The 57,671-nt window shown below is 43.3% G+C and carries 50 protein-coding genes; 29 read left to right on the forward strand and 21 right to left on the reverse strand.

All coding sequences use genetic code 11. The features are described 5' to 3' along the window. The first annotated feature begins 57 nt into the window (after positions 1-57). From DYD21_RS21160 to DYD21_RS18120, 5 genes are all read left to right on the forward strand, one after another. Positions 58-222: a hypothetical protein gene (locus tag DYD21_RS21160; protein WP_158607363.1), complete on the forward strand. Its 165-nt coding sequence runs from the start codon at positions 58-60 to the stop codon at positions 220-222. Positions 223-307: 85 nt separating this feature from the next. After that, positions 308-577, forward strand: coding sequence for a hypothetical protein (locus DYD21_RS18105; RefSeq protein ID WP_116038419.1), 270 nt, complete (start codon positions 308-310; stop codon positions 575-577). A 158-nt stretch (positions 578-735) separates the two neighbouring features. Beyond that, positions 736-1,650, forward strand: coding sequence for a DUF4007 family protein (locus DYD21_RS18110; RefSeq protein ID WP_116038420.1), 915 nt, complete (start codon positions 736-738; stop codon positions 1,648-1,650). Positions 1,651-2,056: 406 nt separating this feature from the next. Further along, positions 2,057-4,867, forward strand: coding sequence for a hypothetical protein (locus DYD21_RS18115; RefSeq protein ID WP_147303641.1), 2,811 nt, complete (start codon positions 2,057-2,059; stop codon positions 4,865-4,867). Beyond that, the gene (locus tag DYD21_RS18120; protein WP_116038422.1) at positions 4,867-6,054 is read left to right on the forward strand and encodes a phosphoadenosine phosphosulfate reductase; all 1,188 of its coding nucleotides are present in this window, start codon (positions 4,867-4,869) and stop codon (positions 6,052-6,054) included. The genes DYD21_RS18115 and DYD21_RS18120 overlap by 1 nt, the downstream gene beginning before the upstream one ends. Before the next feature lie 13 nt (positions 6,055-6,067). Here the strand turns inward: DYD21_RS18120 and DYD21_RS18125 are convergent, their stop codons facing one another. Genes DYD21_RS18125 through DYD21_RS18145 form a run of 5 tightly spaced genes read right to left on the reverse strand, consistent with a single transcriptional unit; the run spans position 6,068 to position 13,090 of the window. After that, positions 6,068-8,059 (reverse strand): DNA sulfur modification protein DndB, encoded by a 1,992-nt coding sequence (locus DYD21_RS18125; protein ID WP_116038423.1) that lies wholly within the window; start codon positions 8,057-8,059, stop codon positions 6,068-6,070. Positions 8,060-8,064: 5 nt separating this feature from the next. Then, positions 8,065-8,670, reverse strand: a complete 606-nt coding sequence (locus DYD21_RS18130) for a hypothetical protein (RefSeq protein ID WP_116038424.1) — start codon at positions 8,668-8,670, stop codon at positions 8,065-8,067. A 3-nt stretch (positions 8,671-8,673) separates the two neighbouring features. Beyond that, entirely contained in the window at positions 8,674-9,642 is a 969-nt protein-coding gene (locus DYD21_RS18135) for a phospholipase D family protein (protein WP_158607364.1), read from the reverse strand. Then, a complete protein-coding gene (locus DYD21_RS18140) occupies positions 9,635-11,461 on the reverse strand; it encodes an ATP-binding protein (protein WP_199535603.1) in 1,827 nt (608 codons plus the stop codon). The genes DYD21_RS18135 and DYD21_RS18140 overlap by 8 nt, the downstream gene beginning before the upstream one ends. A 12-nt stretch (positions 11,462-11,473) precedes the next feature. Further along, entirely contained in the window at positions 11,474-13,090 is a 1,617-nt protein-coding gene (locus DYD21_RS18145) for a DEAD/DEAH box helicase (protein ID WP_116038426.1), read from the reverse strand. Between the two features lie 272 nt (positions 13,091-13,362). On the opposite strand from DYD21_RS18145, the gene DYD21_RS18150 reads away from it, so the two are divergent. After that, positions 13,363-14,259: an HNH endonuclease gene (locus tag DYD21_RS18150; protein WP_116038427.1), complete on the forward strand. Its 897-nt coding sequence runs from the start codon at positions 13,363-13,365 to the stop codon at positions 14,257-14,259. 427 nt (positions 14,260-14,686) lie between these two features. On the opposite strand, the gene DYD21_RS18155 is transcribed toward DYD21_RS18150, so the two are convergent. Further along, the gene (locus tag DYD21_RS18155; protein ID WP_116038428.1) at positions 14,687-14,932 is read right to left on the reverse strand and encodes a hypothetical protein; all 246 of its coding nucleotides are present in this window, start codon (positions 14,930-14,932) and stop codon (positions 14,687-14,689) included. A gap of 240 nt (positions 14,933-15,172) precedes the next feature. On the opposite strand from DYD21_RS18155, the gene DYD21_RS18160 reads away from it, so the two are divergent. The 3 genes from DYD21_RS18160 (at position 15,173) to DYD21_RS18170 (ending at position 18,232) form a co-directional block, all read left to right on the forward strand. Next, positions 15,173-16,366 (forward strand): ATP-binding protein, encoded by a 1,194-nt coding sequence (locus tag DYD21_RS18160; RefSeq protein WP_116038429.1) that lies wholly within the window; start codon positions 15,173-15,175, stop codon positions 16,364-16,366. Positions 16,367-16,724: 358 nt separating this feature from the next. Beyond that, complete coding sequence (locus DYD21_RS18165) at positions 16,725-17,693, forward strand: winged helix-turn-helix domain-containing protein (RefSeq protein ID WP_116038430.1); 969 nt, start codon at positions 16,725-16,727, stop codon at positions 17,691-17,693. After that, complete coding sequence (locus DYD21_RS18170) at positions 17,690-18,232, forward strand: DUF6036 family nucleotidyltransferase (RefSeq protein WP_116038431.1); 543 nt, start codon at positions 17,690-17,692, stop codon at positions 18,230-18,232. Before DYD21_RS18165 ends, DYD21_RS18170 begins: the two co-directional genes overlap by 4 nt. 104 nt (positions 18,233-18,336) lie before the next feature. On the opposite strand, the gene DYD21_RS18175 is transcribed toward DYD21_RS18170, so the two are convergent. Together DYD21_RS18175 and DYD21_RS20925 are read right to left on the reverse strand one after the other, a co-directional pair. Then, positions 18,337-18,657, reverse strand: a complete 321-nt coding sequence (locus DYD21_RS18175) for a hypothetical protein (RefSeq protein WP_116038432.1) — start codon at positions 18,655-18,657, stop codon at positions 18,337-18,339. A 774-nt stretch (positions 18,658-19,431) separates the two neighbouring features. Then, the gene (locus tag DYD21_RS20925; protein WP_147303643.1) at positions 19,432-19,680 is read right to left on the reverse strand and encodes a hypothetical protein; all 249 of its coding nucleotides are present in this window, start codon (positions 19,678-19,680) and stop codon (positions 19,432-19,434) included. A gap of 160 nt (positions 19,681-19,840) precedes the next feature. Here DYD21_RS20925 and DYD21_RS18185 point away from each other — a divergent pair, with 160 nt between their 5' ends. Together DYD21_RS18185 and DYD21_RS18190 are read left to right on the forward strand one after the other, a co-directional pair. Continuing rightward, positions 19,841-20,050 carry a dodecin gene (locus tag DYD21_RS18185; protein ID WP_116038433.1) on the forward strand — a complete coding sequence of 70 codons (210 nt, stop codon included), beginning with the start codon at positions 19,841-19,843 and terminating at the stop codon, positions 20,048-20,050. Between the two features lie 605 nt (positions 20,051-20,655). Further along, positions 20,656-22,146 carry a hypothetical protein gene (locus DYD21_RS18190; RefSeq protein ID WP_116038434.1) on the forward strand — a complete coding sequence of 497 codons (1,491 nt, stop codon included), beginning with the start codon at positions 20,656-20,658 and terminating at the stop codon, positions 22,144-22,146. Between the two features lie 764 nt (positions 22,147-22,910). Here the strand turns inward: DYD21_RS18190 and DYD21_RS18195 are convergent. The 5 genes from DYD21_RS18195 to DYD21_RS18225 all read right to left on the reverse strand — a co-directional run bounded on the left by DYD21_RS18195 (position 22,911) and on the right by DYD21_RS18225 (position 30,311). Beyond that, positions 22,911-23,354, reverse strand: coding sequence for an NIPSNAP family protein (locus tag DYD21_RS18195; RefSeq protein WP_116038435.1), 444 nt, complete (start codon positions 23,352-23,354; stop codon positions 22,911-22,913). 1,079 nt (positions 23,355-24,433) lie between these two features. Beyond that, positions 24,434-24,901, reverse strand: a complete 468-nt coding sequence (locus DYD21_RS18200; protein WP_116038436.1) for a DUF3368 domain-containing protein — start codon at positions 24,899-24,901, stop codon at positions 24,434-24,436. Beyond that, positions 24,885-25,112: a UPF0175 family protein gene (locus DYD21_RS18205; protein ID WP_116038437.1), complete on the reverse strand. Its 228-nt coding sequence runs from the start codon at positions 25,110-25,112 to the stop codon at positions 24,885-24,887. Before DYD21_RS18205 ends, DYD21_RS18200 begins: the two co-directional genes overlap by 17 nt. A gap of 1,006 nt (positions 25,113-26,118) precedes the next feature. Continuing rightward, positions 26,119-27,309, reverse strand: coding sequence for an ATP-binding protein (locus tag DYD21_RS18210; protein WP_199535604.1), 1,191 nt, complete (start codon positions 27,307-27,309; stop codon positions 26,119-26,121). A gap of 782 nt (positions 27,310-28,091) precedes the next feature. Further along, positions 28,092-30,311 (reverse strand): amino acid permease, encoded by a 2,220-nt coding sequence (locus tag DYD21_RS18225; protein WP_116038440.1) that lies wholly within the window; start codon positions 30,309-30,311, stop codon positions 28,092-28,094. 325 nt (positions 30,312-30,636) lie between these two features. Between DYD21_RS18225 and DYD21_RS18230 the strand changes: the two genes are divergently transcribed. After that, the gene (locus tag DYD21_RS18230) at positions 30,637-31,737 is read left to right on the forward strand and encodes a PAS domain-containing sensor histidine kinase (protein ID WP_116038441.1); all 1,101 of its coding nucleotides are present in this window, start codon (positions 30,637-30,639) and stop codon (positions 31,735-31,737) included. Between the two features lie 186 nt (positions 31,738-31,923). Here the strand turns inward: DYD21_RS18230 and DYD21_RS18235 are convergent, their stop codons facing one another. Together DYD21_RS18235 and DYD21_RS21550 are read right to left on the reverse strand one after the other, a co-directional pair. After that, the gene (locus DYD21_RS18235; RefSeq protein ID WP_116038442.1) at positions 31,924-32,385 is read right to left on the reverse strand and encodes a TonB family protein; all 462 of its coding nucleotides are present in this window, start codon (positions 32,383-32,385) and stop codon (positions 31,924-31,926) included. A 717-nt stretch (positions 32,386-33,102) separates the two neighbouring features. Beyond that, complete coding sequence (locus DYD21_RS21550; protein ID WP_370051361.1) at positions 33,103-33,297, reverse strand: hypothetical protein; 195 nt, start codon at positions 33,295-33,297, stop codon at positions 33,103-33,105. Between DYD21_RS21550 and DYD21_RS21335 the strand changes: the two genes are divergently transcribed. Further along, complete coding sequence (locus DYD21_RS21335; protein WP_233505582.1) at positions 33,211-33,537, forward strand: hypothetical protein; 327 nt, start codon at positions 33,211-33,213, stop codon at positions 33,535-33,537. The two genes, DYD21_RS21550 and DYD21_RS21335, sit on opposite strands and share 87 nt — an antisense overlap. 355 nt (positions 33,538-33,892) lie before the next feature. Here the strand turns inward: DYD21_RS21335 and DYD21_RS18250 are convergent, their stop codons facing one another. Continuing rightward, complete coding sequence (locus DYD21_RS18250; RefSeq protein WP_158607366.1) at positions 33,893-34,435, reverse strand: peroxiredoxin; 543 nt, start codon at positions 34,433-34,435, stop codon at positions 33,893-33,895. 367 nt (positions 34,436-34,802) lie between these two features. Between DYD21_RS18250 and DYD21_RS18255 the strand changes: the two genes are divergently transcribed. After that, the gene (locus DYD21_RS18255) at positions 34,803-35,141 is read left to right on the forward strand and encodes a hypothetical protein (RefSeq protein WP_147303644.1); all 339 of its coding nucleotides are present in this window, start codon (positions 34,803-34,805) and stop codon (positions 35,139-35,141) included. Positions 35,142-35,272: 131 nt separating this feature from the next. Here DYD21_RS18255 and DYD21_RS18260 read toward each other — a convergent pair whose 3' ends face one another. Continuing rightward, complete coding sequence (locus tag DYD21_RS18260) at positions 35,273-36,337, reverse strand: cytochrome D1 domain-containing protein (RefSeq protein WP_116038447.1); 1,065 nt, start codon at positions 36,335-36,337, stop codon at positions 35,273-35,275. A 183-nt stretch (positions 36,338-36,520) separates the two neighbouring features. Here DYD21_RS18260 and DYD21_RS18265 point away from each other — a divergent pair, with 183 nt between their 5' ends. Continuing rightward, positions 36,521-36,988 carry a heme-binding protein gene (locus DYD21_RS18265; RefSeq protein ID WP_116038448.1) on the forward strand — a complete coding sequence of 156 codons (468 nt, stop codon included), beginning with the start codon at positions 36,521-36,523 and terminating at the stop codon, positions 36,986-36,988. A gap of 176 nt (positions 36,989-37,164) precedes the next feature. Here the strand turns inward: DYD21_RS18265 and DYD21_RS18270 are convergent, their stop codons facing one another. Beyond that, positions 37,165-37,494, reverse strand: a complete 330-nt coding sequence (locus tag DYD21_RS18270) for a transposase (protein WP_116038449.1) — start codon at positions 37,492-37,494, stop codon at positions 37,165-37,167. Between the two features lie 394 nt (positions 37,495-37,888). Between DYD21_RS18270 and DYD21_RS18280 the strand changes: the two genes are divergently transcribed. The 5 genes from DYD21_RS18280 to DYD21_RS18300 all read left to right on the forward strand — a co-directional run bounded on the left by DYD21_RS18280 (position 37,889) and on the right by DYD21_RS18300 (position 45,752). Further along, a complete protein-coding gene (locus DYD21_RS18280) occupies positions 37,889-39,241 on the forward strand; it encodes a GntP family permease (RefSeq protein ID WP_116038451.1) in 1,353 nt (450 codons plus the stop codon). Between the two features lie 306 nt (positions 39,242-39,547). Beyond that, on the forward strand, positions 39,548-40,048 hold the full coding sequence (locus tag DYD21_RS18285) for a gluconokinase (protein ID WP_116038452.1): 501 nt from the start codon (positions 39,548-39,550) through the stop codon (positions 40,046-40,048). Positions 40,049-40,085: 37 nt separating this feature from the next. Further along, positions 40,086-41,549, forward strand: coding sequence for a decarboxylating NADP(+)-dependent phosphogluconate dehydrogenase (gene gnd / locus DYD21_RS18290; RefSeq protein WP_116038453.1), 1,464 nt, complete (start codon positions 40,086-40,088; stop codon positions 41,547-41,549). Positions 41,550-42,167: 618 nt separating this feature from the next. Further along, entirely contained in the window at positions 42,168-43,067 is a 900-nt protein-coding gene (locus DYD21_RS18295) for a nucleotide excision repair endonuclease (RefSeq protein WP_116038454.1), read from the forward strand. A 297-nt stretch (positions 43,068-43,364) separates the two neighbouring features. After that, entirely contained in the window at positions 43,365-45,752 is a 2,388-nt protein-coding gene (locus tag DYD21_RS18300) for a PAS domain S-box protein (protein WP_116038455.1), read from the forward strand. Positions 45,753-46,028: 276 nt separating this feature from the next. Here DYD21_RS18300 and DYD21_RS18305 read toward each other — a convergent pair whose 3' ends face one another. Continuing rightward, entirely contained in the window at positions 46,029-46,325 is a 297-nt protein-coding gene (locus DYD21_RS18305; protein ID WP_116038456.1) for a hypothetical protein, read from the reverse strand. A gap of 161 nt (positions 46,326-46,486) precedes the next feature. Between DYD21_RS18305 and arsD the strand changes: the two genes are divergently transcribed. The 3 genes from arsD to DYD21_RS18320 all read left to right on the forward strand — a co-directional run bounded on the left by arsD (position 46,487) and on the right by DYD21_RS18320 (position 49,630). Then, the gene (gene arsD, locus DYD21_RS18310) at positions 46,487-47,086 is read left to right on the forward strand and encodes an arsenite efflux transporter metallochaperone ArsD (protein WP_116038457.1); all 600 of its coding nucleotides are present in this window, start codon (positions 46,487-46,489) and stop codon (positions 47,084-47,086) included. Positions 47,087-47,176: 90 nt separating this feature from the next. Then, positions 47,177-48,961 carry an arsenical pump-driving ATPase gene (gene arsA, locus DYD21_RS18315; protein WP_116038458.1) on the forward strand — a complete coding sequence of 595 codons (1,785 nt, stop codon included), beginning with the start codon at positions 47,177-47,179 and terminating at the stop codon, positions 48,959-48,961. A gap of 60 nt (positions 48,962-49,021) precedes the next feature. Next, positions 49,022-49,630 carry a protein-tyrosine-phosphatase gene (locus tag DYD21_RS18320; RefSeq protein WP_116038459.1) on the forward strand — a complete coding sequence of 203 codons (609 nt, stop codon included), beginning with the start codon at positions 49,022-49,024 and terminating at the stop codon, positions 49,628-49,630. Positions 49,631-49,687: 57 nt separating this feature from the next. Here the strand turns inward: DYD21_RS18320 and DYD21_RS18325 are convergent, their stop codons facing one another. Both DYD21_RS18325 and DYD21_RS18330 read right to left on the reverse strand, forming a co-directional pair. Beyond that, positions 49,688-50,191, reverse strand: coding sequence for a hypothetical protein (locus tag DYD21_RS18325; protein WP_116038460.1), 504 nt, complete (start codon positions 50,189-50,191; stop codon positions 49,688-49,690). Positions 50,192-50,315: 124 nt separating this feature from the next. Further along, positions 50,316-50,675 (reverse strand): hypothetical protein, encoded by a 360-nt coding sequence (locus DYD21_RS18330; protein ID WP_116038461.1) that lies wholly within the window; start codon positions 50,673-50,675, stop codon positions 50,316-50,318. 291 nt (positions 50,676-50,966) lie between these two features. On the opposite strand from DYD21_RS18330, the gene DYD21_RS18335 reads away from it, so the two are divergent. The 6 genes from DYD21_RS18335 to pstB all read left to right on the forward strand — a co-directional run bounded on the left by DYD21_RS18335 (position 50,967) and on the right by pstB (position 57,639). Next, on the forward strand, positions 50,967-51,734 hold the full coding sequence (locus DYD21_RS18335) for a M90 family metallopeptidase (RefSeq protein WP_116038462.1): 768 nt from the start codon (positions 50,967-50,969) through the stop codon (positions 51,732-51,734). A 272-nt stretch (positions 51,735-52,006) separates the two neighbouring features. Further along, entirely contained in the window at positions 52,007-53,119 is a 1,113-nt protein-coding gene (locus DYD21_RS18340; protein ID WP_116038463.1) for a hypothetical protein, read from the forward strand. Positions 53,120-53,742: 623 nt separating this feature from the next. Next, positions 53,743-54,864, forward strand: a complete 1,122-nt coding sequence (gene pstS / locus DYD21_RS18345) for a phosphate ABC transporter substrate-binding protein PstS (RefSeq protein WP_199535605.1) — start codon at positions 53,743-53,745, stop codon at positions 54,862-54,864. Positions 54,865-54,941: 77 nt separating this feature from the next. Beyond that, positions 54,942-55,943, forward strand: a complete 1,002-nt coding sequence (pstC, locus tag DYD21_RS18350; RefSeq protein ID WP_116038464.1) for a phosphate ABC transporter permease subunit PstC — start codon at positions 54,942-54,944, stop codon at positions 55,941-55,943. Continuing rightward, positions 55,940-56,809 (forward strand): phosphate ABC transporter permease PstA, encoded by an 870-nt coding sequence (pstA, locus tag DYD21_RS18355; protein WP_116038465.1) that lies wholly within the window; start codon positions 55,940-55,942, stop codon positions 56,807-56,809. The genes pstC and pstA overlap by 4 nt, the downstream gene beginning before the upstream one ends. Before the next feature lie 71 nt (positions 56,810-56,880). Then, complete coding sequence (gene pstB, locus DYD21_RS18360; protein WP_116038466.1) at positions 56,881-57,639, forward strand: phosphate ABC transporter ATP-binding protein PstB; 759 nt, start codon at positions 56,881-56,883, stop codon at positions 57,637-57,639. Positions 57,640-57,671 lie beyond the last annotated feature (32 nt).

Raw genomic sequence — 57,671 nt, forward strand, 5'->3', positions numbered from 1 at the left:
TAACGAACGCCGAATGTTGAACGATTAGAATATCGAACACTGAATGATGAACGCCGAATGTCGAACAGTTGGACATTCGATATTCCTTATTCTCCTGTTCGATATTCCACTTCGTTTTGCGATATTGCCACCAGCTATGATCAACGCAGACCCAGTTTTAAAACCATTTTTTCGCTTCGGGCCGATCATTCTCCCGGATGGGATGAACGTTCGAAAGGATAAATGCAATATGTTCAAAATGGCATAACAATGATCACCCACTCGACCATATTTTCGATGGATATTTTTGAAAAAGATACAGGTGGATATGACGCGATCACAAAAGATTAAAGTTTTGGAGAACTATCTTATCCGAACTCCTGAAAATTACAGGGACTCCTTTAAAACCGATATCTATCTTTTCTTTAACGAAGATTTTACTAAAGACAATCCGTTATTAGGTTTTCTGGACTCACTCAACGAGCAGAGTGAAATTGAGAGTTGGGTTGATTTGGTAACATCCCAAATTGTTTTGAAATTTGATGAGGAAGTGGAGACTATCGGAGATTTTATTGGGGAGTATTTAGAGGTTAATTAATTATTCATTATTCGACATTCACAGTCAGATTATGTTCTTTTCGGAATGGGGAGTATGCGTGTGAGGACAGCTAAAATTTTTCCAAAGGGGTGACTTAAGTTGACACCCATAATGTTTATATTTGAGCCAACTTGAATTTGAAAGAAAACCTTGACTCAATGGGTACTTTACGATTTTCCGGGCATGAGTCTTTTCAGTGTCGGAATCTTTGGCTTAAAAAGGGTTTCGATTTTGTTACCAATCCAGATGAAAGTAGAACAGATTTCAATCACGACCTCGCTGTTTTGGATTTAGGTGTCGGTAAAAATATGGTTTCGTCTATACGTTTTTGGTTAAAAGCGTTTGATATGGTTGATGACGAAAATGAACAACCAACTCAATTAGCAGAGTATTTGTTTAGTGAATCTGGAAGAGATCCATTTTTAGAAGATTTAGGTACTCTCTGGCTTCTTCACTACAAATTGGTGAAAAAATCTGAGGCAAGTATCTATCATTTGGTATTCAATAGATTTAGAAAGCAACGCATTGAATTTACCAAAGAACATCTGTTCAGTTATTTAGTTAATGAGTGCGAACGGTTAGATGAAAATCATTCTCCCAATTCTATTGAAAAAGATGTTGGGGTATTTTTGAAAAGCTACGTAACGCCAGATCAGCAAAAGAAAAAAGATAAGATTGAAGATCGGTATTCATCTTTGTTGATCGATCTTAATCTCGTTAAAAAGTTTAAGAATTATGGCACTCAAGAAAATGAGTGGTATAAAATTGAGAGCTCTGACAGGGAAATGCTACCTATTGAGATCTTTTTCTACGTAATTTTAGACAATTTTGACACATCAAGTACGAATGCTAACAGAAGAAAATCAATCTCCTTTCATAAGTTGATGAACGAAGATAATAGTCCCGGTAATATTTTCGCTCTTACTCCTGATGCACTTGTCACCAAGATCAATCAGCTGGTGCAAAATTTCTACGGAGTGGTTTACAAAGACAATGCAGGAGTGCGCGAACTCCAGTTTAATGCCGAATTTGATAAAGAAGAGATTTTAGACAAATACTATGCAAAAAATTAGTAGCAGCTTTAATCCATCGGTAAACATTGAGCGAGATTTAGATAAAGAGTTTGAGTACGTCGTGACTCCTAACTCCCGCCATATCTATAACCAGTTGGTGGGAAGCCTAAATTCAGGGTCGCACTCTTTTTCCATTATCGGATCTTATGGAACGGGTAAGTCTTCTTTTCTTGTGGCATTTCGAAAGAATCTCATTGGGGAAACCCTCCATTTTGAACCCCTGAATGGTGAATTTTCAAATGTTGATGGGTTTGAGTTTGATTACATCGTTGGTAAATATGGATCACTGATTGAAGAACTCGGTCTTCATTTTGATATTGAAGATTTTCGGAATGAGAAGGAAATCTTAGCATGGATAGACCAAAAGCATGAGCAGCTAAAGAAAGAAGGAAAGTTTTGGCTTTTAGTGATTGATGAGTTCGGGAAACACCTTGAATATGCTGCCAAAGAAAGTCCGGAAAAGGAACTCTATTTTATTCAGTTATTGGCTGAATACGCAAATGATGAGGATAGAAATATTTTTTTCATTACAACTCTTCATCAGGCGTTCGATTCGTACGCACATGGCCTTGATAGTCAACAGAGAAAAGAGTGGGACAAAGTTAGAGGTCGATTAAAAGAACTGACTTTTAATGAACCTGTTGAGCAACTTCTCTACATAGCCAGTGAGTTTTTAAGTGAAGAAAAAACAACTCCTTCTGTAGATAAGAAAATCAAACGCCTTCTTAAGGCGATTGAAATTGCAAAAGTTTTTCCATTGAAAAGTGAGCTGAATCTCGAATTAGCCAAAAATTTATATCCATTAGATCCATTGTCTGGTTCTGTACTATCATTAGCTCTTCAGAAATATGGGCAAAATGAACGGTCCCTCTTTACATTCTTACAATCAGATGAATTCCTTGGAATAAACGATTACGATCGCAAAGAGAATCCTTTCTATAACCTGGCATGCGTGTATGACTATCTTATACATAACCATCATTCATTCCTTTCTTCAAAGTATAATCCACACTATGTGCAGTGGAACGCTCTTAAAAAAGCTATAGAACGAGTTGAAAGTATTTTTGATGAGAATGTCTTTGAACTTAAAAGAGTTGTAAAAGCTATTGGCTTGCTGAATATTTTTGCAACGGAAGGAGCTAAAGTAGACGGTGAATTTCTTATAAAATATGGTGAAACAGCTTTCGGTATTGGCAAAATATCTGATTTGATTAAGAAGCTTGAAATAAAACAAATCATACGGTACCGATCTTACAAACAGCAATACATATTATTTGAAGGAACAGATTTTGATATTGAGTATGAACTTCAGCAAGCCTCAAGTAAAATTGATCCGGTCACTGATGTCGTTACTCCACTCCGGAAGTATTTTGAATTCCCATACCTTCCGGCAAAACGAACTTATTATGAAAAAGGGACACCCCGCTTTTTTGAATTCATACTTTCCGAAAAGCCAATTCAAAAAACACCGGAACAGCCGATCGATGGGTACATCAATCTCGTTTTTAACACTTCATTTGATAAGGTTTGGGATATTTCCCAGGATGTAGAGGAGCCAATTCTTTACGGTGTTTTTGAAAATACCTCAGAGATTGAGAATCAGATATTTTTAATTGAACGTACGAAATCGGTCATCGATGTGATTGATTCTGATAAAATTGCTGAACGGGAGTTAACGGGATTGCTTGATACTCAAATCGAGGAGCTGAATAGTTTAATAATGGATAATATCTATTCAGCTTCAGAGGATTTACGTTGGACTCACGATGGAATTGAGTTCAAAATTAATAATAGCAAGGCGCTAAATAATGAGCTATCAAAAATATGTGATAAGGTATATCATAAAACACCAATTTTTGATAATGAACTCATTAATAAAGAGAAAGTCAGTCCAGCGATATACAAGCCACGGAAAACTCTTCTAAAGCTTCTTATTGAAAATTCTGTAGAAGAGAACTTAGGGTTAGATCCAGACACATTTCCAGCAGAAAAAACGATCTATCTCTCATTGCTGAAACAGAACGGTATTCACAGAGAGAATGGAGAAGCGTGGGAATTGGGAGAACCCGATGCAAACAGTGGGTTCAATCAGCTGTGGGATGAGTGCGAAGAGTTTTTCGAAAGCACAAAATCGGGTAAACGGCCGATTACAGATTTGATATCTACTTTAAAGAACCCCCCTTTTGGGCTGAAAAATGGATTTATTGAGCTGTGGATACCAATTTATCTGATTATAAAAGAGAATGATTATGCGCTTTTTCAGGAGGAAGCGTATATCCCGGAATTAAGTTACGACATTATCAATCTGGTTTATCGGGATTCTAAACTCTTTGAAATTAAGGCATATCACATTAGTGATGTGAAAAAGAAAATCTTTTCGAAGTATCGTGCTTACCACGAACAGGATGAGCATGCAGATTTCTCGAACAGCAGTTTTGTTGAGACAATACGCCCGTTTCTGCTGGTGTACAATGGGTTGAATGAGTATGGTCGTACGACCTCAAAGATAAGCCAGTCTGCACAAAAAATTCGGGATGCTATAAAAACAGCTACGGAACCTGAAAAAGCTTTTTTCGAAGATTTTCCTATAGCACTTGGCTACACTAATTTGGATAGTTTAGATTCTGAAAAGATCCTGAAACAGTACGTCCATGACTTAGATAAAGCAATTGACGAAGTCAAAAAAGCATATGACCGGCTCATTGATAGGATTGAAAACTGCATGCTGCAGACCGTTGATATCGACATTGAAACTAATTTTGAAGTCTATCAAACGATAGTTCAAGATCGATACGAATCGATTAAGTCATACAAGCTTGCACCATACCAAAAGAAATTACTTGACCGGCTAAAGTCTCCTTTGGCCGATAGGGAAAAATGGATTAGCTCTGTTGCCTTTGCCATTTTGGATAAACCACTGAGCAAAATGGATGATGATGAAGAGCCACTACTGCTCGATAAATTGAGTACACGCTTAGAAGAGCTTGATAATCTGGTTGAATTGAGTAGTTTAGACTTTGATCCGAAAAAACAAGATGCATACAGGCTTAAAATTCAAACGCTCAGCAGAGAATCAACGGACATAAATGTAATTGCAGACAAGAAAAAACTTAAAAACGCATCAAAACGAATTGAAAAAATAAAAGATCTGCTTACAGACGACAAAGAAACCAATCAAGCAGTTCTTTTAAAAATCTTAGAAGAGTTGGATAAGTAATGAGCGACGTTCGACAGGTTATTGGTATTAGCGGCGGAAAAGATAGTGCAGCACTTTCGATCTATTTACAGGAGAATTTCCCATCCCTGGATTTGGAAATGTACTGTTGTGATACGGGCCGAGAGCTGGATGAAACCTATGAATTGATCGAAAAATTGGAGGCCTATTTAGGTAAGGAGGTAAAACGTCTAAAAGCCATTGAGACGGACAATATGGCGAAACCCAATTTTGAAAATAGTGAGGAGATATCTCCATTCGATTACTATTTAAAAGATTACGGCGGTTTTCTACCCTCGTCACATGCACGATGGTGCACAAAGAATTTAAAATTAAAACCATTTGAAGAATACATAGGTGACGATCCCACCATTTCCTATGTAGCCATTCGAGGGGATGAACACAGAGAAGCGTATGTATCTACAAATGAAAATGTGCAAACCATATTTCCATTTAAAAAGAATATCTGGAGTTTTGATGTAATATCGTTGGTGCTGGATCATCACAACATCGGTCAGTTTCGAGATATCTACGAGAACAAGGTAAAACCCGATAATCTAAATCGAATTTTAGAAGAGGTTGAACGCCCCATCTCTGTAGAGCATAACCTGAATCGAAAGACAAAAACACTGATCGATTTAGATGTGACGGCGTTCAACTACGCGGTTTTTCATTTCTTAAAGAAAACTGATTATCCATTGGCCCGTTTGGATGATTTCCCATTATTGGATAAAAGTCATTTAATGCCGGACGACCAGGTCATTGTTCGCGATCAAGTTTTTAAGATGCTAGAGCGTACTGTAGGAGTTCCTGAGTACTATAAAAAAATTGAGTATGAAGTAGACGGACAGACCGGGACCTATTCCCGTACCCGATCAGGCTGCTTCTTCTGTTTCTATCAGCAAAAGATTGAGTGGGTATGGCTATATGAAAATAACCGCGAAAAATTTGATGAGGCTGTTAAGTATGAGAAAGAAGGATTCACCTGGATGGAAAACGAATCCCTTCTTGAATTAGCCAAACCTGAACGTAGAGACGAAATAAAACGACAACATTTAAAAAAGAAACAGAACGGATCCAGCAAAAAATCCAAAACTCTGTTGAACAATCTCCTTGATGACAATGAAAAGGGAGAATACTTCGACAAAGAGGATGAGGATTATGCTGGGTGTACGGTTTGTTTTATTTAAATAAATGTTCAATCTATTCTTCCAAAATTTTTGAAATATAGTTTTTCCCTAGCCCGTTCCAATCAATACCCTCCAGTAAATCAAGCTCAACATCATTAAAAAGCTTTTTTGTTTCTTCCTTAGAATCAGATATCCACCCATTTAATACCGATTCTATATTTTCAAATTCTACTTCTTCGATGATGTTGCCAGTTGACTCTAACCATCCTCTGAGCTTAGTATTTAATTTATTTTTGAAAACTTCTGCTTCAGGAGATTTTTCTTTGTTTTCATCTTTATTATAAAAACTGTTTTCTCTTTGAACAATTCTCAGAATAATCTTGTGATATGCAGGCCAAGAGCGTGGATTTGTACCACTTGTAATTATAGCTGGTCTAAGTACTGTAAATATATTTATCCAACTCTCTAATGATTTACTATTTAGCCCTTCTTTAAAAGAATCAATAGATTTATTTATAATTTCTTCATTAACTTCTTCGTACTTATCGTACATATAATCAATAAAGGCCATAAAATAACCAATTTGAAATGCTTTACTCCTTACCGAAGTAAAGGCACTATTGATCCTCTTTGTTTCAACATTTTCAAAGTAGACAGATCTGGCTTCAACAAATTCGTCCTCGATTTCTTGTATAATTTTTAATTTTTCCTGAATTCTCTGAGAATCCGAAACTCTACTGCTCGGTATGTTTCTAAAAGAATAATACAACCCCTCTCCTCCACAGAATACTTTTCTCCAGATCTCTTTTTTTTCAGCTGACCAAGTTGTGTTATAAAGTCTTTCTAGATCACTACAAGCTTTGAAGTGCTTGTTTGTAAGTATAAATTGATCGAATAGTTTCTTATATATGGGGAATATCCTGTGTTTAAATTCTTCTAAATACTCATCTTCTTCCCTATTTCTTTGAAAATGTTTTTTGTAATTATTGTTATCATCTTCATATGTTTTTGTGCTAGATTTAAAAAGAGGCAAGATTTTATCACATTGACTTAAATCGGTGTATGAATTTGGCGTTTGCTTTACTTTATATCTATTCAATTGATTATTTACTCTTGTCCCAAAAAACAACCAATTGTTAATATCGTGCATTATTTGTGGTGTGGTAAGTGTAAATACGTGAGATGTCGATTTTTTTAAATCTGAATCAACATCAAAACCACTATGCAACAATGAAAATTTATTTGTCTTGAAAGATTCTTCAGTTGCTAAAAGTGTGTAATAATATTTTGTAAGCACTGATGCTGGCTCAAAATCATTCAATAAAATCTTTCTTGATTCATTGACAGGTCTTGCATTGCTGTTAACATCAACAAAAAGCTTCCTCGAGATAAGTTTCGGATCAATATCTTCGCCATTCGATTCAAACCATATCAACGTTACTGGTAAATCAGATATATAATTGTCCACAGGTTCTACCTCTTCGTAAAAAGCTTCGTAGATGGAATTTTCTCTATCCTCAAATGAATCACAAATAACTCTAAAAGCGTTAGCTCTATGTTGTCCGTCCAACACAATGATGTCTGTCTCAAAATTATCTATAAACAATTTACCCAATGAAGTAGGACTTCCATCTTTATCATTAAAAACTTCAAGTTTCCAATTATTTTCATAAAAGATAGTGCCGTCTTGCTCTCCACTAATTTTCGGGTATTTATTACTACCAACAGTCAAAAATCCTTTGGGTACTAGAGCTGCCAGAATTGCTGGAAAAAATGCAATGTTATTTCTTTTTTCCCCCATTAAATATGGTATTAACTCATTTGCGACCCTTGAATCATTTAGATCTCTTTGTAGTAATGAGTTTATATCGTCTATTTCTGATGAATTTGCCCTTTCTCTCATAGGCTTCAACTCTTTTAAAAGAATACTTGGGCCAGAATTTCTCACTTTTTTATTAGCGAACGTTGAAAAATATTTAATTTTTAGATCTTCATTTGGAATTGAAAATTCTCCAAATTGCCCGAGTAATTCGATATAAGTTTTGTCACTACTTGGAATGTCCATTTTATTTATTTCCGTCCAAATGTTGGGTTATATGTTCGATTCAAAATGTATTCAATTTTCTTGATTTCCTTGTTTTTTCCTGGTTGAATATTATAAAAAACTTTTACGTATAAATTTCGCTCAGATATTTTATCAATGTTTTTTGATATGGCATTAGCTAATCTACCAGCAAAAAAAGAAGATTCTTCATCAGTATCTATTCTGTTTTCGGAGAGAGTACCATTTTCTTTACTAAGATCTTCAGAGTTTAACTTTCTTATCAACATTTTTTTATGAGTATTCAAACGAATTCTAAGATTTGTTTTTGATATTCCTATATAGATCGGTGGACTAAAGAAAAAGGTTGCTGCTTTTATAATTGAATCGTCAACAGTGTTTGACGCAATATTCATCTTATTTTTTGAAAAAACAGAACCATCATAAAGATCATTTAACTTGCCCTCAACTTTTACGTCGTATTGTTTTTCGTTGAAAATGTCGGAATACTCACTGACTGAATTAGCATCAGTGTAGATATGCCAAGAATATATTCCAGGAGTCTGTGGGATAAGATCGAATTTATCTAGTTTATAAATATTGCATTTGTAATCCTGCAGATACTTCTGATACATAATTTATTTCTTTTTAAAAATTATTTCAGAATATTTATTAACTATCACATCATACTTATCAGAGATAAAGTATAATAGCCACCGCATCAAAGTTTGCCAACTTCTTTTATGATCAATGTCTCTTATGTTTAACTTAAATTCTCTACCTAAAAAATTCGCCATTTCACCAAAGCTTTTACTTCCTATTATGAATTCATCAATTTTTCTTATTACTGGCATTTGAACCAAATAAAAAGAAATAGACTCTTCAAATACTTCCTTATTTAATCCGCGTTTTATAGGAAAAAAAGACAAATCGATTTCAGCGTGTTTTATTTGAACATCAGTTAACAACTCATGGTATTTGGAGTAATAAACGAAAAGATTTTCAGGGTTTCTTGTTCTTGGAATCCATTGATATAAATCTAAATGGTCTGCTATTATACTATCTTCCGCATCATAGCTAATTCCTAATTCGTTTACTTCATTAGATAATTCTCTGTCTTCACTCTGCTCTACTATTCTTTTTACCTGTTTAAACAGTTCATTGTTTACTTCAACCGACTGATTTACCAGTGCCATTTCAAATGAGCGACACTCATCGTTCAACTCAGAAGTTTGAAGTAATTCAAAATTAGAAGCTGCATTAGTAATTAAAGCTTTGGCAGTAAGATTTGCTGACCCCAGAATAACTGTATTATCAAACCGGTAATACTTTGCATGTAGATTTGGGGAAAGTTTTAAAGACATATTTTGGCTATCACGAATTAGCTCCCAAATTTCAATATCGCTGACACCGGATAATATCTCATCCAACCTCCACCGAGTATAAACAGTGAGTTTCGTTTTATCTTTTAAGTGCTGCAGAAGAATTTCAATGATAGAATGCTTTATGAATGGAGCAACCAATACAACCTCGTTATCAACTCTTGTCATTGAATTTTCAAGAAGAGATAATAGATCTTTATAATGAAATGAACGAGTATTAATCATTTCGCTCTAAAAACTGTCTGGCAATTCTACCCCAATCGTGCCGAACATCTTCCGCCACCTGTTTTCGAGCACCTTCAAGTTCGTCCTCGTATCTTGCCCATGCCATAAAAAGAAGCTGTAACCCTTCTCGAGCTTTGTCTAAACGATCTTTTAACTCCTCTTCGCTGGCTTCATCAGTATTCTCATAAAGAAGCTCCATTAAATTTTTATAGGCTGGATGTTCGAAATTAAGTTTTATGATAATTGTACCACCTTTTGGCCGTAGCGTAAAAAACGCGGACCCATCCATGTTTGCTTCTACAAAGTGATATTTTAATCCATCATTGAACGTATTTGCAATAACTCCTTCAACCACATCTGAGGAGACTTCCCAATTTTGCAATTCCTGTCGAATCACCTTCTCTCTTTCTTCTTTAGGGAGGTTTTCATCATCATCACTTTCACCGTGGAATCCTACCTCTTGTCGTTCTTTGGTTAGATCTGTCGCCTTTCTTTCAGCATTGTACCGACTGCGCTTACTATCATTTGTACGCTTACCATAACTCTGTTTTTTAAGATGTGTTCTTATTTCCGATAAATTTGAATTTATTGCGTGGTGCAAATCCAAAAGTACGCCATTAGGATCACCCTCTTCTCTTAATCGCTCTTTTGCCGCATGTACTGTTTCACCGTCCTCTTTAAAATCATCAACATTAATTGCGTTGAAATTCCTCGCAAATTGTTTGTTATTTGAAACACCAAATACATTATCCAATGCGGGAGAAAAGTGAATTTCACAACCCCACCAACGCTCTGTAGGATCATAACTTGTAACCCAAGTATCATTAAGTTCGAGTTCACGTTGAGCTCTAACAACAGAAACCCCTTGGTTTTTCGAGGCGTGTTTTCCATGTGGTTTGCGTCCCGGTTGAGTACCGCTTCTTGATTCTTTATTTGCTACCGAAAATTTCAAATAAACTTCATGTACTTTACCATCATGTTCTATTTCGAACGTTCTTGTGTTTCCGAAAGGCTCAAACATTGGCTTATCACTATAAGGTGGAGGGCATGAAGTATCATGCATTAAATACATCGGATCATTTGCTTTCGCAAAGTACTCTTCTCCTTTATGTGTATGATTTTCAATATCAAATGTATACATACGTATCTGCACATCATCATTATGAAGAAAATATCGATACATTCGACCTATTATATGCTCTGAATTACGTATAATGGACTTAGCTGTTTTCCACATTATTCGATCTAAATCAGTCCAAACTACTAAAGTTCCTGACTCTCCAATACTCTCTGCAACTTCAATCCATTTCGCAGGAATATTCCTTTTAGATGGCTCTGGTACTCGTCTCATCTCACCAGAAGTAATCTCTTTTAAATCTAAATATGAATAGTTAGCGCTTTCAATTCCATTTTGCCAACTCCAAACATCCACCCGTTTGCATTGTGAAATTGAAGAACTTGGTAATCCCATTCCAAACTTTCCAATTCCATTTTGATCTTCCGGGAAAAGATGGGTTCCATTTCCGAATTGAAGAGCCATTCCTAACTCATCACTACTCATACCACTCCCATTATCTAAAACCCCAATTTCTTGAATACGATTGCTGGTTCTTTTAGATAGTTGTACTGTTTTTTCTCCACAAAGTAACTCTACATTTTTAGCTCCTGCCTGGATGGAATTATCGATGAGTTCAGCAATCGCATATGCTGCATTTTTGTACCCATTATCTCTCATTGCTTTGACCGCTAAATGAGCTGGTACTATATCACGATCATCGTTGAGTCTAATATTGTTTTCTTGTAAGTCAGTATTTTTCATTTCAAATTTAGTTTAATTATCGTCCCAGACATCTTCCCAATTTGTAAATGCTTCAGCTACATTGCTAAAGCCTGGCAAGGTTGTATCAATGACAGTTAAAATTTCTGCTTTTTTGTTTCCACCGGCTTTTTTACCCCTTATTGCTCTTCCAACCATTTGACTATAAAGAACCAATGATTTTGTAGGTCGAGCTATTATTGCTGCGCTGGTTTTTGGAGCGTCAAATCCTGTTGTTAAAACTCCGTAGTTGCAAAGTATGATTGGAGAGGGATCTTCAGATTTAAATTCTTCGATCCATCTTTTTCTACTACTGTTAGGGGTGTTGGAAGTAATTGAGTATGCTTTTATTCCGATAGCTTGTAAAACTTTGGCCATTAAAGTAGAATGATCAACATTTGTGGCGAAAAAAAGTATTCGTTTATGTCTCTTAATCAGTTGTCTCAATTTCGAAATAATGACAAGATTTCTCTGAACATTGGTAGCTAATTTACTTAGAACAGAACCGGGAATATCAAGAAGGTTTTGAATCTCATCGCGTTCTTGATTGGTTAGACTTAAGTCAGTATCAACTTTAACCTTAGTATAATTTGCATCCGCTAAGTATTCTTGATCAACCAAGAAATTAACAGGGTTGTCATATCCATCAACATCTAAGGTTACTTTTTGCTTGTGGTAAAATTCAGAGAGTTTTAAATCTTCTTCAACATCGTTCCAGCTTCGACCTGGTGTAGCAGACAGGCCTATTAATCCAATTTCAGTAGAATGTACCAATAAGCTGTTTAGTACGTGCTTAAATGTGGGTGCAATTGATTGATGAGCTTCGTCAAATATAACTAATTTAGTCTTACTACCCAGTTGTCCGATAAAATACAGTCCGTTATTCGTTGTATTGTACATCTTAGATAGACTTGACACTACAACACCATCTTTTACGTCTTCGATATCAATATTTTGACTTCCCCAAAAACGAAATACATCAAGCGGTCTATTGCCTAACAGACCCCAACTTTCTTCAAATTCAGTAGCGGCTTGTTCACAAAGCTCTTCACTATATGCCAACCATACCACCACAGCTGGTTCAGTATTTCTTAGATAATCCGAAATAATATTCATGCTAGTACGAGTTTTTCCGGAACCCGTGGGCATGTGTAGCAAGACTCGTCTTAGCTCTCCATGGAAAATAATTTCTTTTACTTTTGTTGCGGCTTCTCTTTGATGTTTAAACAATCCATATTCTGGGGTAAGATTTTTTTTAGAAGGTTGTTCTGAAAATTCTTCAATTTTAGTTACTTCAACACCAAAAAACTGAAACAGTAGCTCTTCTTTTTTCGAATTTTTTCGAATTGAAAGTTTATTCAATGATGAGTAAGCATCATCATCAGCAACACCTAAATGGATAAGTAAATTTTTTGCCTGTTTAGGTCGAAGAAGTGAGAATATCTCATTTCTTGTGGGCTTATGTCTAAGAAGCTCAGTTCTATCATGAATATTTACTAGTATTTTTCGGAGATTTTTTGGTCGTATATAGTTTGGATCAATTGCATTTAGAATTTGAACAGCTTCTCTGTCAATTAATACCTGTAATGTTTCGTCGTCTGCTCGTTGAAGAACTGTTGAAAAATCTACCAAGATGATGAGTGTTTATTTTTATTATGGCCTTAAGTAAATGATAAATTATTGAATCTGAAAGAACTTTTATATTCTCAATATGACAACAAAAAATCGCATTTCTTAGCGCTCATACTTTTAGGCAGCTAAAACAGTATACTTATTTCACTGACCCAAAGCTTATCAGTTAATAGTAACTAAGGCTCAAATAGTATTTTGCCTTGGTGTACTCAATACGGTTTATCGACTGAAAAAGATTAATCTGAATACTGATTATTTATAGAGAACAATTTATGTCAACAGACCTTCAAATCAGAAACACCGCCTTCAACTGGCTTAATCAGCAGATAGACATTCATGGTGATGTTCTTTCCAGAGACTTGCTTCGAAGAGGTTTTGAATTTAGAGGAGTGCGAATTCCGTTGGTCTCTCCCCAAGGTATTTTCAAGCCTAAAGAAATGGATCTTCCGTTAACCATTACAACCTCTCCAAAAGGACCTTACGATGATAGTTTCAACTATCATGATCAGCTGCTCTATAAGTATCGGGGAACAGATCTCAATCATAGAGATAATGTGGGACTGAGAGAAATTATGAAACAAGAACTACCGCTTATCTACTTTCACGGCATCATTCCAGGACGTTACTTAGCCATATTTCCGGTATACATCATTGAGGACAATCCACAAAATCTTTCCTTTACGGTAGTTGCAGATGAAAAAGTAATAAATCCAGAATCGGAAGAATCTGAATTTGTTGGTGTGAAAGATGAAGGAAGGCGATCCTATATTACCAGCCAGGTAAGACAGAGAGTACATCAGCGCGGGTTTAGGGAAAGAGTTCTACAAGCATATCGTTCACAATGTGCGTTTTGTAATCTAAAACACGGCGAACTTTTGGATGCTGCTCACATCGTTCCAGATGGAGAACCGGACGGCACTCCAACCGTTGAGAATGGACTCGCCCTTTGCAAAATTCACCACTCAGCTTTTGATAAATTCATTATTGGCGTCACACCCGATTACCAGATAAAAATCCGAACAGATCTGCTCGAAGAAATCGATGGCCCCATGCTCACCTACGGTTTTCAAAAGCTGCATGATCAGAAACTAATCCTCCCAAAATCCAAAAAAGCCTGGCCGTCTCGGGAGAAACTGGATTGGCGGCATCAGAAGTTTGTTGGGATTTAGTTGATTAGGAGAGGGATAAATGGAGAGGGAGCGAGGGAGAGAAAGAGAGAGTGTGATGGGTGAATCGTTGAATCGTGGATCTGTTAAATTGTTTGTGGGCATCCTAATTTGCCCTTCCAGAATATCCCCAACGTATTGATTTCCAATCTGCGGGCAGAGAATCTGCGAGATGGGTCCAAAAAAGAGTCCGGTGAGGCGGTATGAGGTAGAATATTATTGGTCGTAAACATACTTTTACCTGTACATTAACAGTTATTGTTCAGCTATCACCCTATTATTACTTATACATTAAAAATTCTGTTTGGCCGTGTGGGGCAAATGCCTGTATATTATCAGGAGTTGCTTCAAACAAAGCCCTTCTTCTGAGCAACGTTTCACTTTCTTTTCCCATCCTCTGCCCTATACACAGTTCTATTCGCTGATGAAACTATGCTGTGGAATTGTTGAACTGTTGAGTATTGCGCTTATGCGCAATGTTAAATTGTGGAACTGTTTCCCGAAGAGTACCGGGGTCAGGGTCGGATTTAAGCGCATGACTGAAATTCGTGTTTTCAAGGTATATTTTATCCGGCTTTTGGAGTGCAGCCACGCCTTTGGAGGATCGGGTGAGCAGGTTTAGCAGTCTCGCCTGATCAAGATTGTTAAGATAGGGTTTCACCGTATCGCGCCCCATTCCACTCTTTTATCGACTTATCAATAGGTCAAAATAGTTGAAAGTTTGACTTGTATTCAGGTCGATTATTAATGGAAAGATAGAGTGACTGAGAGAGGGAGTGAATGAGAGATTTTTTGCAAGGATCCGATAATAGATAATCAATTCACTAACCTCTAAATAACCAATCAACTAATCAACCAATAACAATTACCACATATTGCTTTTTGAATTTAACAAAATTATACTCAAATTGCTTTTATGGAAAAGCAATTTAGTTATTTTAACCAGAGGCTGGCGTCTGTTTCACTAAACCAGGTCCGGCCACTGATCGGGGTTCTGAATCAGCCGCATCGCATGATCGGGATTAAAGGGGCCCGGGGAGTGGGAAAAACGACGCTGCTGCTGCAGTATGCAAAACAATCCCTGCCGCTGGATCAGCGAACACTCTATGTTAGCCTTGATGATCCCTGGTTTTCAAACCGGTCTCTCACGGAGTTTGCGAATGATTTCGTAAAGCAGGGGGGCACCACGCTCCTGCTGGATGAGGTGCATCACTACCCCGACTGGTCGGAACATCTGAAGTTTATCTATGATCAGTTCCCGGATCTTCGGATACTCTTTACCGGCTCGTCTGTTCTGCATATCGACTCATCCACAGCAGACCTGAGCCGAAGGGCTGTTTTTCGAACGCTGTATGGATTGTCGTTCCGGGAATATCTGAATTGGACGTATGGCATGCAGCTGGAGCCGGTGCCGCTCGAAGCCATTCTGTCTGATCATCTTGACATCGCACGAACCATCAATGAGAAGATCAGGCCGATAAAAGTCTTTCGGGAGTATACGCAGAGCGGGGTGTATCCATTTTCGTTTGAAAACAACGAGATTTTTTTGGGAAAACTTCGGGAAACATCCCGTATTGCTATCGAATCAGACCTTCGCTCCTACCATCAGCTGGGGCCGGATATGGTAAACTACCTGCTGAAACTGCTATCCGTGCTGGCCGATACCGTTCCGCTGGTTCCCAATATCACCAAATTAAGTGAACGCATCGGGTCCACCCGAAATACACTCATCCATCTGCTCGACTATCTTGAAAAGGCACAGATAATACATCGTCTCTATAAGCAGGCGGAAGGAATCACCCGTCTTCAAAAACCGGATAAGCTGTACCTGAATGATCCGAATCTGATGTTTGCCCTAAGCTGGTCTGATGTAAACATGGGAGCACTCCGTGAGACCTTTTTTGTGCACCAGGTGCGGCCGGTCTCCCCGCTTCGGCTTGCAAAACGGGGAGACTTTATCGTAAATGAAAAATTTACGATCGAGATCGGCGGGAAGAACACAACGGATAAACAGATTCGCACTCTTGATAACGCCTATATCGCTGCTGACGATATTGAGTACGGCTATGGAAATAAAATTCCGTTGTGGATGTTTGGATTGTTGTATTGATTGAATGAGGGAGAGTGTGTGTGAAGGAGTGAGGGGGAGATAGTGGGACCGTGGAGTGATGCGCTTGTGCGTATCGTCGAATTGTGGAACTGCTTCCCGCAATCACCCGAAATACTTCGGGACCAGTAAATGCACCTGGAATTGTTGAGGGAGAGAGTGGGTGAAAGAGAGATCTATTTTGCAGAGTTCCGATAACGGATAACCGATTTCCAATAACTGAATTGGCTATTTCGGGCGTCATCATGCCTCATATTTTTCTGGTTCTTGCCCGTCGATCGCCTCTATGCCTCTTTAGTAGGCCCTTGCATATAAACAGTAGTTAATATAAATTAACAGTTGTTAATCTCATTCTACAATTATGCGTCCTGTTTCCAGCTCGGATAGTGCCTTGAAAACACCCCTTAATGAAATCCTGGGGTACCCCGGGAATGTGCGTATACTTCGCTCTATGATAGAAAGACAGAATGCTATGAGCTATTCTGAGCTGGCAGAACGAACGGATATTTCTCTTCCCGGTGTCCATAAAGTGGTAAACCGATTATTAAAGACTGGAATTATTGCCTATCGGGGGAGTGGAAAACGACAGCTCATTGCAGCCCGTGAAGAACATCCGTTGTTTGAAGCTCTTTCGGGACTTTTTCATGCGGAGAAAGAACGCGTTGAATCATTGCATGCCGCTATTAAACAGGAGATTGGCAAGCTGAATCCCCAGCCGCTGTCGGCCTGGATGTATGGAAAAACAGCACAGGGAAAAGATCAGTATGGCGATCCGCTCCAAATTGCACTTTTTGGAAAATTAATATCGATCGACCCTGTCACGGATCAATTCAAAGAAAGAATGGCTGAGTCGGGAATTGAATCTAAATATGATATCACCATTCAGATAACCGGAATCACACAGGCGGATCTTGATGAAAATCATATAACCCTCCATGAAGGATACGAAATGCTGTGGGGGGTGGACCCGATTTTTTTTGCAGAAGGTAGACGAGGGACTACTGGTCTTACAACTCATGCCGAACTCGATTTGCAATCCTTGCAAGCAGGAAAAGCCTGGGCAAAACTTATTAAAATATATCCCGAAATCATCCGGAGAACGATCCGTCACCTTGAAAAACAGGTTTCTGAAACTGAAAGCGGTGTGAAAGGTGAGTTAACAGAATGGAAGCATCTTCTGGAATCCGCCTCGTTGCAGAGGCTGGCAAAATTTCTGGAATCGGAGGATGAAAAGGCTGTGCGTCTGAGGCAGTCAACCCCTTTCTGGCAGATTATTACTGAAGATGAAAGGGAGAAGCTTCAAAGTATCATTGAGTCATTGGCGTCATGAATCCCGATCAGTTAAAACATGCAATCCGTGCTGCTTGTGATGTTTCAGAAGATGATGAGCTCTACATATTTGGCTCGCAAGCTATACTTGGACAGTACCCAGAGGCTGACGAAAAACTCAGGAGATCTATTGAGGTGGATGTCTGCCCTGTAAATAAACCTCAAGCCGTAGACAAAATTGACGGCGCACTGGGGGAGATGTCTCAGTTCCATCAAACGCATGGATTTTATGTGCATGGGGTTTCCATCGAATCAGCTATACTGCCTGAAGGCTGGAAAGACCGAACTTTTTTGATCCGGGATTATAACAACACTACAAAACGGGGATATTGTGTTGAGGCTCATGATTTGGCAGCAAGCAAGCTGATGGCTTTTAGACCGAAAGACATTGGTTTCGTGAGATTATTGATTATCAATAAGTTGGTTGACACGCCCTTGCTAATCAGAAGATTAAAAGAGACATCTGCCGATGGCCAATTGATTGAACGTGCTGTCAACTGGGTTCGCAAAATTACGAATGAGTTAACTTCTGGTGCATGATTCTGTTTCTTCCTTATTTACACCTTCAAACATAAGTTGAATTCTGTTGTTGAACTGTGGAACTGTTCAATCGTGGAATTGTGGAATTGTGAACGCAGACTCGCTTACTTCATTACCTGATGTACCCATTCGCGTAGTTCATCACTGAATACGTTGAGGTCCTCCTCTTTCATGAGGCCATGGCGGAGCATCAGGAGAATGCTTATACCCATATCGGATTTTGAGTATCCATCCAGGCAGTCTCTCAGAATCTTGTCCTGCTTCTTCATGGCATCATACGCATCCCAAAACTGCTCTGTGGGGGTGCGCTTCTCGTCGTTCAGGATAGCAATAAATGTTTTATTGCGCTCAGCAAGATATCGCTCACGGAAATCCGGAAGGCTTTTCTGAAATATTTTCCAGTCTTGTTTAGTTGGTTTGATCATGAAAGAGGTTTAATTGACGGATTGATTTTTATCTGACTGATGCCGGAAATCTATGGATGCTTAATGTACCGGTCAAATTCTTGGTCATTTCTCTATTCGTGACTGGGGAGAGTGTATGTGTGAAAGAGTGAAGGGGAGACAGAGTGATAGAGAGAGGAAAAAATGACGGGAGACGGAGGGCCGGGGGCGGTGGGCCAGTGACGGAAGACTGAAGACCGGGGCATGCCGTGTTCCTGGTATTACTGTTGTGTGTTGTGCGCCGCGCTTCCCTTTCAGCGCCAATTGTAATCCTGCCTGTCCCGGGCTTTGTCCCGGGGAGCGCAGCCGAGGGGGCTCCTTGTTCCTGGATAGAACTCTGACAGCACGTTGTTTAAGATGAATCTAGACAACAGGAGATGTCTCGACTGCACACCTGAAAAGCTCAGGTGCTTCGCTCCCCGAGAGGAACCTCGGGCAGGCTGTATGACAGGGCGTTTTGGAGAGAATGAGCAACGTCCCTTCGCCACTGCAGCTACCACCTTTCCCAAATAACAAAAAGTCGACAACCAACAACGATCACCTGATCAACCCGCCTGCTTTGTAAACCTTTTCTACAAACTCGCCCAGCACTCCTCCATCCAGCCAGCGGGTGACGATCACCAGGTCGTTTTCTTCGTCCACCACAATGTAATTGCCGCCGAAGCCGGCTGCGTAGTACAGATGATCGGGAACGCTGCCCCAGTCGGCATCAAATCCAAGATCAGCGGCAGGTTTCTGCTCCCACTCCCCTCCGGCCTATGGAAAATAGAGGTCTTGCGCAACAGTATCGGAGAGAACGATTAAAAATGTAAGAATGAGGAGAAGTGCGGCGGAGAGAGTGCGGGCATTCATGGTGAGTGACGTTGGTTGAGGATGGTTCAGTTCATGGGAAGCAAAGGAAAAATAGCCATGAGTCGTGAGTGGAATAAGACTGCCTGCGACTCCAACCAAAAAAGTGTTTGCACACCGAAGTGCATTGTTGCACGCAAGTATGCGGGGTGACATGTTTTTTGAAAGGCAAATGCTTTTCGAATCACCGGAGGGAAAGGAACGCAACAAGTTTAGAATACTTTGGTAAGAGTGTATCCATTCATTGAACAACCGTGGATAGGTAAGCAATTGTAGTAAAACATCTTAACCAATTATCAAATAAACAGGAGACAGTATGAGTGACAACGTATATAAAAAGATAGAAATCGTCGGGTCGTCAACAACAAGCATCGAAGATGCCATTGAGAATGCAGTTGAGCGTGCCGGGCATTCCGTTGATAATTTAGGTTGGTTTGAAGTGACCGAAACGCGCGGGCATATTGTAGACGGAAAAGTGAAACACTATCAGGTTACACTCAAAATTGGGTTCACGCTGGAAGAATAGAAGAGAGCAGAGCGATTGCATCGCCCCGAATGAATCACCTTGTTCCTGGTAAGGACTCTGACAGGACGTTGCTCAAGATGGTTCTAAGAACGGGGCTCATCTTTTCACTTCGTGGGGAAAAAATGAGCCCCGCGAAGCGAAATGTCTCGACTACACACCTGAAAAGCACAGGTGTTTCGCTCGACATGACAAGCCGCTCTTTTTATAAATTGGCGGCGTATAAACATCCCATTGTGAAACCTTCTTTCCCACGCCGCCAAAGTAAGTATTCCTCGCGGCGCAGCACAAAACCGGGTTCGAAATTTCAACATATGCGCCGCGCTATATCTACCATCGCTGCTTGTCATCTCGAGTAAGGGAGCGGAGCGAACGCACCGAGAGATCTCCCATTTATAGGTTGGAGTTCTAAAAAGCCGTTGCTCAAAATGGACTCAAGAACCAGAAGATGTCACCGGCAACGCAGCCAAAGGGTCTCCCTGTTCCTGGGAAGGACACTGAAAAGCCCTTCTTTAAAAGACACACCGCCTCAACCAAATTTCTATTTGTCTGTCGCCGAAGTTTATAATATGATTGATATATCCGGTTAACATAAATCAATCTCAGCGATGTTTTCAATAAACAGGTTTACTCTTTCAATACTTCTTCTCTCCACCCTCCTCCTATTTTCCCTGACCGCATGCTCGGCTGACACTGACGATGACAGCGATCACGACGCGGGTCCGTCGGCAGATGCGCCGGAACTACTGATTCCGGCATCAATCTCCGCGGATATTGAACCTCAGTTTGAAAATGACAATCTCTACCTCAACGATTACAGCAATTTCCTCCACGCCGTGCAAATTATGGCCACTGTCTCCCGCGATTCAGAGTATGGCCATGAGGCGTACCGGCCCGATCTATACACCGACGGCATGAGCCGTAATGCGGAACTGTTCCTCGAACTCACCGCAATGATCGACTACCACTTTAACGATGAAGGGAAGATTGCGCCCCGACTGAAGCCATCCGGCGACGGCTATGCAGCGGCCGGTGATCCCGAGCTCTCCATCTATCCGCACCTGGTTTACGCCTATCACATCCATCACCGAAGCGGCCGTTTCGACTACGATCCCACCCTTTATGAACGCCTCAACCGTGAGGCAACCAACTACCTGGTTACCCCGGGTCGCTACCTGTTAGACGAACACTACCGGGACGGGTTCTTTCACGACTCCAACGGCGACACCAACAGCCGGAGCATGAGTTACGGGCTGGGTGGACTGCACGGCCACGCATACGCATGGATCGTCTGGAAAAAGCCGGGCGGAGAAGATACCATGGGCGTGCTGCCGCAATCCTCGCTGGAGCATTTTATGGGGTACAGCCCGGAGAGCATGACCGATATCTACAGAGAAATCGCCCGAACCCTGGATGAGGCGTGGGATGGTGAGCGCACCATCTATGATTTTGATGACGGCACCACCTGGCCGCTCGACGCCGTGGGCGCGCTTATTCGCGGGAAAAAAGCGATGTACGATATGCTCTGGATGTTTGGCGATGATGATGACCGGGAGATGGCCCGGACAGTTTTTGACCGGACTGCCGCGATCCTTGAATCGGTGGCCGGCCTGGCCGAGTCGTGGGGCATGCCTGCAGAGATCGAGTTCACCGGCGATGGCGCTGTGGCAGCATCAGATATTGTAAATCTGTACGACTGGTATCAGTTCCTGAACCACCTGGGCGGCGGCTACGGCTTCGACCGCGAACGTGACGGTACCGCGATGTTCATCACCGACCATCGCGAGGACCTGTTTGACCTGATCGGTGAGCTCTCTGATAACGCACTTCTGGGCGTGATGGAGCATCATCTGAATGAAGAGGGACGTCTGATCACCTCCGTGAACTACAGCGATGGATCTCCGGCCGATGAACGAATGACTGTCTCCACCGCCGGGATGTTCATCGCCACTGCCGGGAACATCTACCGGAAAGGCGATTCATTCGAACGCGCCTCCGACTGGGATTCCGTATCTGATGAAATAGCCGCCCGCAGCCGTGAGCTTTTTGACCTGAAGTTTGATCATTTTGAGCTGATGCTTGAAGTGGTAAAGGATTAAACAAGACCTGCCAGAGTGCGAACACAGAGAGCTCCTGGCAGAGTTTTGTGGTTGTTATAGGGCGGCGGAGTGAGGGGGAGAAAGAAGAGGGTGCGGAAGGCCGGAGACCGGAGAAATATCACGGCTGTACGCGGCGCTGCCGTGTACCTGGTTCAACTGTTGAGTGTTATGCGCCGCGCTTCCCTTTCAGCGCCAATTGTCATCCTGCCTGTCCCGGGCTTTGTCCCGGGGACCGGAGGCGTGTTTCTCGCCGGAGCGGAAGGATCTCCCTGTTATCGGCAGGAGTTTTGAAAAAGCGTTGTTTATAATAGATCCAATCAACAGGGAGATGTCTCGGCTTCGGTACGCAAAATCGCGTGCCTTCGCTCGACATGACAGTGCGTTTTGGGGAGAAGGGGCGGCGTCCAACGATCTGTTACTTGCACCATTCAGTGTCACGCCGCCAGAATAATTTCCCCGGCCGCTTTTCTCAATATGATTTACCTGTCAATAATAGTTCATCAACATATTAAAAATTATATATTAGACAACATCAGTGTATCATTACCTATATAATAGAAATTCTATTTGGCCGAGTGGGGCAGATGCCTGTATATTATCAGGAGTTGCTTGAAATAAAGCCCGCCTCTTTAGCAACAGTCTATCTCCCCGTCTCCCGGATGGACCTATAACCACATAGCCAATACACCGATCACCATCTCCTAACGAAGAAAAACGCCTCCATGAAACGTCTCTCACTTATAAAACCGGTGATCCCCTTTATGTTATATTTGCGAATAGGCTGTGCTTTTCATATAAACTGATTCGATACTTCTGACAATTGGCCCATCCCGTCGGGATTTTTCATAGACGGATTGCCATTCCGGGTCCGCCCTGAATGCATCCCAGCTATTTTCTGCGGCCTCTGTGCTTTCGTGGGAGAGGATGTATATAAGGGTATTATCTTTAAGCTCGGGATCTTCAGGTACCCAGTAGCCGATGTTTTTCATGCCATGTTTTTCAAAAAATGCCATAGTATGATTCTCAAAACGCTGATGCAGATCATCCAGTTTACCATCGTGTGTTGTGTAGGTACGCATCTCAAATACACGGGTTTCTGAAACTGCCTGTTGAGCAGAATCAGACTGGGCGGTTTCTGCACACCCGGTAACGGAAATAACGATGGCTATACATGCAACAAAAAGGAACAGAGGCTTAAATATTTTCATGGAAAAAGTTTAAATTAGGTTTTTATACGCTGAAGGTTACAAAAAATTCAGGCAGGATAAATTAGAATTGCGGTAAAATAATAACCTGTAGTCATTTGGATTAATCTTGACGCGGCAAGTTCGGTTTGAGGAACCAGCCTTCATAGAACCGTTTCTCATTCAAATAGTTCTGTACTCCTCTTTTTCAGATTATACCATCCGTTTGTCATGAAGGGCGGCGCGGAAACGCCTTCAGTAAGGACGCACATCACTCCAGATAATGTTTCAACCTATTTCAGTATTAGCCCCGGCTTCGGAACCGGGTAAAGCATTTGGGATCTTGGTGGCTGGGTCAATGGGTAAAAGAGGGAGAGAAGGGGAGAGTTTGATTCAATCCGCTTTTCCTGCCTGTCCCGGGTTTTGTCCCGGTAACCGCAGGGCTGCTTTTCGGCCAGAGCGGAGCTCATCTTTTCACTTCGTGGGGAAAAAATGAGCCCCGCGAAGCGATATCTCCTTAATCATGGAAGAAGTTTTGACAAGGCGTTGTTTGGATTGGTCCCAAGCAACGGGAGATGTCTCGGCTCATCCCGCCGAAAAGCACGTCAGGATTCGCTCGACATGACAGTGCGTTTTGGGGAGAAGGGGCGGCGTTCAACGATCTCTTATTTTCACCATTCAGTGTCACACCGCCAGAATAATTTCCCCGGGCCGCTTTTCTCAATATGATTTACCTGTCAATAATAGATTATCAACATATTAAAAATTATAGATTATACTACATCAGTATATTATTACCTATACAATAGAAATTCTATTTGGCCGTGTGGAGCAAATGCCTGTATATTATCAGGAGTTGCTTCAAACAAAGCCCTTCTTCTTGAGCAACGGTACTTTTTCTCTCTCTCTGCTTCTACACTTTCTACATTATTAATCGCTGAAAGAATTCTGTTGTGGAATTGTGAAGTGCTGCGCCTGGCGTTTTGCCAGTTTCGACTAATAGGGGCGATATCTCCTTTTTATCGGAAGGAGTTTTGAAAAGACGTTGCACATGAATGATTTAAAACCGTAATATATGGGGTTAGAAATCTGACTTCTATGCGCTATTGTTCACCGGCTTCTTTCATGATGGTGATAAGGAGGTTTTTATCAATTCTGAAATTAGTTTTATTAACCTTTCTAAGAATGGGCTTTACGCTGGGAATAATTCCTTCTTTTTTTGCTCGAAGAATTAAACCTAAAGTACCTGAATAACGCACCTTGAGCTTTTCAGCAGCTCTTCTTCCTTTAAGGTCGTCTATAATTACAATTGAATTGTTGATTGAAAGAGATAAGGCAAGAACGCTCGTTTCTCCTCTGTCAAGTTTCAGTTTGTTTACTTTCCGATACAGACCTGGGAGTGGTTTTTCGATTTTTATCCATTCCGGAAGAGTTTTCCTGAACTCTTTCGCCACCTTTGAAGTTGTAACTATATTTCTGCCAGGAAGTTTCAAGAGCCCAAGTTCATCAATTTTGGAAAGGAGAATCAGGCAACTTGTATCTGGAAGAATGGAATCAGAATTGTTCTGCATCTCTGAGGATTTCAGAGGAAGAATAGTTGATCAGAGACACGCCGAAGCCGGAGAGTATATCGGCGAATTCTGTTTTTGACATACCTGCTAGCTCCGCCGCCTGGCCTAAAGTAAGCTTACCTGCCTCATATAATTTGGCCGCAAGGAATTTTTTTGTTTCACCCTCATCAAGGTCAAAATCTTTGGGTATGTTTAGTGTGATCTCTTTCATGTCTGAAAGCTAATAAAAATTGGGTCAAATTACATCTTAATGAAAACAGTACAGAATCAATCTGTAGTCGTAAATGAATGATTGTTAAAAAAGAGAGGGAGTGAGGGGGAAATTGCTGGAGACGGAGGACCGGGGACCGAACATCATATCACGGCTGTACACAGCGCTGCCGTGTACCTGGTTAAACTGTTGAGTGTTGTGCGCCGCGCTTATTAACCAATACCCACTGTCATATCGACCGGAGGGCCGCCTTTTGGCCCGGAGCGTAGCTCATCTTTTCCCCGCGAAGCGATATCTCCCTGCTATTGGAGGGAATTCTAAAAAAACCGTTGCTCAAGATGGATCTAAGAACGGGGCTCATCTTTTTCCCGCGAAGCGAAATGTCTCGACTACACACCTGAAAAGCACAGGTGTTTCGCTCGACATGACAGTGCGTTTTGGGGAGAAAGGGCGGCGTCCAACAATCTGTTACTTGCACCACTCTGTGTCAACCTCCAGGATATTTTTCCCCGGGCCGCTTTTTTTAATATGATTTACCTGTCAATAATAGATTATCAACATATTAAAAATTATAGATTATACTACATCAGTATATGATTACCTATACAATAGAAATTCTATTTGGCCGTGTGGGGCAAATGCCTGTATATTATGAGGAGTTGCTTCAAACAAAGCCCTTCTTCTTGAGCAACGGCATTTCTTCTCTCTCTGCTTCTACACTTTCTACATTTTTAATCGCTGGCAGAATTCTGTTGTGGAATTGTTGAGTATTGCGCTGACGCGCAATGTTGAATTGTATCCCGTCATCGTCTGAAATAATTCGTGACCAGGAAAGGCACCTGGGAATTGGTGAGGGAGAGACGGAGTGAAAAGGAGATGGATTGAGTGTTTGTATGTTTATTAGTGTGCTCAGTTCAACAATTCAACTGCCTCTTCCCATCACTCCCTCGCTCTTTCACTCTATCTTTCAGTTGCATCTGATAACGGATAACCAATTTCCCAAAAACTAATTTCCGATTAACCAATCACCTACTCCACCAAATTCTGCCAGGAATTCTTTAATCCCGACTACGTCAATTTTTTCGTGAACTGGATATCTGTCTGTTCCGGGGGTAACGATGAAATTTTTAGTGGTTTGGTTGTCCTCAATTACATTGTGAAATCCCTTTGATGGTTTGGGTGACGGGTTGAGCTTTATTTCGATACACATCAGCGGCTTTTCATTTTGTACCACAACCAGATCTGCCTCCGCACCCTGGTGCGTTCGATAGAAGTAAAAGGTGTACTTGTCGGGTGCAGATGCCAAAATCTGTTGAAGGACAAATCCCTCCCAGGATCCACCCGCGGCCGGATGAGCACGAAGAGAATCCTCGTTGTCAATATCAAGCAGCGCATGAAGAACGCCTGTATCCCTGATGTAGACCTTGGGTGATTTGACCAGCCTTTTTTTTACATTTCTGTGCCACGGCTGCACCCTGCGGATGATATAGGCGTGTTCCAGGTAGTCGAGATACTTTGAGATAGTGGGTGACGACACGCCGACAGAACGCGCCAGGTTCTCCTGGTTCAATAGCTGGCCGTTTTGATGAGCCAGCATTTTCAAAAAGTTTTTCAGTTTCCCAAGGTCGGTGTTCAATCCCAGAAGCGGAAGGTCCCGCTCGATCAGCGTGCGGACATAGTCCTGAAGCCACCGCTGGCTGTATGATCTGTTTTCACTCAAAAATGCTTCCGGAAATCCACCCCTGATCCAAAGCCTGCTGATATCAAATTGACCAGAAATTTCCTGCCATGTGAATGGCGGTAACTCTTCATATGTAATCCGTCCAGCCAGTGATTCAGATGATTCACGTATTAAGACAGGAGATGCAGAACCCAGCAGCAGAAATCGACCGGGCCGCCGGTTGCGATCGATAACAGCCCGGAGAACGGGGAACAGATCAGGCCTGCGCTGAATTTCATCAATAATAATCAGGTGGTCATCAAACCGCTCGAAAAAAAGCTCGGGATCGGCGAGTTTGCCTTCGTCCCTGGGAGATTCGAGATCGAGGTGAACTGTATTTCCATCTCTGTTGGCTGCGACTCGTTTTGCAAGCGTAGTTTTTCCAACCTGCCGCGCACCCGTTAACGCCACAACCGGAAAATTGGTTAACAAATCAAGCACTGCAGACTCTTTAGATCTCAAAATCATATTACCCATGAAAACCCCAATGATCATTTTAAATTATCATGGTAAATATATATTTAAACCATGAAATATTAAAATTATGATTTAAATATTCATGGAACGGACATAGAAGTAATGGAATGATGGGGAGATTGCGAGAGGAAAAAATGACGGGAGACGGAGGACCGGGGACCGAATTTCATATCACGGCTGTACGCGGCGCTGCCGTGTATTGGTTCGACTGTTGTGTGTTATGCGCCGCGCTTCCCTTTCAGCGTTCCTTGTCACCCCGCCTGCCCCGGGCTTTCTCCCGGGGAGCGCAGCCGAGGGGTCTCCTTGTTATTGGAGGGAATTCTAAAAAAACCGTTGCTCAAGATGGATCTAAGAACGGGGAGATGTCTCGACTACACACCTGAAAAGCACAGGTGTTTCGCTCGACATGACATGATGCTTTTTTATGGAACGGCGGCGTATAAAAATCCCAACTGTGACTCACTCTTTCCTACGCCGCCAGACTCATTTTTCTTTCGCGGCGCTGCCGTGTATTGGTTCGACTGTTGTGTGTTATGCGCCGCGCTTATTAACCAATACCCATTGTCATATCGACCGGAGGGCCGTCTTTTGGCCCGGAGCGGAGCTCATCTTTTCCCCGCGAAGCGATATCTCCCTGCTATTGGAGGGAATTCTAAAAAATCGTTGTTCAAGATGGATCTAAACGTGTAGATGTCTCGGCTTCGCACCGGAAATACACCGGTGCTTCGGATCGTGAGAAACTGACACACTGTAAACCTGTACCCTGACACACTGAAAAACTGTCAAGCCAATATATTTTCATTTCCGGAGTCGGCTACAAATACGCAGGCAGACCGGGTGAGTTCAACATAGGATCGGAGTTCATCAAGTTTGGGGTCTTTGGTAAGCCCAAAGAAATCAACATCGGCCTGGGGCGCGGTCTGCAGGGCCTCTTCAAAAGTTCCGATTTCAACATGGGCTGATGCATCTTTCAGCCGTGCGACGTCGAGTAGATTTTCCAGGTATTGGTAGGCGTTTTCTACCTGCGATTCTTCCACAACGGTAATGACCCGCATATCCGCATTCCAGTTTTTCTTTAGTTTATAGGCGGAAAGCAGCGCAAGGTCTACATTGCCGAGGTCCATGTTCAGGTCCCAATGCGGACTTTGCTCCCTGATCCAAACATTAACACTCGCCTGCCTGCCCAGCTGAGCCACAGGATCCTCAATATAGAGCTGAATCCCCATATTATAATACCGGGCCTCATTGATAATCGTGTGAAGTTCATCATCTTTGTCTCTGTCGTTCGATACCCTGAGGAATAAAATATTAGGTTTAAAAAATGTGCCCTGAAAAGTTTGAAGTGAATTCAGTACGGCTTCTTTATAATTGGATGAGTCAATCACCGACCAGCGGGTGTACACATTTTCCCGGCTGAAGGAACTTGCCAGTGTGAAAAGGTCATCACGTAATTTATTGGTGCTCATTTTCTCTGCAATCCCAATCAGTTTGATGGAGCCTTTCGGGAAAACCAGATTACGGATCAGGCTGAAGCTGCCCCTGAGCTCGCGGGAACTTCGTACCGGCACCAGCAGGTTGGCTTTCCATGCACGCTGATTCTCTTCCGGAAGCAGCGACACCCGTTTTGCTGCCCACTCTGCCAGGGATACAAAAAGGCCGCTCCGCATGTCACCGTAGGGTACTTTTAGCTTTCGGTTGGTGAGATAGAAATAGGCGGCAACCACAAACGCGATAGAGATTAACCCAAATGTAGCATTGATGATGAACATCGTAAAGAGGCAGCCGAGTGTGCCGATCAGAGGCACAAATCGAGGCACCGGGAAGGTGGGACGGAAGCTGACCATATCCATCCGCTGCTCAATCAATACCACCAGGTTGATCATCATGTATGTAATGAGAAAGAACATGGTGATGAGCGGGGCGATGGTGTTGAGGTCGCGTACCATAAGCGTGACAATCACAATGCCGCCGGTTAGCAGGATGGCGTTTCGGGGCTCACCATTTCCGGCAATTTTAGAGAAGATTTCTCCGCCGGGAAAGATTCGGTGATCGCCCAGTGCCTGCAGAATACGCGGGGCTCCAACAATGGAAGCCAGGGCGGAGGAGAACGTGGCGCCGAGGAGTCCCGCCAAAACAGCTGACGATGAGAAAGCGTAGTCGATCATCACGTTGTAGTTGCTTACAAGCTCATCGGGAGTGGCCACGCGCGATAGCCAGTATGCGCTCAGAACATAAATCACATAACAGATCAGAACGGCGGAGATCGTACCGAGCGGGATCGATTTCTTCGGGTCTTTAAGTTCACCAGACATGTTGGCCCCGGCCATAATACCCGTGGCTGCAGGAAAGAAAACGGCAAATACGACCCAGAAACTGACTCCAGGAAAGTTATCCTCACTAGCACCCGGAAACTCACCAATCCATTGCGGATCGTGCTCCATCACCCCAAAAAATACACTCGCACCAACGGAGAGCAGCGCGCCGATGATCACGGCCAGAATGACGTATTGAATGCGAAACGCAAGCCGGGCGCTTAGAAAAGCCACGGTAAAAAGCAGGGCAAATACGGTGATGTCGACTATCAGTGCGTGATGTCCCGGAAAAATGTAGAGCCAGCCCTCTCTGAATCCGAAAATATACATTGTGATAGCAAAAGTTTGGGCCAGGTAGAGCGGGATTCCAACGCTGCCGCCAACTTCCAGCCCGAGTGATTGCGAGATGATCGAATAGGCACCACCAGCTTTTATTCGAATATTGGTGGTAATGCACGACATGGATAAAGCCGTAAACGTAACGATGACAAAGGCAATCGTAACAATACCCAGGCCGCCGAGCAGTCCCGCGTTCCCGATGACCCATCCGTGGCGAACAAAAAGAATAACGCCAAGAATCGTAAGAAGTGTAGGGACAAAAACACCGGCAAACGTTCCATACTTATTCTGAACGGTGGACTCTCGTTCATCCACCTGCTCTTGTAGTGACTCCGCTGATGACTCTGCCATCGGTCTGTGATTTGTAGAATTTCCGTTTTACTGGACAACATATCGTGAGTTCGGCATCCGAAAGAAAATCACAAATGAAGTACTCGATTTCATCGGTTCTAATCCCGAACTCACATTAATGTAATACACAGAATGATAATTGCATAACACAAAATTTGGCTGCTAAAATGGTGAGTAAAGCCAATCAAACGCATAACTATTCAACTGACACACTGTAGACCTGACTAACTGTTGCACTGACAAACGGTTTACTTTCTGAAACTATTGGAAATTATAGCTTTGCCGATAAAAAAATCACGTCGTATACTTTCTGATGAACATACATATGAACCTACCACCTTTTTCTCCTGAATTGAAGAAGTCTGAATATGATTACGAGCTGTTTTTCAATCTCTCACCAGATCTTGTTTGTATTGCCGGGTTCGATGGCTACTTCAAACGGGTGAACCCGGCTGTTCAAAACCTGCTTGAATATTCATTTGATGAGCTTTATAGCCGCCCGATTAATGATTTTATCCACCCGGACGACAGGGAGAGAACATCCATTGCCCGGGAAAATATTCACAGGTCCGACTCCCTCCTTAATTTTGAAAACCGGTATGTTACCAAAAAAGGGAGTGTTGTGTGGCTTGAATGGACATCCGAACCCGTGCCGGATGACCGGCTTGTATTTGCCATCGCAAAAAATATCACATACAAAAAACAACTTGAAGCTGAGCAGATCCGGCTGATAGATGAGCTTTCAACGGTGAATGATGAGCTGAAACAGTTTAACCTGACTGCATCTCACGACCTGAGGTCGCCGCTCTCCAGTTTGATGACTATTTTTGACCTGCTTGATGTATCAAAAATAAGCGATCGGGAGACACTTGAGCTGATCGAAATCCTGAAGCTGTCCGGTATTCAGCTCAAAGACACTCTGAACCGGTATGTGGATCGTTTGAGCAATAAGCGCGTTTGTGAAGTAAACGTAGAAAAAGTAAACCTCATGCAAACCCTGGATTCGATAATTCAGGCAATTCCCCTGCTGATTCGTACATCGAAAACCCAAATTCAGTCAGATTTTTCAGAACTCCCCGAAGTAACCTTTAATCCCGCTTATCTCGAGAGTATTTTTATGAACCTGATCACCAATTCCATAAAATATGCCGGCAACGGACGCTCTCCGGTGATCAAAATCAGAAGTGAAATAGAGAATGACACTCCTAAAGTCTTTTTTGAAGATAACGGTCGTGGTTTTAATATGGAATCTGTTCGGGGCAAAATCTTTGGAATTAATCAGACGTTTCATAAAAATTTCGACAGCAAGGGTGTGGGGCTATACCTTGTTCACAAGCATATCACAGACATGGGTGGAGAGATTTCAGTGGAGAGTACCGAAAATATAGGAACGCGATTTGTCATCACGTTTAAAGAGCAGCATTGATAATCTACGGATGGCACGTTAATGGTAAAATGCCAAATGTGAGGTTAATGGATGAGTCATTCATGAATGAAATGTTAAGTTAACAGGCCACGATTATTCGGAAACTCATCCGACGACAACACAATCTCTTTCTGATGGCGATGACGCCCTTTTTGGACTGCTTTTGACATTTTTTTTGAACTCAGGTTATAGAATAAATTCGGTGCGAACCATCCATAAAAAAGAAGCAAATGGCTCATTTTCACTGTTATCGAGGGTGAATGTAGATTCTTTTATCGCATCGATGACAGCTTCGTCGCATCCGTGACCGATCCCTTCTAATACTACGAAGCCGGACGTATCTCCATTTTCATGGATCCGAAATTGAACCGTTACGATACCCTGAACTTCATTCTGTATTGCTTCTTCAGGATAATGTATTCGTTTTCTGAGACCTGAATTTCCTCCTTTAAGGTTCGGGATAGAGAATACCATCACATAAGGGTCAGGGTTATATGTGTCTGAATCCGATTGACTTTCATTTGATTCTTCATTTGGGTTATCATACGGTATCGGCGAAGTTCCCTGGTATTGTATAGCAACTTTTGGCCCGCCGCATGAGAGGAGAAATAGGGATAAAACAACGGAAAAGAATACCGATTGTCGCATAATTATATCTGAAAGTTGAATGTTAATTTTCAACACATTGAAAATAACCCGAACTGTTTCCAGCGATCTTCACGGGGTAAATATATGATATATAGCCGTCGAAAATATTAATCAGGTTGAATATGTCATACAATTCTTTACTACTGAAATAGATGTAATCACATTGTCAAAATCGATCTCTTCTCAGTCTTGTGCAGATTACCGGTTTTTAGATCGCGGAGCATTGCTGATATGTCCTGAATGGATAGAATACTGTCTGCGAAAATTAACGGAACTCTGCGTGAATAAATAAATGGCAGAAGTACAGTTAATTTATCACCTTCGATCACTAAAATAAAGACTTTAATCCCTTTAATGCCATAAATGTCATTCAATCACTTAACTCATATACTTCAATTTTAGAAGCGATTTCATTTTTAGGTCTCAGAATAGCATCCCATAAATCGTTAACAGTGTATTCAGGGCTTCCTCAAAAAGTCACGCCTGAGCGGGCGGCAAACTGAAAACCTGAGTTCGATTAATAATATATTTCATTTATTCGGTATCAAGTCTCCCCTAAAAAGGGGCTCATTTTTTGAACACGCAGCGATAGCGTAGTGAAATTTAGAGGGGTGTTCATCGGTTTTTCTACAGATTTGGTGAACATCCCCCTAAATCCCCCTTTTCTAAGGTGACTTTTGATGTCATTATTTAAGAATCGAACTCAGGTTGAAAGGTTCAGTACAAACAGGGTGGTGCAATCCAGGTTTCGGATGTAGCCTGAAGTTTAGCTTTGATTTGATTCAGCGATAGTGCCTGTTTGGCATTAATAATGCGCTCCTCAATATGGTTGCACTCGGCGTATTCATCCCGCTGTTTCCTCTTCTCGTAGGCGCTGAGTTTGGGCTTTGGCCCTTTGGGCAGGGCCGTCATACGAATGTTTCGGGTGCTGCACCATGTTCGGTTGTCGTTGGTGTGATAAATCTTGTCGCACTGAATCAGCTCCGGGTAATGTCCGGTCAGCAGGCGAGAGGTTCCCGCCTGATGCGACAGGTCAGAGGCTTCATTGTAGGCATCCCAGCTGATCGTCTGGTGGGTCAGGTATTTGCCAAACAGCGACAGACCCAGCTTGGCCCGAACGCTTACGGGAAAAAATCCTCAAATTGGGTCTGATACTGAGATGCATATTTTATCATATGCAAGGTTATTTACCTGAAAGGTGCAAAAACCCCGCATATAAGCTGCGAAAACGACATCTAACCTACAGTACATACGAATTTAGATTGGGTATTAGGACGCTAATTATACGGTAAAAACAATGGGCTTGAACTAAACTGAGGAAACAACATGCCCTCAGTTACAGTAATCAAATACTGTGATAAAAATTTGATGGAGCTACACTTTCTATTCAGTCCTAATATGGACCAGTTTTGCTCTATGAAAAGCAGTTTATGAGAAGATGTTGGACAACCCTAAAAAAAAGCCACCCCGTATAACAATGCGACTGGTAACCAAAGGCACTGAGATATCAATTTTGAGTGAGCTGACGAATCGCAGCAATAACTGCTTCACTATCTCCTTCTGCATCCACCTCTGTATCTTTATATAGTACTGTACCATCCCTGCCTATGATGAAGGTCCATCTTGAAGTAGTTACCGTACGCCGAAGCTCAACTTCTTCGCCATCAACTTCTCTTGTAATCATTCCTCCATCGCGAACAGGTACGCCAAATGAGCGGGCTATACTTCCTTCCGGGTCTGAAAGAAGCGGAAAATTCAGATTATTGGTATGTTTAAAAACACGAAGATTGTTGACCTCATCACCGCTGATACCGACCACTTCAGCTCCCAAATCCAAAAGCTGACTACGGTTATCCCGGAAACTGCATGCCTGTGCTGTACATCCGCCAGTCATTGCTGCCGGATAGAAATAGACAACAAAGATAGATTCTCCGATATTGTTACTGCTGCTCCATTTTTCACCTTCAGCAGTCATAGCTTCAAAGTCAGGGGCTGCATCTCCGATTTCAAGAACTGAATTCTGTGCAGACACTGTTATGACTGAAACCATGACAGTTATCAGACACAGACTCATCATTTTAATAATTGAACTTACATTCATATAAATCTCAGACATTATTTTATCCCGCAAATTAGCGTTTTAGAATTTCATTCAGTAGTCATACAAGTGATAATCACCGTTCACATAATAACACATGTAACAAATTGATTATTGTAAAAAAAGGCATACAAACTTTTCAATTCGAACTCCCTGAAAACATCCCATACTTTCTGATTGAGAGCAATTTTAAAGAGCTGTTAGGAGAAGGTCACTGTCAAAGCACAGGATGTTCAGCTGCCCAAACTTTGAGTATGGTGTCGAAATTACATCTGAATCCGTTTTCCATGTAGCATCTGTCTCCAAACAATTCACTGCTATGGCTGTACAATATTTTATTGATCAATCTGATTCAGATATTTATGTACGCCATGTTTTCTGGTCGCCCGAGTCAGGTGATCTTGAAGAGTACACCGGACGATATTACTCATCAGATCTGGGAACGGAATACAGCTTTACAGTCGAAAATGGAAGATTGCGATTTCATCACCGGAAACTCGATTCACAATCATTATTCCCTGTATTTCCGGATGCATTCCGTTCGGGAGGCAGGATAATAGTCTTCACAGTTTTCACAAGAGACGAAGATCATCACCTTAATGGCTTCCGGGTATCCGACAGCCGGGTATGGGAGGGCCGGTTTGACCGGATTCAGTGACCCAAATACTGAATATCCGTATACATGCGTGTTGAACAGAATTGGGAGGTGTTTGTTGATTATAAAAAATTCCCCGAATGGAACTCATTCATCTACCGGATGTAAAACCAATGACATTTAATCCAAGCTGATTAATGATCTATCCCCACAAACGCCATTCCGTCTGGTTCCTCGCCTGTTTCAATATGATCGATTATCTCAAAACTCTCTAAGTCAATCATATATAGCCTGTCGGTCTGCGTACCTGCCACAAGAATACGGTTCCCGGGTATAATTAACATACCAACCGGGCCAGCGTTCAAATCACTGTCTGGCTCAAGATCGATTCGCATAAGCTCCGTACGGCTTGCACTGTCGAACACAGACACATCACCTCCCTCCATATTGGCAACAAGCACATGATCCCCATCTGGTGTAAAATTGGACCGTATTGGAAACGAACCGGCCTCTATAGTTTCAATAACTTCATAATTCTCCAGATCAATGATAGAGACTGTATCTTCATATCGATTCGATATCCAGAGTTCTGACTCATCCGGTGAAATCGCAATACCCTCGGCTCCTTCACCGGTATCCAATTGTGCGATCACTTCACCAGCCTGCATATCGATTATACTCATTGTCCCGTAGTCGATATTTGCGACGTAGGCTTTTGAATTGTCGGAAGACAAGTGTACGATATGCGATCTCTGCTGATTTGTTGGGGTGACCTGGACAATTTCATCAGTGGGAAAATGTAACACAATCAATGCTTCCTGAACTTCGGCTGTAACAGCAATATGCTCCCCGTCATTTAACCATGCCAGCCCATGAGGACGTGCATATTCACCAAGATCGATTTCACGGTCAACCACGAGTTCTTCCAAATCGATAACGGTCAGTGTATTGCCCGGTTCACCGTCATATTCACCATAGTTTGAGGCTAATGCATACCTTCCATCCGGTGAGATTACCGCTTCATGTGGTGCAACACCGGTTGGTAGAGTTGCCAATACTTCCCTGGACTCCATATCGATGATCATCGCCGTATAACCCGACTTGTTGAGAACTACAAGTTTTCCAGAGTCTTCAGTTCGTTCCGTACCTTCATTTTGGCCACAACCAAAACCCGAGAGGACCAAAAGGGCCAGGATGATAATAGAAAACGGATTCCTTAAATTTTTTTGCCTTATCAATTGAATAAATGAATCGGCCATATAATGCCTCCAGTGTTGGTATTAATTGTTGCAATTATGATATTATGACAGAATTGTGATGGTAGTTATACAAAGTTTACAAGTAAGTCAATATTCCCAACAGCGTAATGGATCTAAACTAAAAAATTTATATTACATCGACTACAATACTCTTTCAAACCTCAACCAAATCAAAAACCCTCTATGATGAGAATATGTGGAATTATACTAGCAGTTTCACTTTTATTGATACCTGTTGACCTGTATTCCCAGGACACGTCAGTCAGAGTTCTGTCTCTGGAAGATGCTAAGAGAATTGCAAATGCTGCTGAAGCAAGAGCGATGGAGGACAACTGGACCGTTGTCATTACAATCATCGATGCTGGAGGTCACCCAATTTTACTGCATCGGGTTGATGATACACAGATCGGCAGTATTGGAATTGCTCTTCAGAAAGCAAAAACTGCCGTTTTTTACAAACGACCAACGAAAGCGTTCCAGGATGGAGTTGCAGCAGGAAATACCGGTATTCTGAACCTCCCCGATTTATTACCATTTGAAGGAGGCCTACCGATCATGTATGATGGTGCCGTTATCGGGGGGATTGGAGTTAGCGGTGTAACGGCTGCACAGGATGGAATCATCGCGCAGGCTGGAATTGATGCATTATAAATAATGCAACTTTCTGAATTCTGCTCTTAACTCCAATGAGATCTGATTCAGGGACATATTCACTGCTGACAGGATCATTACTTATCAAATCTGGTTGCCCTTGCATATCAAAATTGCAAGGGTGACTTACTGATTCCAGTTCAACAGTTATTCTACTTCAATTATCTAAGGCTTCCTCAAAAAGTCACGCCTGAGTGGGCGGCAAAGACTGAAAGGTTCAGTACAAACAGGGTGACTGCAATCCAGGTTTCGGATGTGCCCTGAAGTTTGGCTTTGATTTGATTCAGTGAAAGCGCCTGTTTGGCATTGCCGATGCGCTCCTCAATATGGTTACGCTCGGCGTATTCACCCCGCTGTTTTCTCTTCTCGTAGGTGCTGAGTTTGGGCTTTGGTCCTTTGGGCAGGGCCGTCATACGAATGTTTCGGGTGCTGCACCATGTTCGGTTGTTGTTGGTGTGATAAATCTTGTCGCACTGAATCAGCTCCGGGTAATGTCCGGTCAGCAGTCGATAGGTTCCCGCCTGATGCTACAGGTCAGAGGCTTCATTGTAGGCATCCCAGCTGATCGTCTGGTGGGTCAGGTATTTGCCAAACAGCGACAGGCCCCAGCCTGGCCCCGAACGCTTACGGGAGAAAATCCTCAAATTGGGTCTGATACTGAGATGTATATTTTATCATATGCAAGGTTATTTATCAGAAAGGCGCAAAAACCCCGCATAAAAGCTACGAAAACGACATCTAACTTACTGTAATTACGTTATTTAGACTGAATATAGGTGGCTCTGTTTAGAGTTGATCCATAAGGTGTGAGATTGTAATTGTATTAATCAATAAAATCACTTTACTTATTCGTCGGCAGTTGCAGCACCCTCAATAAAATAGCAACTCAGTAAATCCATAATGTCAGCTACCTTCCTGATTTTATTAACCGCGGGCAGTATTGCACTTCTTCTGATTTTGATAATGGTAGTTCGGGTTCAGGCGTTTCTCGCCCTTCTGCTGGTAAGTATCATAGTGGCAATAGTGGGCGGAATCCCGATCACAGAAATCACACAGGCTATCCAGGACGGGATGGGAGGTACGCTCGGCTATATCGCCATTGTGGTCGGCATCGGTACAATGCTGGGAGAAATTGTTCAGGTCTCCGGCGGAGCCCAGCGGATAGCAGATACGATCATCCGGTCGTTCGGCGAAAACAAATCACAGTGGGCGCTGGCTGCTGTCGGGCTGATCGTTGCGATCCCGGTCTTTTTTGAAGTGGCGCTGATTTTGTTTATTCCGTTGATTTACGACATGACCCGCAAAACCGGCCGGTCAATTCTCTATTACGGGATTCCGCTTGTTGGCGGCATCGCTGTTGCCCACGCGTTTATTCCTCCCACTCCGGGACCGGTTGCTGTAGCTTCTCTGATCGGGGCAGATTTGGGATGGGTGATTCTGATGGGAATTATTGCGGGAGTTCCGTCAGCCGCGGTTGGCGGTGTCTTTTTTGGGAAATTTATCGCTAAAAAAATCCACCGTGATGTACCCGATTATATGGAGGTCGAGGTGCCGGAATCCGCGGCGGATCGCGAACGAAAACTGCCTTCATTCGGAATGGTTATTTCCATCATCGCACTACCTCTCGTATTGATTCTGCTGAACACCGGTAGTGATATCCTGCTTGCAGAAGGCGATCCGGTCCGCCGATGGCTTTCATTAATTGGGCACCCCTTCACAGCACTTCTCCTGGCTACTCTGCTTTCGTTCTATCTGCTCGGAACACGCCTCGGTTTTACCGCAGCAGAAATTCAAAAAATTGCATCACGTTCGATGGAGCCGGTTGGAATGATCATCCTGGTGACCGGAGCCGGCGGTGCATTTGGTCAGATTTTAATTGCAACCGGAGTGGGGGAAGCGCTTGTCGGCCTGATGGAGGATACCAACATGCCGGTCATACTGTTCGCATTTCTGGTGGCAACCGTCGTGAGGGTGTCGCAGGGTTCAGCTACCGTGGCGATGGTTACAGCGGCCGGTCTGATCGCGCCCATCGTTTCGATGGGTGATTACTCCGCTCCGCTGCTCGCCTGCATCACCATTGCGATTGCGTGCGGGGGGACGGTCCTCTCCCATGTAAATGATTCCGGATTCTGGCTGGTGAACCAGTACATGGGGCTCACCGAAAAGGAGACGCTTCAATCATGGACGGTGATGGAAACGATCATCGGGCTGACCGGACTGGCCGTGGTGATGACCATCGGCGCATTTTTATAATTGAGTTGATCGTTGCGATCTGAGTCGCCAAATCTGATTGTCAATTTTTATGAACCTGAGTTCGAATCTAAAATTGAGTAAAAAAGTGGCTGACACTGTCCAAAAGGGTGTCATCCCGTACTTGATACGGGATCTCTTATCCCTAATACAGACAGGAGATATCGCTTCGCGGGGAAAAGATGAGCGGATTAAAGTCCGGTATGACAGTACTGATGATAATATTCATTGTTGTACACCCTTTTGGACAGTATTAGCCACATTTTAACATTTAAATAAGACATTATTAATCGAACTCAGGTTATGACTATGTCACCGAATAATATCATTTTAATGGGGGTGTCCGGTTGCGGAAAAACATCGGTCGGGAAAAAGCTGGCAGCCGGCCTGGGGATACCGTTTTTTGATGGGGATGATTTCCATCCCGAAAAAAATGTGGAGAAGATGCGTTCCGGGCGTCCGCTGAATGATAGCGACCGCCGTCCCTGGCTGGAAAATCTGGCAGAATTGCTCGCCACAAAAAAACAGGACCAAGGGTGTGTTCTCGCCTGTTCTGCCCTGAAGCAACAATACCGAAAAATGCTCTCAGCTGAAGGTGGGGAACCGATAGTTGTATATCTAAAAGGCGAAAAGGATTTGATTTCGGAAAGACTCCGAAGCCGTGAAGGCCATTACATGCCACCGGAACTTTTAGATTCTCAATTTAATGATTTGGAGGAACCGGAATCGGCAATTGCAGTGTCTATTAATCAACCGGTGGATCGCATTGTGGAAGAAATTATCCGTAAAATTGAGCTGATACAAAACTGAGATCGGGATGAATCGTAACGGTTAAAGGATACAGATTATGGCAGGAAAATCAGATATCGGGCTGTATGGACTTGGAGTAATGGGGCAGAGTCTTGCACTCAATTTTGAGGATCGTGGATGGACGGTCTCGGTTTTTAACAGAATGGAGGGAGATGAGAAGAAGATTATCGGTCAGTTTATGGAGAATCGTGCAGCCGGCAAAAAAATCACTCCGGCGCAAACTGTAAAAGATTTTGTGATCTCCCTGGAACGTCCGCGGAAAATTGTGCTGATGGTGAGCGCGGGAAAAGCGGTGGATTCTGTCATATCAACCCTCATTCCTCATCTTGAAAAGGGAGATATCCTCGTGGATGGAGGAAACTCCTATTTTGGAGACACAGAACGAAGATGGAAAGAACTTGAGGAGAAAGGAATCCGGTTTGTGGGGATGGGCGTTTCCGGCGGAGAGGAGGGCGCCCGTTTCGGGCCATCGATGATGCCGGGCGGATCGGCGGGTGCGTGGAATGAAATTCAGCCGATAATGGAGAGTGCGGCAGCAGTGAGCGGTGGCGGGGAATCGTGCTGCAGATGGATCGGGAGCGGCGGATCGGGCCATTTCGTAAAGATGGTCCACAACGGAATTGAATATGGGGATATGCAGATCATCGCAGAAGCGTGCGACCTGATGCAGCGTGTTTTTGATATGAGTGCTGATGAAATCTCCACGGTTTTCCGCCGGTGGAACGAGGGACGTTTGAATGGATATCTGACTGAAATTACCGCTGATATCTTTGCTTTTAAAGACTCTGACGGCGAGCCGCTGGTACATCGAATCCTGGATGCCGCCGGTCAGAAAGGAACCGGTAGGTGGACTGTAGTTACCGCTCTCGAACTCGGTATTCCCGTTCCGGTGATTTCCGCAGCGGTCAGCAGCCGCGGATTTTCTGCATTTAAAGAACTGCGAAAGGTGATCTCGGAAAAAAGTCCGGTCAGTTTTCCCAGGGATATCCCGCAAGAAAGCCTGGATGAAAGAGTGAGTCAATTGGAACAAGCAGTTATTGCCGCCCGGCTGATCAACCTCGCGGAAGGCTTCTGCCTGATCCGTGAAGGATCCGACGCACACGGCTGGGATATTGATGCAAAATCAGTTGCAAAAATCTGGCAGGGCGGGTGTATCATCCGGTCTGAAATGCTGGTCGATGTTGCTGAAGCGTTTTCCGGAAACCCGCAACTTGTTCATTTGTTATTAAATGAAAGCATTCATTCTGAAATTGAATCTGCATACCCCGGACTGACCGCAACCGTGGCACTGGCCGGAGAGGCAGGTGTTGCAGTGCCGGCAATTTCAGCAGCGCTGAATCAATTCAACTCGCTGCGATCCGCAACTCTTCCTGCCAATATTATCCAGGCTCAGCGTGATTACTTTGGGGCGCATACCTACGAACGAACCGACCGGCCCCGTGGTGAATTTTTTCACACCGATTGGAAAAAGAAAAAACCGTATTTGAGAGACGAAAAATAAAATTTTATACAATTGGTGAATTCACCGCGAAGGCGCGAGGACTCGAAGTTCCACGAAGTTTGTGTATAGAATTTAAATACCTTCGTGAACCTTCGCGTCCTCTAGTGTCAAGTCAATTTTGATTTGTCGGATTAATGAAATACCCTCATCCGCTGACTCCACGTCATCGGATGAGTTGTTTGGAGAGAGATATTACTCTATAAACCTGAGTTCTATCACTAAAAATGGCAAAATCAGTTGAACAAGGGCGTTAGTTGAACTAATTCGTCAACAATTATGTCATGCCGGACTTAGATTCGGCATCTCCTGCCTTCGTTAAGGACAGTAGATCACGTCCCGAATGCTTTCGGGATGCGAGATGACGCTTTTGTTGGACTGATTTTATGATATCCGTCAAATTTAAGAACTCATGTTATAAGGTTTTGCACTGGTTAATGTAAAGGTCGGACAATTCACCGGATGAAGCGAATTCATCCGGTGAAGATTTGCACCAAACATACCCGTCGATACATCATTGACACGACACTATACCTCGTGGTAAAATGACACATTTGATCAGGACACGAGTGACATAATGCAGTCACGCTTACCTGGTAGCTTGTCTCCAAAAACAAACAAATGCCGCTGAAAACCGAAACCCTTTTTCCGCCGGAACCATTGCTGCTCAACAGATTGGGAGCCGAAGTGTTCGATTCTGTTCCAACGACGCCAGGCATCTATCGATTTTACGACCGGGAGGGTAACCTTCTCTACGTGGGTAAGGCGAAAAATCTGCGGAGACGTATTTTTACCTATAAACAGGCATCATCCGGCAGTGTTTCTGGGAAAGTTGCGAGGATGATCGGCCGGATCGGTTCATTTGATTTTGAAGAGACCGAAACAGAAATGGAAGCACTGCTTCTCGAAAATCGCTGGATCAGGGAGAAGCGTCCGCCTTTCAATCACGCCAATAAACAGACGGAAGCGTATTATTATGTGTATATACAAATAAGTAAAGAGTCACTTGAGTTTCGCCTGGCGATGCGAATTCACGAAGAGACAGAGCCGGAACACTGGCACGGTTCCTTTAAAGGTCACCGGCCCGTTCGGATTGCCTTCGGGCGGATGCTTCAGCTGCTCTGGATGGCTGAAAATCGGTGTTGTTGTCCGCACCATCTGCCGGTTCAGCTTACACGCCGTCTCACCCCAATGCGATATACTCTTTACTGGAACGGAAAAAACTCGCTGTCATATCTTTGTAACCTGAAGGACCTCATCAATCGCTGGATTACAGGTGAGGCGTGTGAACTGCTCGATTTGTTCAATGTTTGGATTGGTGAAGGAGAAAATATGACCCCATTCCAGGCCCGGTATTTAGAATCAGGACTGGAAACACTGAGACAGTTTTACGAACGCAAACTCGTGGTTCACAGAAAATTACAAAAACTTCTCCCGGAAGGTGACCGGCTAATTTCACAGGAGTGCCTGGATGATTATTTAGCCCGAATATCTCACACAACTTTAATGGAAAGCCGGTAATTAAAACTGGCATTCATTGATTGAGGTTCTGGATGAAGAAGTTGTTTGTTCTTTCTAAATGAACACTCTATTATACGCAGATTCCTGTTTATCATGTCCCATGATGAAATGAGGTAAACCAGTAATTAATTCGGCTCAGGCACAGTTGGTTTAATCCTTTTGAGAATGTACCGATAATAGAATAATTGAATTCTGTGAATTACAGTAGCTGAGGGCTTCAATTCTTCAGGGATCAGCTACCAGGCAGGAAATTGAAGAGAATGGTTTTCGGAATAAAAAAAATATAAGCATTATCGAATGGACTCGAGTGTAATATCGGACCTTATTGAAGAGCTCCAGAAACCGGGCGAGTTGAACGGTACTGTACGATCGAAACTGATGGAGGTTTTGAGATCGTATGAAGAGAGAAATGTACGTGATAACCTGATAAAATCTCTTACTGAAATCAGTAAAGGGATGGTGTCGGCAAAAAACTGGACGAAACTACTCAGAGCAAGTTTCAGGAAACTTGGCAAAGGTATCCTCGCTGATCGCATCTGCTATTATGAACTCAGCCCCGAAAACGGTACCGGTTCGAAGGGAATGACCCTGAAAGTAGAATGGAACAGTGAACATGCTCTTGAGGAATTTGGAATAACCAGCCGGCGGATTCTTCCGGATGATTTGTATTACGAACTTTTTACCACGCTACAGAATCGAAGTCCGTTTCAGACCTTCCGAAGTCATCAGCATAAGGGTGAGCTGAAAAACCTGATGGTGGATGATGGTGTCAACACCTTACTCCTTCTGCCTGTTATTCTATCTGATTCTCTCTACGGGATCATTCGTATCGACACGTGTAAACATTTCCGTTCATGGTCGGATCGCGAGATATCACTGCTTCAGCCAATTGTATTCCAGGTCCGGAACTTGCTGGAGAAACGAAATATGGAGAAACAGATTTTCAATATCCATAATCAGGCCCGAATCGGTACGTGGGAAATGGATCTTGATAACAATGGGGTCATCTGGTCACCCATCACAAAAGAGATTTTCGGTTTTCCGCCGGATACGAAGCCGGATATGGATATGATTATGGAGATTTTTGCGAACGAAGAATCTCAAAAAAAGGTGTTAGAAGCGGTAGAGAGAGCCAAAACAACAGGCGAACCCTATGATATGGAACTGCAGGTTCGTACCGCAAATGGAGAATATAAATGGATCCGGGATACAGGCCAGGCGGAAATCAGGAACGGTAAATGTGTGCGGCTTTATGGCATAGTCCAGGACATTCATAAGCGTAAAGTAGCAGAGCTGGAATCGCAGAAAAATAAACAACTGCTCGAAGCGATCACCCAAAAAACCGATGTGGCAGTGTGGGTCCGTAATTATTCCGGAGAGATTATCTTTGTGAACCGTGAATGGAAAAAAATATTCGGACTCGATAAAGAACATCTCGAAGGAAAAAATGTGTACGACCTTTTCGAAAAAAAGGTGGCGGATGACCTGATTAAATCAGATCGCAAAGTTTTGCAAATGAACGATCAGGTAGTGTTTGAAGAGTATATCGACACAGCACAGGGCCACCGGCACTATATGGTAAACAAGTTCCCGATCGTTGGTATACCTGGCCTGGAAGATGCTGCCGGAGGAATTGGTACAGATATAACTGAAATTAAAAAAACCGAGAAACAGCTTCAGAGAGCAGAACAGAAATTGCGTGATATTATCGAACACAGCACCAACCTTTTCTACACGCACAATATTGAAAACGAATTAACATACGTAAGCCCTCAATCGGTTGAATTTCTTGGCTATGAACCACATGAGGCCAGGCGGAGATGGATTGAGTTTGTAACCGATCATCCGGCAAACGAGTATGGCATAAAATGCACTCAAAAAGCGATTGAGACAGGAAAAACTCAGCCGCCATTTGAACTACAGTTAAAGAAAGGGAACGGTGAAATCATCTGGGTCGAGGTCAATGAAGCACCTGTCGTTAAAGACGGGAAAACAGTCTCAATTGCGGGTTCACTTACCGATATCACCGAACGGAAAAAAGCGCAGGAAGCGATCAAAGCGAACCTGAAAGAGAAAAACACGCTTCTGGCAGAGATACATCACCGGGTAAAAAATAACCTGGCCGTTGTGGCAAGCCTGATGCAGCTTCAGGCGATGGAATCTACTTCCGAAGAACTCGAAGAGCAGCTGATTGAAAGTGTTCTCCGCATTAAATCGATGGCTTCCATTCACGAGCACCTCTACAAAACCGATACGTTTTCTCGTCTCAATTTTGGCAATAATCTTAAGGGACTTATATCAGATATCATCAACACCATGCAGTACTCATCACAAATCGATCTGAAGTTTGAATTCGAAGATGTGTTCCTGAATGTGAACCAGGCCATACCAAGCTCGCTGATCATAAATGAAGTGGTGACCAATATTATCAAGCATGGTTTTAAAGGATTGAAAAGCGGGTATATTCTGGCCACGCTCAGCCAGACCGGTGATGAGATAACGCTGAAAATTGAGGATAACGGGCGTGGTTTCCCGGATGATTTTAATCCCGACTCTACAAATACTCTCGGGATGCAGCTCATAAAAACACTGACTACCCAGCTCGAAGGTACATACAACTATACTTCTTTAGACAAGGGCGTCCGCTTTTCACTCACTTTCCAGGCCAATCAGTTGCCCTCCTGAATTTTGAAGCACGATCAGACAAAGTGATAGGGAATGGATTCTATGGATCTTTTTTAGTGTAAAAAGCAGACCTAAACAAAAGTCATTGGATGGGAAACTTCATCGGATGAATTCGCTTCATCCGATGAATCGTTCCAGTAAGACGGCTGGCATAACGAGATCTTCAGGAGAAATCCGCTCCCCTGCCTACTCATCCGATAACTGCACGACATTTTTATCGATGAGCAAAATCAGGCCCACCTTTTAAACCTACTGAATATCCGTTTTCGGATGGCCTTATCCCTGTGTGAGAAGTATTATACTGTCTTGTAAAGCACCAATGGAATGGGATACATTTGCAGGAATGTTAACCTCCTCATGATGCTTCAGGCGTATATCTTTTTTATCCAGATGGTAGATTACATCTCCTTCAAGTACCAATAATTTTGTGGGATGTTTGGCTGTATGATCCTCCAGTTTCATTCCCTTATTAAAACCAAAAATCAAGACTTTAAATTTGTCACCAGTATGGAATGACTTGGCTACAGGATGTTTGGACGTTTTAAGCTGTTCTTTAATCTCTTTAATGGTCATGATTGGGTATATTTTTGAACGATTGACGGAGACTTTGTTCAATCATTATATAATTAAAACTCCTGAAACCAAAGATTAGCCGGAATAAAACTTCAGCTTGAGTACCGGGTTAATTAATCGTAAATTTACGATATAATAAATCTTGATAACAAAAGAACAACATGAACAACAAAACAGCTGTATCCACACGAATTGATATTTATGACCCCGCAATGTGCTGCAGCACCGGCGTTTGCGGTCCTGATGTGGACGATTCGCTTACTGATTTTGCAAATGATGTGAAATGGATGAAAGTACAGGGTATTGAGGTAAATCGCTTTAACCTGGGGCAGGAACCAGAAGCGTTCAAATCAAACCCTGAAGTTCTGACCCGTTTAAAAAGTTCCGGGTCTGATATTTTGCCGATTATTTTTGTAAACGGAGAGATGGTATCCGAAGGCGGATATCCTGACCGCCAGCAGCTGATGGAGTGGCTTTCAGATTCTCCAAAACAATCTCAAAATGGAGCGGCTCAATCCTCACCCGGAACGGATCAGATTTTAAATAATCTGGAAGCGGCAGTTACCGATGGCAATGAAATACAGGTGCGGGCGATATTCCATCAGGGAGAATCTTCAGGGGTTTCTATTCAGGAAATGGTTCAGGCGATGCAGGCGGGAATCAACAATCGTCAGCGAATCACAGAATCCACACTTCAAACCGCACATGAACTGCTGGGCGTACAAGGTTCAGGGTGCACTCCTGGTGGCGGCTGTTGCTAAATCTCTCTTCTGGCAAGACCTCCAAGGTTTTCAAAACCTTGGAGATCTGAATCCTGGAGGTCTGAAATTGTCGAACGAATATTCAATCTCATGAAATTACCCGAAATCACACCCTATATCTTTTTCACCGGCAAAGGCGGAGTGGGCAAAACATCCCTTGCCAGTGCAACGGCGGTTAAGCTGGTCGATGAAGGGAAATCTGTACTGCTCATAAGTACGGATCCCGCATCCAATCTGAAAGAAGTTCTGGAGAGCAATATCACCGAAAAGATTACGGAAGTAAACGGTGTGCCAAACCTGCACGCTGTAAATATTGATCCGGAGCTTTCTGCTGAGGAGTATCGCAACCGGGTAATTTCTCCCATGGAGGATATTCTGCCGGAACACGAGATTGAAAAGATCAGGGAGGAGCTCTCTGGTGCCTGTACCACAGAGATCGCCGCGTTTGATGAATTTGCCCGCTACGTAGCTGGGAATGAGGAGGAAGAGCCGTATGACATCATTATTTTTGATACAGCTCCCACCGGTCACACACTTCGTCTGCTCGAACTGCCTGCCGCCTGGAGTGATTTTATAGAAACAAATCCCGATGGAGCATCCTGTATTGGACCGTCATCTGCGCTGAAAACGAGCCAGGAACGGTATCAAAAAGTGGTGGAACGTTTGAAGGATAAGGATGCCACAACAATTTATCTTGTAACGCGGCCTGATGAATCAGCGTTAAGAGAAGCGAACCGGTCCGGATCAGAACTGGAAGAGATGGGGCTTGCTCATCAGATTCTGCTGATCAACGGTTATTTTGAGCCGGTGGATGAGTCTGACCCGTTTGCCCAAAAAATGAAAGAGATGGCGGACCGGACACTGGAAAATATGCCGGACCGACTCAAGCAGATGGATCAGCTGGTATTTCCGCTGCGTCCGTATAATCTGCTGGGCCTGGACCGGCTGAGAAAAGTTTTTGAACCTCTGGACAGAACAGAAATCAAAGAGAATAGCCAGTCTGTTTTAACGGAAGAACGGGAGAGCAACCTGCCCGATCTGGATCAGCTTGTAGAGGATCTGATTGCTGAAAACGATCACGGCCTGGTGATGACGATGGGTAAAGGCGGTGTAGGAAAAACGACCGTGGCTGCTGCCGTGGCGCTGAAACTGGCTCAAAAAGGGTACCCCGTACATCTTACCACAACCGATCCGGCGGCCCATCTTCAGGATCACATTGGTGAAATGGAACTGCCTGAAAATCTGGACCTCGACCGCATCGATCCGGACGCCGAGAAATTGTCATACATCGAAAAAGTTTTAAAGCAGAAAGGAAAAGGCAAAACAGATGAAGAACTGAAACTCCTGCGGGAAGACCTGGAGTCACCCTGTACGGAAGAAGTTGCGGTTTTCCACGCCTTTTCAAAAGCAATCCATCAAGCCAAACGAAAATTTGTGGTGATGGATACGGCGCCAACCGGTCACACATTGATGCTGCTTGATACCACGGGAAGCTATCATAAAGAGGTATTGCGGAACAGTAATATGGCAGCAGGCAAACTGAAAACACCCTACATGTACTTGCAGGATCCGGAGTATTCCAAGCTGCTTATTGTGGCACTGCCGGAAACTACGCCCATCAGTGAGGCGGCGAAACTGCAGGATGATCTGCGCCGATCGGGAATTGAACCGTATGCATGGATCGCCAACCAGAGTATGTCGGCCGCAAATGTAACGGATCCACTTCTGAAACAGCGTGCAGCTGAAGAGGTCCCGCTGCTGAAAAAAATTGAAGAGGAACATGCCAGCCGGCTTTACAGCATCCCGTGGATTGTAGAAGAGCGGGTATTGGAATCCCTGGTCCGTGATCCGGAAATTTCACAGCCAGCAGTTTAAAAATTGGAATTCTAAATTTAGTTCTAAAACCAAACGATCAAACAGAAGCTATTAAAATTTATGAACCGGGAACTTCAAATCTTTATCCAGGAAATCGAAACCGAAATCTCTCAAATCGCTGAAGAGAGAAAAAAAGTGCTGGACGAGATTTCCGGTTATGTCCGAGAAAAAGTTAGGAAGGACGAACCTGCAAAACTGACGTTCATTTGCACACACAACAGTCGCCGCAGCACGATGGGTCAGATCTGGGCCGCTTCGATGGCGCACCATTACGGTTTAAAACGGGTGGAAACCTTTTCCGGAGGAACAGAAACCACGGCGTTCAATCCACGGGCGGTTGCTGCAGTGGAGCGGGCCGGATTTACGGTAAAAAATAATGACGGAAAGAATCCACATTATCGTGTCTATTTTTCGGAGGATGCTGAACCATTGGAGTGTTTTTCCAAAACCTACGATGATCCGTTCAACCCCCAAAAAGAGTTTGCTGCAGTGATGACCTGTTCTGATGCGGATCAAAACTGTCCGTTTATTCCCGGCGCAGAAAAACGGATATCGGTGCCCTACAGAGATCCAAAGGAATCGGATGGTACAGGTAAGGAGAAAGAGATTTATGATGAGCGTTGCCGACAGATTGCCACGGAGATGGCGTATGTGATGAACCGGGTGTGAGGTTTGAAATAAGCTCCGGTTCAATTTTTCTTTGAACCGGATCTATTACGGGTTCATTTACACTTCAACCACTACTTCTTCAGCGGTCAAATTGGACCGTATGTTTTTAATCCATCGTTCGGTAACACGCTCTTCATCACCAAACGTAAATCCCTCTTTTCCTTCAAAAATAGGAAGGTTTAGTTTTCGGGTTTGGCTTTTTTTCAACACGATCTGGATTCCAATGATCAGAATCTGAGACTCTGAGCCGTCATCAGCCCGCTTCTTTTGTTGATGCTTATAAAAAGAGCAGCTTTGAATATCATCCAGCCCAATGAGGGTATCATTTCCACTTTTAAGGTGTAAGAACATGCGGTTGGGAATGTCTATTCCGATTGCGGTTCCATCTCTTAAAATTTCCGATGTATCAAACTTCAGGCCGTAATTTCGTGCTGCGTTTTCGAATACATTGCGTGTTTTGCTCTGCTTTCGCCACTGCGAAAATTGGTGCATCCCAATGGGTATGAAAAATGTAGAAAGTGCAGTGATACCAATCAGAATTGATGTTAAATCGATGTCCATCTCTATATAAATTTAAAGTCATAGGTAAACAGATTTCACGATGGCCGTTTATCGTATCAACCGGGAGGGGAAATCTGCGTTTTAAATTGTGTCTGTTCGGGTGTTCATAACCCGTGAGAAGGATCTACAGATGAGAATGGAAGGGAAAGATGAGGTTGCGGACGGACTGACTGCTTTCGAAAAGCGAAGCCCGGATCAAATATTGAAATTGAGCAGAATACTTGTTTTTATTGGATGCCCAATCAGCAGAAATGGATGACCTGGGATCGATTTCAGATCGAACCTCAGATAGAGTTTCGGCGATGAACAACGCCGGATATTTAGTGCGGGAAATTGCAGAATCCTGATCACCCGTTAGGGAGGAATCAGAGTAAGTGTATCTCGATTCTTCTGTTTCTGAACTATGTAAATCTGTTCCATAAAGAAAAGATCCGCTCAGCCCGAGAAGGCAAAAAAGCACAGATATGTTCAGAATTTTGTTCATGTTTAAAAGTTACGGAGATTTTTGCATTAAGTTTCTGTTCAATTTATTGAAGAGTCTCAGATGCAGTGACAGCCATGTTGGATGAGGGTCTTCACCGGATGAATTCGCTTCATCCGGTGAATTGCCCGACCTTTGCATTAATCATTATATAATCTGATAGAATAAGATTTAGCCCTGTCGACTCATCCGATGACGTGAAGTCAGCGGATGAGGATATTTCCTTAATACAAAATATGAGCGTTAACAAGACACTAATTGTGATTATAAATTCATAAATTCTGCAAAAACCGCATGCCCTTTATCCGAACGTTTAAACGCTACCTTGCCGGCCGTAAGGATTTTCCCGATGAGTATGAGAGAATTCTTTACAGCAGAGTGCGTGTCTGGAGCCGTCTGAACAGCCGCAGAAAAGAGCTGCTCAAAGAGAGAATGAAGATTTTTATGGATGAAAAAATCTTCGAAGAGTGCGGAGGATTGAAGCTCACAACCGAAATGAAGGTGGTTATTTCGGCATACGCCTGTGTGCTGATTCTGGAGGAGTCGTCGGATTTCTACCCCGGCCTGCAGTCGATCCTGGTCTACCCGGATGATTACGTAGCTCCGGTTTATGAACATAACCCCGGCGGTGTGATTACCGAGGGAAATGAACGGCGGCAGGGAGAATCGTGGGACAGCGGCAACGTTGTGCTCTCGTGGGCCGATATCGAACGAACCACAATGTCTGATGGAAACAACCAAAACCTGGTCGTGCACGAATTTTCCCATCAGCTGGATCTGCAGTACGGTCTTTCAGGGGGCATAACACTTGAAGGAGAGGTGCTGAAGGGTGGAGACGAGTGGACCGAAGAGTTAGCAAAAACGTACAGGAAACTGGTGGATCTTGAACGATTTGGCCGTGAAGATGATCTCCTTGATATTTACGGGGCAACAAATCCATCGGAATGCTTTGCCGTAATTATGGAGGCTTTCCTTGAAGCACCGCGAGATCTGTCGATAAAGTATTCCCGTCTATACCGCATGCTGAGTGATTTTTTCAAGATGGATCCGGAGCGGTGGTGAGCCAATTTCTAAGAACGCGTTTTCTATCTGTTTCGGGTATGATCCCTGGGATGCGAATTCAGTTGTTAACATTTAGATAATATTAACGGTGATTTCTTAACATATATTTAACGCAATTTAAAAGATCAGCAAAACGGCATCTGATTCTAAGCAGGTTTGTATTACGCATTGCTATATGGAGCAGACCCAGAGAAATTTCCTGTTTCACCGTCATACTGGATTCAGTTCTCAATAATCATTAAACATATACTCGAGCAGCCAAGTTATAGACTATGAATCTCTTTCCTGTAAAAGTTATATCCTCCTCTTATAAAGCCAGTGAACTTTATGAAGTCCACTCTGTTTTACACAAGTTACTGTTGGTGCTATTCATAAGCGGTACGATAGCAGCTACAGCTGATGCCCGTCAAATTTCAGATAAAGGGAGTTTGAGCGGCCTGCTCTACAGTGATTTTTATTGGATTGTCAACAATCATAACGAAGATCTGGAGGGTGAGAATGGATTTTGGGCCCGGCGTGTCTATCTCACCTATGATAACAACTTTTCGCAACATGTTTCCGCTCGGTTTCGCCTTGAAATGAATAGTCCGGGTGATTTTTCAACAAATCAGAAGCTGGAGCCATATGTAAAAGACCTGTACCTGGACTGGGCAATAAATCAGAATCACTCTCTGATTGCCGGCCTGTCGTCGACACCAACCTGGGCACTGGTCGAAAGTGTATGGGGATACAGATCTGTGGAAAAAAGCCCCTCTGATTTGCACAAATTAGGAAGTTCAAGAGATTTTGGACTTGCCCTGAAAGGAGAGTTTGGCGATAGAGGTAACCTGAAATATCATGCCATGATTGGAAACGGCAGCGGAACAGGTTCCGAAACAAACAAATGGAAAAAATATATGCTCTCGTTAGGCTGGTGGCTTAGCGATAACCTGGTTGTGGAAGTGTATGGTGAATACAACCGTACAAGTGAAACAACTACCCGCAGTGCAGTTCACGGATTTCTGGGATATGTATCTGATAATCTTAATGCAGGTGCCATGTACGTTGCCCAGAATATTACGGTGGATTTAGTGGGGATCAGTAACAATACCGAAACCATTGATGTTGCTTCTATCTTTGCTAACCTTAAACTGGCTGACAAATGGACGGCACTCCTTCGGGCTGATCGTATGTTTACGGCAAACCCAAGAGGCCCCACCATTGATTACATTCCTTTTAGTGACCAGGCAGAATCAACATTTCTGTTATTTGGTGTAGATTTTGAGCCGGTTCGCAATGTGCATGTAATACCCAACATCGAAACTATTTTTTATGGTGAGGCACCGGATGGTACCACACCCAATTCTGATCTTATCTTTCGAACGACTCTCTCATACAGATTTTGACCTGAGTACTTTTTTATATCGCCCTCCAAATATCGATTGGGCGCATATGAAGAATTGTCTTGCAGAGTTGCGGACCGTTTAAGAACTCTCCTGCCAGTGCTTACCTGGTCCCGGCCTGTCCCGAGCTTTGACTCGGGGTGTATTTTTCCGGAGAGGGGAGGCTGTGTGAGCATTGAGCGAAACACGTTAGGTTGTTCACATCTTCCAGTAGGGATGGCCTTGGCATAGCTACTTGCCGCCTGCCCGATTATTTCGGGAACACCTAAAAGTATGAGGCTATGGTAATTGTTGTAATCTCATAATTACGCTCTATCCACTCACAATAGAATAGAGCCATAAAAACTCAGAGTTGACCAAAAGTTATGGACTCTAAGTTGATACCCCGGTGATTCTGCATCGGGGAAGTTCATAGCTAATAAAGAACCTTACGAGCACGTCGTGCAATTTGTACTGAAAAATTGAATATGTCGATTAACGTGTCTCAGCCCAATACAACTTTCAAGAAATAGTTAGATAACAGTTTGTTAATAGTTTGGTAACACAACCTGTTTAGCTTGGTGGACTTAGATTCATTACATAATGAATCAAAATCACAGAGTTTCGCTCAAATTAACATACCAAACATGAATAGTTCACGATTTTTTTTATTACTCCTCATTGGCGCGTTTCTTATGCTTTCCTGCGGAGGGAACGGTGACCATACTCCATCAGCGGATCGCGTTAACATTTTGGGAGCGGGGGCCACATTCCCCGCACCATTGATTACCGCCATGGCAGATGACTACAGAGATATTACCAACAGGCGGGTAACTGTGAACTATCAGTCCATCGGTTCGGGTGGCGGAATTCGGCAGTTTATGGAACAGACTGTAATGTTCGGGATGAGCGAAGCATTTTTGTCAGAGGATGTTATGGCAGGTATCGAAAGTCAAACAGGCGGGCGTGCATTTAATCTGCCCATAACGCTGGCAGATGTTGTGCCGACATACAATCTTCCCGGTATTGAAAAGGGATTGGTATTTAACGGTGATGTGCTGGTTGGGATATTCCTGGGTGAAATCACGCGGTGGAATGCTCCCGAAATTGCTGAACTAAATCCGGATGTTGATCTTCCAAATCGCAGCATCACAGTGGTTCATCGCTCCGATGGCTCCGGCACAACTAACGTATGGACAAGTTACCTCAGCCGTGTTTCCGACAGATGGAGAGAGAGGGTTGGGTTTGCAACCAGCGTGAACTGGCCGACGGGGATTGGCGGTAATGGAAACGAAGGCGTAGCGGGAGCCGTATTGAACACTCCCGGCGCAATAGGATACAACAGCTTGTCTTACGCCATTCTAAACGACATGTCATACGGTTATTTAATGAATAGTTCCGGCAATGTAATTGAGCCGAGCTTTGAAGCCACAACTGAGGCGGCTAATATCGAACTCCCCGATGATACCCGGATTCTGTTTACAAATACACCGGCTGAAAATGGATATCCTATTGCCGGGTTCGCCTGGATGCTGGTGTATGAAAATATGGATCAAAACAACGCAATCAGCAATCGAAATGAGGCGGAAGAGCTGCTGAATTTTATCATCTGGAGCATTACCGATGGTCAGGAGATTTCAGAGTCACTCGGTTTTGCAAAAATTCCGGATACAGCCCATGAAAAAAATATTGCGATGATCCGGCAAATAAAATGGGACGGTGATGAAATCGGTGCAGAGATTTTGCGAGACCAGGGGATGATAGATTAGAGTCAGGTCAATTGCATGACCTCCATTGATAATCTGATAAATAGTTGAAAATATGTATTTGAAGAAATTAGCCGCTAATGGATCCTGAAAATTCGCAGTTAAGTAAAAAGAGAAGTTTCAGAGAAACGTACGTTGACGCTCTCTACAAGTGGCTGGGTGACAGAGTATTTACTACTGTAGTGGTTGGCTTGGGTATAACAATCATACTGATTACACTTGGTATGGCTCTTGTTCTGTACCTTGAGGGTAGCGATGCTCTGGGTGAATTCGGTCTGTTCGGATTTATTCAGGGCACCACGTGGGACCCCGCCGTCCAGCTCCTGTTTGGCGCCTGGCCGTTTATGTTTGGAACACTGGTCACCAGCGTTTTAGCACTGGCAATCTCGTTTTTTCCGGCAATAGCGGTTGCCATCTTCTCAGCTGAATATGCGGCCGGATGGCTCGCCGAAATTATTGATAACCTGATCAAGCTGATTGCAGCAATCCCGAGTGTGGTGATAGGAATCTGGGGAATATTTATACTCGCCCCCTGGCTCAGGGATACTATTTACGAACCGATTTACTTCTGGACGGAAACCAACTACCCGGACATGCTGCATATCCTTGGAAACCCAATGGGTTATGGGATGGCAACCGCAACGATTGTGCTTTCGTTGATGATTTTGCCCTACACAACCGCTTTGGCAAAGGATGCCATCAAGGCAGTGCCTAAAGATCAAAGAGAGGCTTCCTGGGCGCTGGGTTCCACAAGATGGGAGGTGATCAGAATGGCAGTTATTCCCTACGCACGTGGCGGAATCATGGCTGGTGCAATTCTCTCCTTAGGCCGGGCAATCGGTGAAACAATGGCGGTGGCGATGTTAATCGGAAATAAAAATACCCTTCCATTTTCGGTATTCGGTGCCGGCGCAACCATGCCGTCGGTAATTGTAAACGAGTTTAGAGAAGCGGTGGAAAGCCTTCACCTTTCAAGCCTGATGGCAATCGGATTTGTACTCTTCCTGATTGCCCTCATCGTTAATCTGACAGCGGCCTACATTCAACGCAGGCTTTCAATTGATGGGGGACAGGTTATATGAAAAGCCTGAAACGCAGGAAGATTCATGACCGCATCATGGTGGGGCTTCTCAGCCTCTCAACCATAGTTGTACTTTTGCCACTGGTAATAATAATCGTCCACGTTTTTGTGGAAGGATTCAGCGCACTCAGCTACGATTTTTTTACAGAAGAGCTGGGCTCCCCATCAAGAGCGATCCAGGGTCGTCCAACCGGGCTGGTGCACACTATTATTGGTACAATTGTTGTTGATTCGATGGCTCTGTTCATTGCCGTTCCGGTAGGTATCGGGGCTGGGATGATGCTGAGTGAATATCCCGAGCATTTGTTAAATCCATCTCTTCGAATAATGAACGACACGCTGAATGGTATGCCGGCTATTTTGAAAGGGCTGTTTATATTCGTCCTTATCGTTAAACCGATGGGGACATTTTCCGGTATAGCGGGTAGTGTGGCTCTCGCAGTGGTGATGCTTCCCATAATTGCGCGAACTACAGAAAGCGCACTTCAAGCCATACCATGGACAATACGCGAAGCTGGACTAGCTTTGGGAATACCACGCTGGCGGGTTGTGCTCTCCACCGTGATGCCTACGGCAAAAGCGGGTTTGATAACCGGTGTACTGCTTGCATTTGCTCGGGCGGCAGGAGAAGCGGCTCCGCTTCTGTTTACATCTTTCGGTGACAATTACCTACCTAACAGCTGGCTGGGATTTATATTCAGCCCAACGGATACACTTCCACAACGACTTTACAGCCTGGCAATCAGTCCATACGAGCAATGGCACAGCATGGGTTGGGCTGCAGCTATTGTTTTGTTTATGCTGGTTATTTTCACATTTATCATTGCGCGGCTGCTGGCTCGTGATAAATTCAGAAAACAGGCTTAATCAATGAATGTCATGTTCTTAGGGAATAAAGAATTGGATTATAAAACTATACAAAAGGTGATGAATCAGATATGAGTTCAAAGTTAGAGACGAAAAATTTAACCGTAAAATATGGCGATGTCTTCGGGGTTGAAGGGATTTCACTTGCAGCTGCGAACCATTCAGTGACAGCATTGATCGGGCCTTCAGGTTGCGGAAAAACTACATATTTGAGAGCGTTGAACAGAATGCACGATCTTACCCGCGAAGCAAAAGTGGAGGGGGAAGTGCTTTTTGAGGGCAAAAATATCTATGATGAGGATGTAAACCCGGTAACGGTACGGCGCAAAATCGGGATGGTTTTTCAGAAACCTACCCCGTTTCCTACGATGTCGATTTATGACAATGTAGTTGCCGGGCTCAAACTTGTGGGAATAAAAAACAAGGCCCATCTTGAGGAAGTCTGTGAAAAAGCTCTAAGGCAGGCCGCGCTTTTCGAAGAAGTAAAAGACCGCCTCAACACAGCGGCAGTTAGCCTGTCAGGTGGACAGCAGCAACGCCTTTCAATCGCACGGGCACTTGCCGTGGAACCAGAGGTGCTTTTGATGGATGAGCCAACAAGTTCGTTAGATCCACAGGCAACCCTGAGAATTGAAGAGCTGATTCAAAGCCTGAAAAAAGATGTGACCATCATCATTATTACACATAATATGCAGCAAGCTGCCCGGGTTTCCGATAAAACGGCTTTCTTTTATGAAGGAAATCTTATTGAAGTAGGCAACACGAAAACAATTTTTACAAGCCCTGAAAAAAAACAGACTGAAGATTATATTACCGGAAAGTTTGGTTAATGAATTTTTTGAAGAGAGTAATTAACATTAAA

This window comes from Rhodohalobacter sp. SW132 (genome assembly GCF_003390325.1).
Lineage (GTDB): Bacteria > Bacteroidota > Rhodothermia > Balneolales > Balneolaceae > SW132.

Bases quoted from the DNA above. Each gene is read 5' to 3' on its own strand.
- DYD21_RS21160 (WP_158607363.1), top strand. From the start codon at position 58: ATGTCGAACAGTTGGACATTCGATATTCCTTATTCTCCTGTTCGATAT.
- DYD21_RS18105 (WP_116038419.1), top strand. From the start codon at position 308: ATGACGCGATCACAAAAGATTAAAGTTTTGGAGAACTATCTTATCCGA.
- DYD21_RS18110 (WP_116038420.1), top strand. From the start codon at position 736: ATGGGTACTTTACGATTTTCCGGGCATGAGTCTTTTCAGTGTCGGAAT.
- DYD21_RS18120 (WP_116038422.1), top strand. From the start codon at position 4,867: ATGAGCGACGTTCGACAGGTTATTGGTATTAGCGGCGGAAAAGATAGT.
- DYD21_RS18125 (WP_116038423.1), bottom strand. From the start codon at position 8,059: ATGGACATTCCAAGTAGTGACAAAACTTATATCGAATTACTCGGGCAA.
- DYD21_RS18130 (WP_116038424.1), bottom strand. From the start codon at position 8,670: ATGTATCAGAAGTATCTGCAGGATTACAAATGCAATATTTATAAACTA.
- DYD21_RS18135 (WP_158607364.1), bottom strand. From the start codon at position 9,642: ATGATTAATACTCGTTCATTTCATTATAAAGATCTATTATCTCTTCTT.
- DYD21_RS18140 (WP_199535603.1), bottom strand. From the start codon at position 11,461: ATGAAAAATACTGACTTACAAGAAAACAATATTAGACTCAACGATGAT.
- DYD21_RS18150 (WP_116038427.1), top strand. From the start codon at position 13,363: ATGTCAACAGACCTTCAAATCAGAAACACCGCCTTCAACTGGCTTAAT.
- DYD21_RS18155 (WP_116038428.1), bottom strand. From the start codon at position 14,932: ATGGGGCGCGATACGGTGAAACCCTATCTTAACAATCTTGATCAGGCG.
- DYD21_RS18160 (WP_116038429.1), top strand. From the start codon at position 15,173: ATGGAAAAGCAATTTAGTTATTTTAACCAGAGGCTGGCGTCTGTTTCA.
- DYD21_RS18165 (WP_116038430.1), top strand. From the start codon at position 16,725: ATGCGTCCTGTTTCCAGCTCGGATAGTGCCTTGAAAACACCCCTTAAT.
- DYD21_RS18170 (WP_116038431.1), top strand. From the start codon at position 17,690: ATGAATCCCGATCAGTTAAAACATGCAATCCGTGCTGCTTGTGATGTT.
- DYD21_RS18175 (WP_116038432.1), bottom strand. From the start codon at position 18,657: ATGATCAAACCAACTAAACAAGACTGGAAAATATTTCAGAAAAGCCTT.
- DYD21_RS20925 (WP_147303643.1), bottom strand. From the start codon at position 19,680: ATGTCACCCCGCATACTTGCGTGCAACAATGCACTTCGGTGTGCAAAC.
- DYD21_RS18185 (WP_116038433.1), top strand. From the start codon at position 19,841: ATGAGTGACAACGTATATAAAAAGATAGAAATCGTCGGGTCGTCAACA.
- DYD21_RS18190 (WP_116038434.1), top strand. From the start codon at position 20,656: ATGTTTTCAATAAACAGGTTTACTCTTTCAATACTTCTTCTCTCCACC.
- DYD21_RS18195 (WP_116038435.1), bottom strand. From the start codon at position 23,354: ATGAAAATATTTAAGCCTCTGTTCCTTTTTGTTGCATGTATAGCCATC.
- DYD21_RS18200 (WP_116038436.1), bottom strand. From the start codon at position 24,901: ATGCAGAACAATTCTGATTCCATTCTTCCAGATACAAGTTGCCTGATT.
- DYD21_RS18205 (WP_116038437.1), bottom strand. From the start codon at position 25,112: ATGAAAGAGATCACACTAAACATACCCAAAGATTTTGACCTTGATGAG.
- DYD21_RS18210 (WP_199535604.1), bottom strand. From the start codon at position 27,309: ATGGGTAATATGATTTTGAGATCTAAAGAGTCTGCAGTGCTTGATTTG.
- DYD21_RS18225 (WP_116038440.1), bottom strand. From the start codon at position 30,311: ATGGCAGAGTCATCAGCGGAGTCACTACAAGAGCAGGTGGATGAACGA.
- DYD21_RS18230 (WP_116038441.1), top strand. From the start codon at position 30,637: ATGAACCTACCACCTTTTTCTCCTGAATTGAAGAAGTCTGAATATGAT.
- DYD21_RS18235 (WP_116038442.1), bottom strand. From the start codon at position 32,385: ATGCGACAATCGGTATTCTTTTCCGTTGTTTTATCCCTATTTCTCCTC.
- DYD21_RS21335 (WP_233505582.1), top strand. From the start codon at position 33,211: ATGGTTGCACTCGGCGTATTCATCCCGCTGTTTCCTCTTCTCGTAGGC.
- DYD21_RS21550 (WP_370051361.1), bottom strand. From the start codon at position 33,297: ATGACGGCCCTGCCCAAAGGGCCAAAGCCCAAACTCAGCGCCTACGAG.
- DYD21_RS18250 (WP_158607366.1), bottom strand. From the start codon at position 34,435: ATGGTTTCAGTCATAACAGTGTCTGCACAGAATTCAGTTCTTGAAATC.
- DYD21_RS18255 (WP_147303644.1), top strand. From the start codon at position 34,803: ATGGCTGTACAATATTTTATTGATCAATCTGATTCAGATATTTATGTA.
- DYD21_RS18260 (WP_116038447.1), bottom strand. From the start codon at position 36,337: ATGGCCGATTCATTTATTCAATTGATAAGGCAAAAAAATTTAAGGAAT.
- DYD21_RS18265 (WP_116038448.1), top strand. From the start codon at position 36,521: ATGATGAGAATATGTGGAATTATACTAGCAGTTTCACTTTTATTGATA.
- DYD21_RS18280 (WP_116038451.1), top strand. From the start codon at position 37,889: ATGTCAGCTACCTTCCTGATTTTATTAACCGCGGGCAGTATTGCACTT.
- DYD21_RS18285 (WP_116038452.1), top strand. From the start codon at position 39,548: ATGTCACCGAATAATATCATTTTAATGGGGGTGTCCGGTTGCGGAAAA.
- gnd (WP_116038453.1), top strand. From the start codon at position 40,086: ATGGCAGGAAAATCAGATATCGGGCTGTATGGACTTGGAGTAATGGGG.
- DYD21_RS18295 (WP_116038454.1), top strand. From the start codon at position 42,168: ATGCCGCTGAAAACCGAAACCCTTTTTCCGCCGGAACCATTGCTGCTC.
- DYD21_RS18300 (WP_116038455.1), top strand. From the start codon at position 43,365: ATGGACTCGAGTGTAATATCGGACCTTATTGAAGAGCTCCAGAAACCG.
- DYD21_RS18305 (WP_116038456.1), bottom strand. From the start codon at position 46,325: ATGACCATTAAAGAGATTAAAGAACAGCTTAAAACGTCCAAACATCCT.
- arsD (WP_116038457.1), top strand. From the start codon at position 46,487: ATGAACAACAAAACAGCTGTATCCACACGAATTGATATTTATGACCCC.
- arsA (WP_116038458.1), top strand. From the start codon at position 47,177: ATGAAATTACCCGAAATCACACCCTATATCTTTTTCACCGGCAAAGGC.
- DYD21_RS18320 (WP_116038459.1), top strand. From the start codon at position 49,022: ATGAACCGGGAACTTCAAATCTTTATCCAGGAAATCGAAACCGAAATC.
- DYD21_RS18325 (WP_116038460.1), bottom strand. From the start codon at position 50,191: ATGGACATCGATTTAACATCAATTCTGATTGGTATCACTGCACTTTCT.
- DYD21_RS18330 (WP_116038461.1), bottom strand. From the start codon at position 50,675: ATGAACAAAATTCTGAACATATCTGTGCTTTTTTGCCTTCTCGGGCTG.
- DYD21_RS18335 (WP_116038462.1), top strand. From the start codon at position 50,967: ATGCCCTTTATCCGAACGTTTAAACGCTACCTTGCCGGCCGTAAGGAT.
- DYD21_RS18340 (WP_116038463.1), top strand. From the start codon at position 52,007: ATGAATCTCTTTCCTGTAAAAGTTATATCCTCCTCTTATAAAGCCAGT.
- pstS (WP_199535605.1), top strand. From the start codon at position 53,743: ATGAATAGTTCACGATTTTTTTTATTACTCCTCATTGGCGCGTTTCTT.
- pstC (WP_116038464.1), top strand. From the start codon at position 54,942: ATGGATCCTGAAAATTCGCAGTTAAGTAAAAAGAGAAGTTTCAGAGAA.
- pstA (WP_116038465.1), top strand. From the start codon at position 55,940: ATGAAAAGCCTGAAACGCAGGAAGATTCATGACCGCATCATGGTGGGG.
- pstB (WP_116038466.1), top strand. From the start codon at position 56,881: ATGAGTTCAAAGTTAGAGACGAAAAATTTAACCGTAAAATATGGCGAT.